This window comes from Vibrio sp. NFR (assembly GCF_027587095.1).
In the GTDB taxonomy this organism is placed as follows: Bacteria; Pseudomonadota; Gammaproteobacteria; order Enterobacterales; family Vibrionaceae; genus Vibrio; species Vibrio harveyi.
Map to the genome: position 1 here is coordinate 115,344 of NZ_JAPPTN010000009.1, position 57,671 is coordinate 173,014.

49 protein-coding genes and 1 other RNA gene (2 of these 50 cut by a window edge) are annotated in these 57,671 nt (G+C 45.2%); 17 read left to right on the top strand and 33 right to left on the bottom strand.

Features of this window, described 5'->3' with window-relative positions:
- From ribD to OH463_RS17490, 8 genes are all read right to left on the bottom strand, one after another.
- A protein-coding gene (ribD, locus tag OH463_RS17455) for a bifunctional diaminohydroxyphosphoribosylaminopyrimidine deaminase/5-amino-6-(5-phosphoribosylamino)uracil reductase RibD (protein ID WP_009697719.1) crosses the window boundary here: on the bottom strand, positions 1–1,063 show its 5' portion. It extends 62 nt beyond the left edge of the window; only the first 1,063 of its 1,125 coding nucleotides appear in the window; the start codon lies at positions 1,061–1,063; the stop codon falls past the left edge of the window.
- 7 nt (positions 1,064–1,070) lie between these two features.
- Positions 1,071–1,520 (bottom strand): transcriptional regulator NrdR, encoded by a 450-nt coding sequence (gene nrdR / locus OH463_RS17460; protein WP_005424846.1) that lies wholly within the window; start codon positions 1,518–1,520, stop codon positions 1,071–1,073.
- A gap of 127 nt (positions 1,521–1,647) precedes the next feature.
- Positions 1,648–2,898, bottom strand: coding sequence for a glutamate-5-semialdehyde dehydrogenase (locus tag OH463_RS17465; RefSeq protein WP_026000141.1), 1,251 nt, complete (start codon positions 2,896–2,898; stop codon positions 1,648–1,650).
- A gap of 17 nt (positions 2,899–2,915) precedes the next feature.
- Positions 2,916–4,055, bottom strand: coding sequence for a glutamate 5-kinase (gene proB / locus OH463_RS17470; protein ID WP_005447599.1), 1,140 nt, complete (start codon positions 4,053–4,055; stop codon positions 2,916–2,918).
- 122 nt (positions 4,056–4,177) lie between these two features.
- Positions 4,178–4,567: a sigma factor-binding protein Crl gene (gene crl / locus OH463_RS17475; protein WP_009697717.1), complete on the bottom strand. Its 390-nt coding sequence runs from the start codon at positions 4,565–4,567 to the stop codon at positions 4,178–4,180.
- Positions 4,568–4,685: 118 nt separating this feature from the next.
- Positions 4,686–5,933 (bottom strand): esterase FrsA, encoded by a 1,248-nt coding sequence (gene frsA, locus OH463_RS17480; RefSeq protein ID WP_009697716.1) that lies wholly within the window; start codon positions 5,931–5,933, stop codon positions 4,686–4,688.
- Positions 5,934–6,023: 90 nt separating this feature from the next.
- Positions 6,024–6,488: an oxytetracycline resistance phosphoribosyltransferase domain-containing protein Tet(34) gene (gene tet(34), locus OH463_RS17485; protein WP_005447605.1), complete on the bottom strand. Its 465-nt coding sequence runs from the start codon at positions 6,486–6,488 to the stop codon at positions 6,024–6,026.
- A gap of 342 nt (positions 6,489–6,830) precedes the next feature.
- Complete coding sequence (locus OH463_RS17490; protein ID WP_005447607.1) at positions 6,831–8,120, bottom strand: NCS2 family permease; 1,290 nt, start codon at positions 8,118–8,120, stop codon at positions 6,831–6,833.
- Between the two features lie 1,033 nt (positions 8,121–9,153).
- Here OH463_RS17490 and OH463_RS17495 point away from each other — a divergent pair.
- Positions 9,154–10,626, top strand: a complete 1,473-nt coding sequence (locus tag OH463_RS17495) for an aminoacyl-histidine dipeptidase (RefSeq protein ID WP_009697714.1) — start codon at positions 9,154–9,156, stop codon at positions 10,624–10,626.
- A 98-nt stretch (positions 10,627–10,724) separates the two neighbouring features.
- Here OH463_RS17495 and OH463_RS17500 read toward each other — a convergent pair whose 3' ends face one another.
- Positions 10,725–11,264, bottom strand: coding sequence for a DUF3332 domain-containing protein (locus OH463_RS17500; RefSeq protein ID WP_005447616.1), 540 nt, complete (start codon positions 11,262–11,264; stop codon positions 10,725–10,727).
- 330 nt (positions 11,265–11,594) lie between these two features.
- On the opposite strand from OH463_RS17500, the gene OH463_RS17505 reads away from it, so the two are divergent.
- From OH463_RS17505 to OH463_RS17515, 3 genes are all read left to right on the top strand, one after another.
- Complete coding sequence (locus OH463_RS17505; protein ID WP_005447618.1) at positions 11,595–12,665, top strand: succinylglutamate desuccinylase/aspartoacylase family protein; 1,071 nt, start codon at positions 11,595–11,597, stop codon at positions 12,663–12,665.
- Between the two features lie 240 nt (positions 12,666–12,905).
- Positions 12,906–15,092, top strand: a complete 2,187-nt coding sequence (locus OH463_RS17510; RefSeq protein WP_005447620.1) for a TonB-dependent receptor domain-containing protein — start codon at positions 12,906–12,908, stop codon at positions 15,090–15,092.
- A 179-nt stretch (positions 15,093–15,271) separates the two neighbouring features.
- A complete protein-coding gene (locus tag OH463_RS17515) occupies positions 15,272–15,694 on the top strand; it encodes a hypothetical protein (protein ID WP_005447623.1) in 423 nt (140 codons plus the stop codon).
- A gap of 89 nt (positions 15,695–15,783) precedes the next feature.
- Here OH463_RS17515 and OH463_RS17520 read toward each other — a convergent pair whose 3' ends face one another.
- Entirely contained in the window at positions 15,784–16,086 is a 303-nt protein-coding gene (locus OH463_RS17520; RefSeq protein WP_005447624.1) for a DUF3622 domain-containing protein, read from the bottom strand.
- 232 nt (positions 16,087–16,318) lie between these two features.
- A complete protein-coding gene (gene purL / locus OH463_RS17525) occupies positions 16,319–20,230 on the bottom strand; it encodes a phosphoribosylformylglycinamidine synthase (protein WP_269991809.1) in 3,912 nt (1,303 codons plus the stop codon).
- A gap of 323 nt (positions 20,231–20,553) precedes the next feature.
- On the opposite strand from purL, the gene mltF reads away from it, so the two are divergent.
- Positions 20,554–22,158, top strand: a complete 1,605-nt coding sequence (gene mltF, locus OH463_RS17530; protein WP_005447627.1) for a membrane-bound lytic murein transglycosylase MltF — start codon at positions 20,554–20,556, stop codon at positions 22,156–22,158.
- A 504-nt stretch (positions 22,159–22,662) separates the two neighbouring features.
- Here the strand turns inward: mltF and tadA are convergent.
- The 6 genes from tadA to OH463_RS17560 form a co-directional block, all read right to left on the bottom strand.
- Positions 22,663–23,196, bottom strand: a complete 534-nt coding sequence (gene tadA / locus OH463_RS17535) for a tRNA adenosine(34) deaminase TadA (RefSeq protein ID WP_005447631.1) — start codon at positions 23,194–23,196, stop codon at positions 22,663–22,665.
- A gap of 378 nt (positions 23,197–23,574) precedes the next feature.
- Complete coding sequence (locus OH463_RS17540) at positions 23,575–25,134, bottom strand: AbgT family transporter (protein WP_005447634.1); 1,560 nt, start codon at positions 25,132–25,134, stop codon at positions 23,575–23,577.
- Between the two features lie 289 nt (positions 25,135–25,423).
- A complete protein-coding gene (locus tag OH463_RS17545; protein ID WP_005447635.1) occupies positions 25,424–25,834 on the bottom strand; it encodes a type IV pilus modification PilV family protein in 411 nt (136 codons plus the stop codon).
- On the bottom strand, positions 25,824–27,068 hold the full coding sequence (locus OH463_RS17550) for a hypothetical protein (protein ID WP_050917986.1): 1,245 nt from the start codon (positions 27,066–27,068) through the stop codon (positions 25,824–25,826). Before OH463_RS17550 ends, OH463_RS17545 begins: the two co-directional genes overlap by 11 nt.
- Positions 27,068–27,694 carry a PilW family protein gene (locus tag OH463_RS17555; RefSeq protein ID WP_161608499.1) on the bottom strand — a complete coding sequence of 209 codons (627 nt, stop codon included), beginning with the start codon at positions 27,692–27,694 and terminating at the stop codon, positions 27,068–27,070. Before OH463_RS17555 ends, OH463_RS17550 begins: the two co-directional genes overlap by 1 nt.
- A gap of 9 nt (positions 27,695–27,703) precedes the next feature.
- Positions 27,704–28,219 carry a GspH/FimT family pseudopilin gene (locus OH463_RS17560; protein ID WP_026138335.1) on the bottom strand — a complete coding sequence of 172 codons (516 nt, stop codon included), beginning with the start codon at positions 28,217–28,219 and terminating at the stop codon, positions 27,704–27,706.
- A gap of 103 nt (positions 28,220–28,322) precedes the next feature.
- Between OH463_RS17560 and OH463_RS17565 the strand changes: the two genes are divergently transcribed.
- Complete coding sequence (locus OH463_RS17565; RefSeq protein WP_005447645.1) at positions 28,323–28,757, top strand: type IV pilin protein; 435 nt, start codon at positions 28,323–28,325, stop codon at positions 28,755–28,757.
- 132 nt (positions 28,758–28,889) lie between these two features.
- Here the strand turns inward: OH463_RS17565 and dnaJ are convergent, their stop codons facing one another.
- The 4 genes from dnaJ to grpE all read right to left on the bottom strand — a co-directional run bounded on the left by dnaJ (position 28,890) and on the right by grpE (position 34,752).
- Positions 28,890–30,038, bottom strand: coding sequence for a molecular chaperone DnaJ (gene dnaJ / locus OH463_RS17570; RefSeq protein WP_005447647.1), 1,149 nt, complete (start codon positions 30,036–30,038; stop codon positions 28,890–28,892).
- Between the two features lie 202 nt (positions 30,039–30,240).
- Positions 30,241–32,157: a molecular chaperone DnaK gene (gene dnaK, locus OH463_RS17575; protein WP_005447648.1), complete on the bottom strand. Its 1,917-nt coding sequence runs from the start codon at positions 32,155–32,157 to the stop codon at positions 30,241–30,243.
- Positions 32,158–32,459: 302 nt separating this feature from the next.
- Positions 32,460–33,734, bottom strand: a complete 1,275-nt coding sequence (locus OH463_RS17580; protein ID WP_005447650.1) for a dicarboxylate/amino acid:cation symporter — start codon at positions 33,732–33,734, stop codon at positions 32,460–32,462.
- A 421-nt stretch (positions 33,735–34,155) separates the two neighbouring features.
- Positions 34,156–34,752, bottom strand: coding sequence for a nucleotide exchange factor GrpE (gene grpE, locus OH463_RS17585; RefSeq protein WP_005447652.1), 597 nt, complete (start codon positions 34,750–34,752; stop codon positions 34,156–34,158).
- A gap of 145 nt (positions 34,753–34,897) precedes the next feature.
- Between grpE and nadK the strand changes: the two genes are divergently transcribed.
- The 4 genes from nadK (at position 34,898) to bamE (ending at position 39,654) form a co-directional block, all read left to right on the top strand.
- Entirely contained in the window at positions 34,898–35,782 is an 885-nt protein-coding gene (gene nadK / locus OH463_RS17590; RefSeq protein ID WP_005447653.1) for an NAD(+) kinase, read from the top strand.
- Positions 35,783–36,024: 242 nt separating this feature from the next.
- Entirely contained in the window at positions 36,025–37,212 is a 1,188-nt protein-coding gene (locus OH463_RS17595) for a DUF3103 domain-containing protein (RefSeq protein ID WP_005447654.1), read from the top strand.
- A gap of 168 nt (positions 37,213–37,380) precedes the next feature.
- Positions 37,381–39,045, top strand: coding sequence for a DNA repair protein RecN (gene recN, locus OH463_RS17600; RefSeq protein ID WP_049535692.1), 1,665 nt, complete (start codon positions 37,381–37,383; stop codon positions 39,043–39,045).
- Positions 39,046–39,294: 249 nt separating this feature from the next.
- Positions 39,295–39,654, top strand: coding sequence for an outer membrane protein assembly factor BamE (gene bamE, locus OH463_RS17605; RefSeq protein WP_005447656.1), 360 nt, complete (start codon positions 39,295–39,297; stop codon positions 39,652–39,654).
- Positions 39,655–39,789: 135 nt separating this feature from the next.
- On the opposite strand, the gene OH463_RS17610 is transcribed toward bamE, so the two are convergent.
- Entirely contained in the window at positions 39,790–40,146 is a 357-nt protein-coding gene (locus OH463_RS17610) for an RnfH family protein (RefSeq protein WP_005447657.1), read from the bottom strand.
- Entirely contained in the window at positions 40,136–40,579 is a 444-nt protein-coding gene (locus tag OH463_RS17615; RefSeq protein ID WP_005447659.1) for an SRPBCC family protein, read from the bottom strand. Before OH463_RS17615 ends, OH463_RS17610 begins: the two co-directional genes overlap by 11 nt.
- 118 nt (positions 40,580–40,697) lie before the next feature.
- On the opposite strand from OH463_RS17615, the gene smpB reads away from it, so the two are divergent.
- From smpB to OH463_RS17645, 6 genes are all read left to right on the top strand, one after another.
- Positions 40,698–41,183, top strand: coding sequence for an SsrA-binding protein SmpB (gene smpB / locus OH463_RS17620; RefSeq protein WP_017818907.1), 486 nt, complete (start codon positions 40,698–40,700; stop codon positions 41,181–41,183).
- A 68-nt stretch (positions 41,184–41,251) separates the two neighbouring features.
- Positions 41,252–41,619, top strand: a transfer-messenger RNA (tmRNA) gene (gene ssrA / locus OH463_RS17625).
- A 137-nt stretch (positions 41,620–41,756) separates the two neighbouring features.
- Complete coding sequence (locus OH463_RS17630) at positions 41,757–42,650, top strand: LysR family transcriptional regulator (protein WP_085320056.1); 894 nt, start codon at positions 41,757–41,759, stop codon at positions 42,648–42,650.
- Between the two features lie 99 nt (positions 42,651–42,749).
- Positions 42,750–44,792, top strand: coding sequence for an FUSC family protein (locus OH463_RS17635; protein WP_045488597.1), 2,043 nt, complete (start codon positions 42,750–42,752; stop codon positions 44,790–44,792).
- Between the two features lie 145 nt (positions 44,793–44,937).
- Positions 44,938–45,513, top strand: a complete 576-nt coding sequence (locus OH463_RS17640; RefSeq protein ID WP_026000144.1) for a DedA family protein — start codon at positions 44,938–44,940, stop codon at positions 45,511–45,513.
- A gap of 179 nt (positions 45,514–45,692) precedes the next feature.
- The gene (locus OH463_RS17645) at positions 45,693–47,060 is read left to right on the top strand and encodes a Na+/H+ antiporter NhaC family protein (protein ID WP_269991820.1); all 1,368 of its coding nucleotides are present in this window, start codon (positions 45,693–45,695) and stop codon (positions 47,058–47,060) included.
- 177 nt (positions 47,061–47,237) lie between these two features.
- On the opposite strand, the gene OH463_RS17650 is transcribed toward OH463_RS17645, so the two are convergent.
- Together OH463_RS17650 and OH463_RS17655 are read right to left on the bottom strand one after the other, a co-directional pair.
- Positions 47,238–48,083 (bottom strand): 3-keto-5-aminohexanoate cleavage protein, encoded by an 846-nt coding sequence (locus OH463_RS17650; protein ID WP_269991822.1) that lies wholly within the window; start codon positions 48,081–48,083, stop codon positions 47,238–47,240.
- The gene (locus OH463_RS17655) at positions 48,077–49,405 is read right to left on the bottom strand and encodes an aspartate aminotransferase family protein (protein ID WP_050932361.1); all 1,329 of its coding nucleotides are present in this window, start codon (positions 49,403–49,405) and stop codon (positions 48,077–48,079) included. Before OH463_RS17655 ends, OH463_RS17650 begins: the two co-directional genes overlap by 7 nt.
- Positions 49,406–49,608: 203 nt before the next feature.
- Between OH463_RS17655 and OH463_RS17660 the strand changes: the two genes are divergently transcribed.
- Entirely contained in the window at positions 49,609–49,995 is a 387-nt protein-coding gene (locus tag OH463_RS17660; protein WP_226982055.1) for a hypothetical protein, read from the top strand.
- A 19-nt stretch (positions 49,996–50,014) separates the two neighbouring features.
- Here OH463_RS17660 and sufE read toward each other — a convergent pair whose 3' ends face one another.
- The 8 genes from sufE to OH463_RS17700 all read right to left on the bottom strand — a co-directional run.
- Positions 50,015–50,422, bottom strand: a complete 408-nt coding sequence (sufE, locus tag OH463_RS17665) for a cysteine desulfuration protein SufE (protein WP_005447670.1) — start codon at positions 50,420–50,422, stop codon at positions 50,015–50,017.
- A 13-nt stretch (positions 50,423–50,435) separates the two neighbouring features.
- A complete protein-coding gene (gene sufS / locus OH463_RS17670) occupies positions 50,436–51,659 on the bottom strand; it encodes a cysteine desulfurase SufS (protein WP_038898490.1) in 1,224 nt (407 codons plus the stop codon).
- Positions 51,656–52,936, bottom strand: a complete 1,281-nt coding sequence (gene sufD / locus OH463_RS17675; RefSeq protein ID WP_269991828.1) for a Fe-S cluster assembly protein SufD — start codon at positions 52,934–52,936, stop codon at positions 51,656–51,658. The genes sufS and sufD overlap by 4 nt, the downstream gene beginning before the upstream one ends.
- Complete coding sequence (gene sufC / locus OH463_RS17680; RefSeq protein WP_005447675.1) at positions 52,911–53,657, bottom strand: Fe-S cluster assembly ATPase SufC; 747 nt, start codon at positions 53,655–53,657, stop codon at positions 52,911–52,913. The genes sufD and sufC overlap by 26 nt, the downstream gene beginning before the upstream one ends.
- Before the next feature lie 6 nt (positions 53,658–53,663).
- The gene (sufB, locus tag OH463_RS17685) at positions 53,664–55,139 is read right to left on the bottom strand and encodes a Fe-S cluster assembly protein SufB (protein WP_101904192.1); all 1,476 of its coding nucleotides are present in this window, start codon (positions 55,137–55,139) and stop codon (positions 53,664–53,666) included.
- A gap of 48 nt (positions 55,140–55,187) precedes the next feature.
- Entirely contained in the window at positions 55,188–55,559 is a 372-nt protein-coding gene (sufA, locus tag OH463_RS17690) for a Fe-S cluster assembly scaffold SufA (RefSeq protein WP_069218992.1), read from the bottom strand.
- A 227-nt stretch (positions 55,560–55,786) separates the two neighbouring features.
- A complete protein-coding gene (locus OH463_RS17695) occupies positions 55,787–57,055 on the bottom strand; it encodes an O-acetylhomoserine aminocarboxypropyltransferase/cysteine synthase family protein (RefSeq protein WP_009697684.1) in 1,269 nt (422 codons plus the stop codon).
- A gap of 155 nt (positions 57,056–57,210) precedes the next feature.
- On the bottom strand, positions 57,211–57,671 hold the final stretch of the coding sequence (locus OH463_RS17700; protein WP_026138334.1) for a lipase family protein. 682 nt of this gene lie beyond the right edge of the window; only the last 461 of its 1,143 coding nucleotides appear in the window; its start codon lies off the right edge, out of view — the gene reads right to left on this strand; its stop codon occupies positions 57,211–57,213.

A 57,671-nucleotide genomic window follows, 5' to 3' on the forward strand; every position in this document is an offset into this window, starting at 1 on the left:
CGGTAATAGTTAAATCGATAACTTGTGCCATATCGGTTAGCCCAAGAGCACCAATCAAACCTCGCCCATCGCTGCCCATTAATTTAGGAGCAAGATAAACAATCAGTTCATCTACAAGGTTAGCTTTGATTAATGAACTCGCGAGTGTAGCGCCAGCTTCAACCCACAAGTGATTAATATGATATTCGCTCGCTACAGCTTTTAATGTCGCCGTTAAGTCAATTTGACCATTTTCCGTCAGCTCAGGCGCAATATCGCCGTCGTGACTAACAATAATACGCTCACCGTCAGTATTGAATAGTTTTAGATCATCGCTAAGTTGAGACTGGCGATCGAAAATCACACGAGGAGGCTGACGAACTTCATCTTGAGGATATTGAGCTTGCACACTGCATGGCAGGTCATCCCAACGCACGTTCAGCGATGCATTGTCATCAATGACTGTCTTACTGGTCGAGAGAATAGCGCCACTCAACGCTCGATAACGCTGTACATCTTGGCGAGCCTTTGGGGAGGTGATCCATTGACTCTGACCATTATTGAGTGCACTTTGCCCATCGAGGCTGGCTGCCATTTTCAACTGAACATAAGGCATGCCAGTTTGCATGAACTTGATAAACCCTTTGTTCAGCTCGATCGCATCGCTTTCTAATAAGCCAACTTGAACGTCTACCCCCGCATCGCGCAGCATTTGAAAACCGCGTCCTGCAACTTTCGGGTTTGGATCTTCCATTGCACAAACAACACGTGCGACTTTGGCTTTGATTAGCCCCTCTGCACAAGGTGGCGTACGACCATAATGAGAGCAAGGTTCCAGTGTCACATATGCCGTTGCGCCTTCAGCTTTATTACCAGCCATACGCATCGCGTGAACTTCAGCATGAGGTTCCCCCGCACGATGGTGATGACCTTCGCCAACAATCTCACCGTCACGGACAATAACGCAGCCTACATTCGGGTTAGGTGCCGTTGTATAAATGCCGCGCTTCGCTAACTTGAGCGCACGCGACATCATTTCGAAATCTTGAGAGGTAAATTCTGAAGAGAGAGATTGTTGAGCCATGATTCAATCAGTCTTCTAGGCGAGCAATTTCTTCACCGAATTCACGGATGTCTTCAAAGCTACGATAAACCGATGCAAAGCGGATATAAGCGACTTTATCCAGCTCTTTCAATTGATCCATAACCAAATTACCAATCATTTCACTTGGTACTTCACGTTCACCAGTTGCACGCAGTTGGGACTTAATCATGCTGATGGCTAGCTCAATAGAGTCAGCACTAACTGGACGTTTTTCTAAGGCACGTTGAATACCACCAACCATTTTATCTTCATCAAATGGTTCACGGTTACCGTTAGATTTAATCACTTTCGGCATCACCAACTCTGCGGTCTCAAACGTTGTAAAACGTTCACTGCACGCAAGGCATTGACGACGACGACGCACTTGATGCCCATCAGCAACCAAGCGTGAATCAATTACTTTTGTGTCGTTCTCAGAACAAAAAGGACAATGCATATCACCTCCAAATAGCTTGCAATTGGGTTCGTCCCAAAAGCAAGACTAGTGTAGCGGAATTGCTATGTTAGAGAAAACAAAAAGGGGCATCGCTGCCCCTTTTTCAATCAATATCAAACGGTTTCTGTTAACTGCGTGCTAAGTAGTTCGCTTTACCAACCCATTTGTAGCTGGTCAGTTCTTCCAAACCCATAGGACCACGAGCATGCAGTTTCTGAGTTGATACCGCAACTTCGGCACCTAAACCAAACTGAGCACCGTCAGTAAAACGTGTTGCGGCATTTACGTAAACCGCCGCAGAACCGACAGAGTTAATGAACAATTCTGAGTTTTGTAGGCTGTTTGTCATGATCGCATCTGAGTGGCTCGCGTTGTGAACGCGCATGTGATCAATCGCTTCTTTCACATCAGCAACCACTTTTACACCTAGCGTGTAACTTAGCCATTCCGTATCAAAGTCACCTTCACCCGCATCGCGAATTTGTTTCGCTTGTGCCATCAGTGCTTTTGCTTTTGGCTCTGCGACAAAAGTTACGTTTTCGCTCATGCGCTCTACGATCATTGGCAGGAACTGCGCAGCGATATTCTCGTGAACCAGCAAAGTATCTAGCGAGTTACATGCGGACGGACGTTGAACTTTTGAGTTTTCAACAACATTGAGTGATTTATCTAGCTCTGCTGATTCATCAACAAAAATGTGGCTAATACCAAAACCACCAATGATCACTGGAATGGTGCTGTTCTCTTTACACATTTTGTGTAGACCAGCGCCACCACGTGGAATGATCATATCGACGTAGTCGTCTAGCTTAAGTAATTGAGAAACCAACTCACGGTCTGGTTTTTCAATGTACTGAACAGAAGCCGCTGGCAAGTTTGCTTTCGCAAGTGCCGATTGGATAACCTTCACCAGCTCCATATTAGAGAAAAATGTCTCTTTACCACCACGTAGGATGCTTGCATTACCTGTTTTTAGACACAAAGCAGCAATATCGATGGTTACATTCGGACGCGCTTCGTAAATCACACCAACTACACCAAGTGGCACGCGACGACGAGACAGAGACATGCCGTTTTCTAGCACTTTGCTGTCAATTTCACTGCCCACAGGATCGTTAAGGCTGATCACATTACGAACATCGTTAGCAATACCCGTTAAGCGCTCTTCATTCAGTAAAAGGCGGTCAAGTAATGCATCCGTTAGACCCGCTTCGCGACCTAACTCAATATCTTTTGCGTTTGCAGCCAAAATAGTTGCTGCATTTGCTTCTAGCTCATCGGCGATAATGGCTAGTGCTTGGTTCTTTTGTGCGGTTGACGCTGTCGCCAATTCGAAAGCTGCATCTTTGGCAGCTTTACCCATATTCGTTAAATCCACTTTGCTTCCCTCAATTTCTATTCTTGAATGACGACAAGATCATCGCGATGAATCACTTCTGAGCCGTAGTCATGACCCAAAATAGAGATGATATCTTTACTGTGCTTACCTGCAATTTTCGCTAGGTCTTCACTTGAGTAGGCACTGATACCACGAGCAACCAGTTTACCGTGGGAGTTTGTCACGCGGGCGACTTCGCCACGAGCAAAATCACCACTTACTTTAATAACGCCTTTCGCAAGCAGACTACTGCCCTTACCTACAACCGCGTTAACGGCACCGTCATCAATAATGATGTCACCAGACGCCGCAGGACCGGCTAAGATCCAACGCTTACGGTTTTCTAGTGCTTCAGAACACGGTAGGAAACGTGTGCCTTGTGGCTCTGAACTCAATGAGTCAAAGATAACATTTGGTGCGCTACCAGCGGCGATAATAACTTCAATACCTGCACGGCGAGCTATGTCTGCCGCTTGAAGTTTGGTTGCCATGCCGCCCGTACCTAGCGTTGTGCCACTACCACCTGCAATTTTACGCAAAGTATCATCGATAGTTTTCACTTCTTTGATCAGCTCAGCATTCGGATCTTTACGTGGGTCTGCGGTAAACAAACCTTTTTGATCAGTCAGGAGCAGCAATTTGTCTGCACCACACAAAATCCCCACCAAAGCAGACAAGTTATCGTTATCACCTACTTTGATTTCATTTGTAGCGACAGCATCGTTTTCATTAACGATAGGGATAATGTCATTCGCAACCAACGCATTAATGGTATCACGTGCGTTAAGGAAACGTTCACGATCGTCCAAATCAGCGCGAGTCAGTAGCATCTGACCAATTTTGATACCGTAAATACCAAACAAAGACTCCCATGTTTGAATCAGACGGCTCTGACCCACGGCTGCAAGCAACTGTTTGCTCGCCATCGCGTTGGGCAGTGCGGGGTATCCAAGATGCTCACGGCCTGCTGCAATCGCACCAGACGAAACCATTACTACTGAATGGCCTTGTTTTTTAAGCTCAGCACATTGACGAGCCAGCTCTACCATATGAGCACGGTCTAACGCCAAAGTGCCGCCTGTCAGCACACTTGTACCCAGTTTCACAACGACGGTCTGTGGTTGTGAAACAACTGCATTCTGTTGATTCGTTGTCATGATGTCTTCTGAAATGAAAAACAAATAAAGAGTGGATGTTTTAGCAATCAAATGGGGATTTAACAAGCAGAAAAGGTGCGAAAACGCACCTTTTTGTCTTATCAGGGAAGAAAACAGCCAAATTAGGCGAAATCAAACGATTCGGTGTGATATTCCACTTCCAGTTTGAAATGCTCAGCCACTGTATCAATAAGCTTTTGATGGAAGGTACTTTGTGTCAAGTACACTTCCTCTACTACCTTATTTGGTAATGGTTCTGAGGTCCATTCCCCTTCTTTGTTGTATTTACCAATATGGTATTTTGCCGTAAAGCCACCTTCGATGGACTCCAAGTCCATCCACCAGCCCCAAAATTCACGTTTCTCAGGTGACTTTTTGTCGTCTACACAGACAGATAGACAGTCAAAATAGTAGTGCCCTTCTTGTGATTGTGGTTCGCGCAGGTACGGACCTACCGCCTTCAACTTTGACATCAAGCGAAAGTGAGTCGGCCCTTGTGTCGTCTCTGACATAAGAATCTCCGTTTCCATAGTAAGGATATTTAGCTATCCAAGAATGATTATTATTTTTAATTATCATGAGCTTATTTTTTGCTCACATATATCACTCTTAACTAAATTAGGAGATTTGTCATCTTAATAATTCGTCCTCCAACCACTTTATGGCTAAATCGAGGGATTGCTCATAACCTTTTGTAATTGTCTTGGAACTGATTTTCTTGGCTTGTCCGTACTGGCTAAACAGTGCTACCAACTGGTTATCACTATGAGGTGAAACTGGGTCCCCTTCGAGACTCAATGCTAAAATTGGCACCTTAGTTTTACGGCTACTTAGGAAACCTTGTACCTTGAGTGACCATGCCATCATCTGTCCGGCCATGCTATTGATGTCAACAGCACTCTTACCAAGGCGAGACGCTAATAGGTCAAGGTACATCTTCGGCATTTGCTGCAACTTTTTAGGTGACGTAAACAGATCATGCACTGGCGCTCCCAAAGCCACACAAGCTTTGATCTTTTCTTGCTCAACAAACGAAAGACGAATCATGGCATTACCGCCAAAGCGGAAGCCAATCAATCCAACCTTGTGGTGATCAACCCAAGGTAGAGAATACAGTTCATTCAAAACCGCTTGATGAAGGCAACTGGAGTTTTCAGTCAGCGGCCAATGTGAACTATGACCGACTGACGGCATATCAATAGTCACCATCGCAATGTCTTTTGGAGCTAAGTGGTTTCTGAACAAGCGCCACATATCCGTTTGCAAGCTGTCCAAACCAGCACTGACCATTACAACTGGTAATTGTTTATCTGTGCGAGGAAGATGTAGGTTCGCGATGATCTTGCGTTTTTGGTAAGGCACTTCGATCTGCTTGATCACGTATTTAGTTTTTTCTGAGCCTTCTGAATACGCTTTGTTCGCCAATACCTGTGCTTGAATGGCTAAGTTATCATTCTTTAAATGTGGATAGCCTGCAATGCTAAAACACAATGAAGCCGTAAACAGCTCATCAGCCGCTTCCTCCCCCTTCATTTCATTCGCGCGGCGTTGATGCTCCATGCCTAACTTAATCCACTCAAACGTCCAGTTACCACCGTGGTAACCCATGACCGTATCAAGCCATTTATCTTCGGTACGAGAATGATTCGATGACGCGATTTTAGAAAGTACCCCTTCCATTTCGATAGGAGATAAGCCCTGCCACGCCCATTGAAGACGTCTCAAATGACGATACCAAGCACGATCTTCATGCTCTTCTCGCTCATCAAGAATCTTTTGGCTGGTCGGCATGTATTGAGTAAGTGCAGAGGTTTCTTTCGCTTGTTTGTGTTTGACAAACAAAGTTTCGGAGAGGTTTTTACTGACGTCTTCTGACATAGGAAGAACTCTAGGCTGGTTGCAATAGCGTAATAATAATAAAAAAAATGCCCCTATAAAGGGGCATTTCTCAATATTCTTAGTGCAAACTTATTTTTGCTTGCGATTTACTGGCTCAGCGTACTGGATAGACATATCCCAAGGTTGCTCGATCCAAGTGTCTTGTGCGATGTCTACTACGTAGTCATCAAGTAGCTCTTTACCAGAAGGCTTAGCACATACAGCAATCAGTTTTGCTTTCGGGTACATTTCACGAAGTTTACGCGCTGTATCACCGCTATCTACTAGGTCTTCAATGATTAGGTAACCTTCACCGTCACCTTCTGGCGCTTTAAGCACTGTCATGTCACGTTGATGATCGTGGTCGTAGCTTGAGATACAAATTGTATCTACGTAGCGAATACCTAGCTCACGAGCCAAGATAGCACCAGGAACCAAGCCACCACGGCTTACCGCCCAAATACCTTTCCATTGCTCAGCTGGCATTTGTTTCTCAGCCAGTTCACGGCAGTAAGACTGCATCGCATCCCAAGTGATAATGAATTTTTTACTCATTGTAATAACCTAATAATTTCAAAATATGCATCCCCGTGACCTAGCTGATGGCGCTGAAATGGACTCATCAATCTAGATTTCCCACACCAGAGGAAATGGGGGTTTCAAGCTACGCAAACGATTATTCTACCGAAACCCATGATTAATACCAACGCTGATATCAAAATTCTCCGTCTATTACGCAGAAAAATCGAATTCAGTGAACACGGCAAAATAAAGAAGGGAATGAATTTGAGAAGAAATGCTCCATAAACAAGGAGAAATTCCCCTCCAGCAAAAGCCCACAAACAAAAAGCCAGTGTGAACGTGTGCCCACACTGGCTTTTCTTTTAATCGTCAGAGTTAGCCTAGGATGTACTTCGCAATGAAGATAGCGGACATAACCCATACACTCATTGAGACTTCACGTCCTTTACCACTGAACAGTTTGATCGCAGCGTAAGCAATGAAACCAAGCGTGATACCTTCTGCAATAGAGAAAGTCAAAGGCATAACCAAACACGTTACGACAACAGGAGCCGCTTCTGTTAGGTCACGCCAGTCGATGCCAACAAGACCAGAAAGCATCAAGATAGCCACGTAAAATAGTGCACCAGACGTTGCGTAAGCTGGAATCATTCCCGCTAGTGGCGAGAACAATAGAGCAAGAAGGAACAATACGCCAACAACCACAGCGGTTAGACCTGTACGACCACCAGCGGCTACACCAGAAACGCTCTCAATGTATGACGTCGTGTTTGATGTACCTAGTAGAGCACCGACAGATGTTGCTGTTGAGTCTGCAAGTAGCGCTTTATTTAGGCGTGGAATATTGCCGTTTTCGTCAGTCAAACCCGCTTTTTGCGAAACACCAACTAGCGTGCCTGCAGTGTCGAATAAGTCAACGAATAGGAAAGCAAATACTACAGAGATCATACCTACTTCGAACAAGCCAGAGAAGTCTAGCTGCATGAAGGTTGGCGCGATGCTTGGTGGTGTTGACATGATGCCGCCCCACTGAACGTCACCAAAGATCAGACCAAGAATTGTTACGCCTAGGATTGCGATCATAACCGCACCTTTCACACCACGGTGAACCAATGCAATCGTCATGAAGAAGCCAATCGCTGCAAGTACAGATGGTAGAGAAGTGATATTACCCATTGAAACTAGCGTTGCTGGGTTATCTACAACAATACCTGCGTTTTTCAGTGCGATGAAAGCAAGGAACAGACCGATACCTGCTGAGATACCAGTACGAAGAGAAAGTGGAATCGAATTGATGATCCATTCGCGAATCTTAAACACACTCAAGACGATAAATAGCAGACCGGAAACAAATACTGCTGCTAGCGCGACTTGCCATGTGTAACCCATGCCCAACACAACGGAATAGGTAAAGAACGCGTTTAGACCCATACCTGGAGCTTGAGCGATTGGGTAGTTTGCTACCAAGCCCATGATGAAACAGCCAATAGCGGCAGCAAGACACGTCGCAACGAACACGGCACCACGATCCATACCTGTATCTGCAAGGATAGCTGGGTTTACAAAGATGATGTAAGCCATAGTTAGGAAGGTAGTAACACCTGCGATGATCTCAGTGCGCACATTGGTGCCATTTTCACTAAGTTTAAAGAGCCTTTCGAGCATGATCGAATCCTGTAAAAGGTAAAAAGTAAACGGTTGCGTAATCGATTGGCTCGAATTATAAAGTTATCAAATAACAAATTCCAGATAGAATTTTCACTCTAAAGGGATTTTTTTCTTGGGATATGAAACCCATTCGCTAGCGTTTTAAACAGCAAATAAATTTAGGTCTTAATAAACAATAACTAACGAACTTGTATTGAAAACAAACGTATGTGTACAAACTGAGCAATGTATTAAACTTTCAAACACAAAGTCATCGTTTTGGACGCTAAATACCCAAAGAATTGGTCAGAAAATGAAACAAGTGAGATAAGCAATCGGAGAATTGAAGCTTGGTGGCGATAAAATAGGCGAGATTGGGATCAGAAGATAAAAAAACGCCACTCAATTTGAGTGGCGGTGAATCATGTCAGCACTATGCACTGAAAAAAAATTCCAATTTATAGGGGTGAACAAACTTGTTCGAGTCACATGCGTTGGCTTCAATTAGTAACCAAAGCTTGTTGGGTATACAAAGTTACCGGTGTAAACAGATTTGCTGTTCCAGAACATTGCACTTGGTAAACCTTTCATAAATATCACCTTCTAAATCAATTAATACTGTTAATTTGGTTGATTTCTCAGTTCCTTGGAGGCGATAAACGGACTCATCCTTTGAGCATTTCATTCTTCTCTCAGAAGCTGGTTACAAATATACCACCCAGAAATTTAATTACAAGCATTTTAGTGACCAGAATCACAAAAACTTAATAAATTGACCTCCATCAAGAATTAACTGTAATTAAATTACAGTTTAGTAAATTAAAAATTAAACAAACTTTCAGAACATACTAAGCTCGTTGCATTGGTGTATTACGTTGTGTTCATAATCTGTGACAGTTCTAGGGCAAATCCTTTTCACCACAACTACTAGAACCGCTTTTCTGGTGGTATGCTGAGGGCAATTCCAAGCCAATACCGATTAGCATTTACTGCTAAACACTCATTAAATTTACGGTTTAAATTTGGCAAAGCACATCAAAAGGAGTCTTCCGTGTCTGAATTCCATTCTGAAATCAGTACCTTATCACCTGCTCCACTTTGGCAGTTTTTCGATAAGATTTGTTCAATCCCTCACCCTTCAAAACATGAAGAAGCTCTAGCACAGTACATTGTTACTTGGGCAACAGAGCAAGGTTTTGACGTACGCCGCGATCCAACTGGCAACGTGTTCATTAAAAAACCTGCGACACCAGGTATGGAAAACAAAAAAGGTGTAGTGCTTCAAGCACACATCGACATGGTGCCACAAAAGAACGAAGACACTGATCACGACTTCACTCAAGATCCAATTCAGCCATACATCGATGGTGAATGGGTAACAGCAAAGGGCACAACGCTAGGTGCAGATAACGGCATCGGCATGGCTTCTTGTCTTGCTGTACTTGCTTCTAAAGAGATCAAGCACGGTCCTATTGAAGTTTTACTGACTATTGATGAAGAAGCAGGCATGACAGGTGCATTTGGTCTTGAAGCTGGCTGGTTGGAAGGCGATATCCTTCTAAATACAGACTCAGAACAAGAAGGCGAAGTGTACATGGGTTGTGCAGGAGGTATCGATGGCGCAATGACCTTCGATATTACTCGTGACGCAATTCCAGCGGGCTTTATTACTCGTCAACTAACACTGAAAGGTCTAAAAGGCGGTCACTCTGGCTGTGACATCCATACAGGTCGCGGTAACGCAAACAAACTGATTGGTCGCTTCCTCGCTGGTCACGCGCAAGAGTTGGATCTTCGCCTGGTTGAATTCCGTGGCGGTAGTTTACGTAACGCGATTCCTCGTGAAGCTTTTGTAACTGTAGCACTACCGGCAGAAAATCAAGATAAACTAGCGGAACTGTTCAACTACTACACTGAGTTACTAAAAACAGAGCTTGGTAAAATTGAAACAGACATCGTGACTTTCAACGAAGAAGTTGCAACAGATGCACAAGTGTTTGCGATTGCAGACCAACAACGTTTCATCGCAGCATTGAACGCTTGTCCAAACGGTGTAATGCGTATGAGTGATGAAGTTGAAGGCGTGGTTGAAACATCACTTAACGTTGGTGTTATCACAACAGAAGAGAACAAAGTAACCGTTCTATGCCTAATTCGTTCCCTGATCGACTCAGGTCGTAGCCAAGTTGAAGGTATGCTTCAATCTGTCGCTGAATTGGCTGGTGCTCAAATTGAATTCTCTGGCGCTTACCCAGGCTGGAAACCAGATGCTGATTCAGAGATCATGGCAATTTTCCGTGATATGTACGAAGGCATCTACGGTCACAAGCCAAACATCATGGTTATCCACGCAGGTCTTGAATGTGGTCTGTTCAAAGAACCTTACCCGAACATGGATATGGTTTCTTTCGGTCCAACCATCAAGTTCCCTCATTCTCCAGATGAGAAAGTGAAGATCGATACCGTTCAACTGTTCTGGGACCAAATGGTTGCGCTTCTTGAAGCCATTCCTGAAAAAGCGTAATTCAAACCAATACGCGAAAAACACAAAAGGGTGCCGAGGCACCCTTTTTTTATTGTGAGCTTTTTATTACAGACTCTTTATAACAAGAGTATCGCAAACTATGCGCGAGTTTGCGCGTATGCCGCTAGCTCATCCATAGAAGTTTTAGCAACCACTTCACCATCGATGTAGTAAGTAACGAAGTCACCTTCACGAACGCCCATTAGTGTCGCCTTGTCACCGTTGTTGTATGTAATGTCCATCTGAACGGTGTTCTCGTCGATCTGTTGCATTTGACCTTGCTCGATAACACGGTTGTGCGTTAGAGGACCGATCGGTGCAGTCGTTAGAGATTTGTCTAACTGGTGGTTCACGTCGATGTAAGTATCCATCTTGGTATCAAAGATGTGTGGCTTACCGTTTAGTGGGTTTTTACCAGTCCAGAATTCTAGAGAGTTGAATACGATGTAATCCGCTGCAACAGCAACACCATAAACAGGCGCCAAAAGCATGTTTAGACCACCACGAGCGTAACGGTTATCTACTGCTTTTAGGTTAAAGCCCATTACGTAACCTGTCACTGCATTACTGCCCACACAGCCAGAAAGAGAAACTGCGACTGCAGTCAATGCGCCAATTTTAGCGAACGCCTTTTTCATCAAAACCTCTAGTTAAATAGTATTAGGTCAAAAATTCGGCGGGGATATTAGCGGATTAAAACCATAGGTAAAAGTCAGTTTTTCTTCAAAAAAATATGAGTATTAAATTTAACACAGCCTTATTTATTCGATGAATGTGCTACTTTAAAACACAGCGTATAGCCACTCAATAAACACAGAAATTAACCCAATGTGCTTACACAACTCATACATCTGGTGAAACTTTAATCTTTTCAATAAAAATTATTTTTCGTCACCTAAAGAAGAATGATTAGTGTGATTTTGAACCAGTTGTTACATTGTTGCTAACGTATTTGACAGAGATGGTTTATGGCCAGAAGTAAAAAAAGCAAAGTATTTGAGCTACTCGGGCATCAAGTACAACCAGGACAACGACTAGAAACCGAATTTGAAGCAGCACAGCTTTACACGCACTCACCACTTTCTATTCCTGTGGAAATCATCCACGGTAAACAAGAAGGTCCCGTGCTAATGGTGAATGCGGCGATCCATGGTGATGAGCTTAATGGCGTAGAAATCGTTCGTCAGATGATCAACCAACTGGATCCGCAAAAGCTGAAAGGCACCGTGATTGCGGTTCCTATTGTGAACGTATTTGGTTTTATTCATAAGTCACGTTACCTACCGGACCGCCGCGACCTAAACCGTTGCTTCCCAGGAAGCGAAAAAGGTGCATTGGCATCTCGCATGGCGCATGGGTTCTTTAACAATATCGCCAAACGCTGTGATTACATCTTGGATCTTCATACGGGTGCGATTCACCGTACTAACCTACCGCAGATCCGTGCGAACCTGAGTAATCCAGAAACACTGCGAATCGCAAAAGCGTTTGCCACACCAGTGATCGTAGACTCGGCACTGCGTGATGGCTCTTTGCGTAGTGAAGCTGAAAAATGCGATATCCCAGTGCTAACTTATGAAGCTGGTGAAGCTCTGCGCTTTGACCCTCTATCTATCAGCGCTGGTGTACTTGGCGTGCAGCGCGTCATGCAAGCCATCGGTATGCTTCGCGCAAGCCGCAAAAAGCTACCAGAACCAATTATCGCAAAATCCACCAGTTGGGTACGTGCATCAGGTAACGGTATTCTGCGTACTGTCGTGAACCTAGGTGACAAAGTTGAAGAAGGTGAAACACTCGCATACATCAGCTCGCCGCTTGGTCACGACGAACTTGAACTGGTTGCACCAAAAGGCGGTATCGTGATCGGTCAGCAAACACTGCCTCTAGTTAACGAAGGTGATGCAATCTTCCACATTGCTTACTTCAAACAAGACGATGATGTCGTTGAACAAACCGTAGAAAGCTATATTGAAGAGCTAACAGAGTTCGATGTTGATCAAGTCACGACAGGGCAAATTCCGCTAGAAACTCAGCAATAAGTTTTTGCATAAACTGAAAGCCCAGAAATTCATCTGGGCTTTTTTGTGGCGAAAAGATAGACACATTCACTCCCCTACATATCTTAATCCCTATCAAAATCTGTTTTACCGTCATTTAGTGGATATAAAACTTTACAGGCATTCAAAAAAACACCATTGATAATTAATCTCATTATCATTTATTAATTTGTTCAGCATTCATATAATCCTCGCCTAATCAAATTACTATAAATGACGAATATGAAACGTTTATCCACTCATGGCTTCAAGGTAAGCCTTGTTTCGCTCGCAGTGCTCAACTCCCTTGCTTCCTATGCAGCAGAAGGCTCAGACGAAGAGCTTGAAGTCATTGGTGTGCATTACGCGAAACCAATCACTGTTGCAGAACCTGCTCAAACGACCATTGATTGGTCTCTTATCGAGGAACAGCAGTATTCCAATTTTGCAGATATGATCGACTCCGTGCCAGGAGCAACATTAGATGGTGGTGCTCGCTCCGGGGGGGAACGTATCAATATCCGCGGTTTTGATGATCCAAGTGACATCGCTGTATTTGTTGATGGCGCACCTATCGGCTTCCAACAATACCGTTACGGTACCTTCTTCTTTGACCCGTTCTTAATTGGCGAGGCAGAGATCATCAAAGGTGCGCACGACTATCGCGCATTGAATGGTAAATTTGGTGGCTCCATCCGTATCAAAACGAAAAGTGTCGATGATCTCCTCGATGGCGATCGTAACTTTGGTGCTCGTGTTTCCACTGGCTATAACAATAATGGTGATGAAAACTCATACACCTTGTCCTTATACGGCAAGAACGACGCCGGCTTCTACTTCTTAGCCAATGGCTCGGTAAAAGATTCAGATGACATCCAAGTTGGCGGCGGTGAAACGTTGGATTACTCGGGTTACGAGCAAGAAAACATGCTGGTGAAAGTCGGCTATGAAAATGACGACCACGAGTTCGAAATCAGTCATACGCGCTACAAAGACGAAGGCCGCAAACCTTGGGCGAATCGTCGTGGAAAAATGCCGAATATTTCCGACTACAACATCAAAAAATATGGCTCATTGGAGAAGGCGAAATACGCGTACACGGTCGACAACAAATACACCGATAATACGACGACGCTCTCTTACCATTACATGCCTTCCAATCCTTACATTGATTTCAACATCAAAATGGCACGCTCTGAAAACGATCGCCACTGGGTACGCCCTGATGTTGCATTCGAAAAAATGTTCGTCTCTGTCGGCAGCTACGGTCACGAGTCTTGGCTAAGTTACGAACGCGATTACGTTGATGTCTTCAACCAAGCACAAATTGGAGATCACGCACTAGTCACCGGTCTTCAGTACCAAAAAACTGACCGCGATTCACTGGTCTTCAATAAATCGTATGCCAAAAAAGAAGCAAAGAACTACGGCTGGTACACGCCTTATTACGAACCATCGGGTATACAGACGATTTACGCCGCTTATGTAGCAGACCATTACCAAGCGACCGATCGTCTAACCATCACGCCATCTTTGCGTTATGAATACATCACCAGCGAAGGTAAAGGCAATGCAGCGCCAGACTACAACGACCCGGCGGCTGGACATGACTACAGTGAGACGAGCCACAAAGGCTTTAGTCCGCGTCTCGATATCGATTTTGATGCCACTAATAATACGCGTTTGAATTTCTCTTACGCATACGCATTAAAAGCGCCAACGGTTGATAACATCTACTCTGTACAATATGCCCGCGCTACGGCGACAGCAACGGCAAGAGATCTGGATGTTTCGCGTATTCATGCCTACCAAGCGAGCGTGATCAATTTAACCGAAGGTCTAGTCAGTGACCGTGACAACCTTGCAACGGAGTTTACCGTGTTTTACAACGACGTAAATGACACGGTCGATATCCGAACAGGTGCAAATCTAGATAAAAACAGTACAGAAAACCAAAGCTGGAATACGAACTTAGATGGGTTCAAAAACTACGGTTTTGAGTTGATTTCACAGTACCGTATTTCAGATTTCTATACTGATTTTTCAGCGAGTTACGTACGTGGTAAAAACAAAGGTAGTCTATCTGACTCCACTGGTTCTGATGACGATCACCCAGATGTACCACCATTGAACATCAACCTAGGCTTCGGTTACGAATGGCTCCCAGGTCTACGCTCAGGTTGGGAAGTACGTTGGTACGATGCACAAACCAAAACGAAGGCAGAGGGTAACAACCTGAAAGTAAAATCGCCTAGTGAGCAATATACGCTGCAAAATGCGTATGTCGTTTGGGATGTACAACAAGTCAAAGGCTTGAGCGTTGGAGCGGTCGTGAAAAACCTGACTGACCGTTACTATGAAGCCTACCTATCTAACGGCGTGCCTTCACCGGGTCGTGAAGTTAAACTTAAACTGACTTACCAGTACTAATTAATCACATTATCTGTATTGGTCTTCAACCAGCTCGGGGCTATGAATGGCTCCGAGTTTTCGTTTATATCCAAGTAACCTCAAAATGCTTGATTCAGCCAGAGTGACTTGGGTCTATCACCCTCATTTTACATACGAGACTTATGAGCCTTCGAAGAAAAACGCTGACATGGAAACAAATGTTATTTGTCGCTGCCCTAGCCTCTCCGCATGCAGCGAGTATTTCACAAGACAATATCTCTCAATATTTGGAAGAACACAGTAAGCGCCAGCAATTAGAAGATCATTACGCTGCCACTGTGACAGACAACTTAGATCTTGATGCTCAAACAGATGGTTTAACGTGGAAAGAAGATGGCAAACCCGATCATTGCCAATACACAAAAGGAGAGATAACGGAAGCGAGAGATTATGATTATGGGGAAGCCAAAGATCTTTCTGACGGCTTGCATAACATCGATTTGCCGCCCGTACATACTCCCAAAAACAGCCACAAGCATCGAACCTATTCGAATAATCCTCAATTGCTTGCTGGTAATAAGCAATTTGCAGCCCCTGCAGAAGGTTCGGTGAGCTTTTCGGTATCTTCGGACTGCTTTTAAACGACACAAACAAAAATGCCCCGAGATGATCTCAGGGCACTTTTTAATTCATAATCGACGGCACAGATAAGCCATCTAGTAGACTGAGATTACTCTTCGTCAGCTTCTACTTCACGCGCTTTGCGAGCTTCTTCTTTGCGAACTTTCGCCGCTAGTTGCTCAGCTTCACGCTCTTGACGCTGTGCTGCTTTACGCTCGTTACGAACAACTTGGTTTTGAACAAAACCCGCTAGTTCTTGCTCAGCCCAAGCTTGTGCTTTCTCTTCGCTGTCAAAACCAGTTTCACGTTTTGATACTACTGTCTTACGAGATGTCACTTGACGAGTGATCTCTGCGCTCCAGCCGTTACGTTTTTCAGTTACGCGGATAGCAAATTTTGGATTTTTAGACATTTCTTTCATTTCCTAAGGGATTAATCAGGGATTCGGTCAACTTGATAACTCCATCTAAGCTGAGCTGTTTAACACCATCCCTTGGTAAGCGCGGTATTAGAGCATAAAAGTTACCGAAACGCTGCAAGTTTTTTAAGGGAGACGGGAGACGTTCTCGATTCCCTTAAATAAAAAAGCGCCAGTCTTTCAACCAGCGCTTTATTCTTTTCGTTAACCTTGGACTACGCCGTAATTAGCCGATGTTCTTACGTGCGTTTTGGAACATACGCATCCAAGCACCATTCTCGCCCCAACCTTCTGGAGCCCATGAGTTCGCTACTGTGCGGAACACACGCTCAGGGTGCGGCATCATGATTGTGACACGACCATCTTGAGTCGTTAGACCCGTAATAGCGTTTGGCGAACCGTTCGGGTTATTCGGGTATTGCTGCGTTGGGTTACCGTGGTTGTCCACGTAACGAACCGCAACGGTACCTGATGCTTCAATCGCTGCTAGATGGTCAGCATCACGTACTTCTACACGACCTTCACCGTGAGAAACTGCGATAGGCATACGAGACCCCGCCATGCCGTCAAAGAATACAGAATCAGACTTCTGAACTTCAACTAAGCTAAAGCGCGCTTCAAAACGCTCAGATTCATTACGAACAAAGCGTGGCCATAGGTCTGCACCTGGGATTAGCTCTTTCAGGTTCGATAACATCTGACAGCCGTTACACACACCTAGAGAAAATGTGTTGTCACGATTAAAGAAGCTTTGGAACTGTTCACGAGCTTGTGCATTGAACAAAATAGACTTAGCCCAACCTTCACCCGCACCAAGTACGTCACCGTAAGAAAAGCCACCACAAGCCACTAGACCGTGGTACTCATCCAGAGCCGCTTGACCTGTTAGGATGTCGCTCATGTGAATATCAGTCGCTTCGAAACCTGCACGATCAAACGCTGCTGCCATTTCTACGTGAGAGTTAACGCCCTGCTCACGCAGAATAGCCATCTTAGGCTTCGCACCGGTATTTACCATAGAACCCGCGATGTAAGGCGCTGCAATGTCTTCGTTTACGTCGAAGCTTAGCTTAACGTTTAGACCTGGGTCAGAGTTGTCTTTCTTCGCTTCATGCTCTTGGTCAGCACATGCTGGGTTATCGCGTAAACCTTGCATCTTATGCGTCGTCTCAGCCCAGATAGTACGCAGTTCAGTACGGTTACGCTCAAGAACCACTGTGTCACCAGAAGTAATCACTAGCTCATCAGATGCTTCGACTGAGCCGATTACGTGAGAACATGCTTCAAGACCGTTCGCTGCTAGCGTTGAAAGTACAGCGTCTAGGTCATCGTTTTTAACCTGAAGCACTGCACCCAACTCTTCGTTGAATAGTGATGCTAGTACATCTTCACCTAGGTCGGCGATGTCTGCTTTAACACCACAGTGACCAGCGAACGCCATCTCTGCAAGCGTTACAAATAGACCGCCATCGCCTTTATCGTGGTAAGCCACTACTTGATCGTTTGCTACTAGAGTTTGAACTCCTTCGTAGAAACCTTTCAGTTGTGCTGCGTTGTCTACATCTGCTGGCTTATCACCAAGCTGCTTGTAAACCTGCGCAAGTGCTGTTGCGCCTAGACGGTTTTGCCCGTTACCTAGGTCGATAAGAACCAGTGACGTGTCACCTTTATCTGTGCGCAATTGCGGTGTGATTGTCTTACGAACATCTTCAACACGAGCAAACGCAGTGATGATGAGAGATAGCGGAGAGGTTACTTCTTTCTGTTCGCCGTTCTCTTCCCACTTGGTCTTCATCGACATTGAGTCTTTACCCACAGGGATAGTCAGACCAAGTGCTGGACATAGCTCTTCACCCACAGCTTTCACCGCTTCGTAAAGACCTGCATCTTCACCCGGGTGACCGGCTGGAGACATCCAGTTTGCAGACAGTTTAATATGTTTGATATCACCGATGTTTGTCGCTGCAATGTTTGTGATTGCTTCACCAACCGCTAGACGAGCCGATGCACCAAAGTCTAATAGAGCAACTGGTGTACGCTCACCCATCGACATTGCTTCACCGTGGTAAGTGTCGTAACTTGCTGCAGTTACCGCGCAGTTTGCTACTGGAACCTGCCACGGACCAACCATTTGGTCACGCGCGACAAGACCTGTTACCGTGCGGTCACCGATAGTGATTAGGAATGTTTTTTCTGCAACCGTTGGAAGGCGTAGAACGCGATCCACGGCTTCGTTCAGCTCGATGCCGTCACGGTTAACCGCCGGGTTGTTTGCTTTTAGTGTTTTCGCATCACGGTGCATCTTAGGCGTCTTACCAAGAAGCACATCCATTGGCATGTCAATTGGCGTGTTCTCGAAGTGTGAATCTTCAAGTTTAAGCTCACGCTCTTCAGTTGCGATGCCTACTACTGCGTATGGTGCGCGCTCACGCTTACAGATTGCATCGAATACTTCCATGTTCTCTGGCGCAACCGCCATTACGTAGCGTTCTTGAGATTCGTTACACCAGATCTCAAGTGGGCTCATGCCTGGTTCGTCATTTGGTACGTCACGCAGTTGGAAAATACCACCACGTTCGCCATCGTCGACAAGCTCTGGAAGTGCGTTAGAGATACCGCCCGCACCCACATCGTGGATGAATGCGATTGGGTTAGCATCACCAAGTTGCCAACAACGGTCGATCACTTCCTGACAGCGACGCTCCATCTCTGGGTTTTCACGCTGTACTGAAGCGAAATCTAAGTCTTCTGCTGATTGACCAGATGCCATTGAAGAAGCAGCACCACCGCCAAGACCGATGTTCATTGCAGGACCACCAAGTACGATTAGGCTTGCACCTACGGGGATCTCTTTCTTCTGAACGTGCTCGTCACGGATGTTACCCATACCACCAGCAATCATGATTGGCTTGTGGTAACCACGAACCTCTTCACCTGCGTGAGAGTTAACTTTCTCTTCGTAAGTACGGAAGTAGCCAAGTAGGTTTGGACGACCAAATTCGTTGTTGAACGCCGCGCCACCAAGTGGACCTTCTAGCATGATATCTAAAGCGTTAACGATACGACCCGGCTTACCGAAATCTGTTTCCCATGGCTGCTCAAAACCAGGAATACGTAGGTTAGAAGTAGTGAAGCCAACAAGACCTGCTTTTGGCTTACCACCGATACCAGTCGCGCCTTCATCACGGATCTCACCGCCTGAACCAGTAGAAGCGCCCGGCCATGGAGAGATAGCAGTTGGGTGGTTGTGCGTTTCCACCTTCATTAGGATGTGCGCTTTCTCTTGGCTGTAACCGTACTGGCGAGTTTCTGGGTTCGGGAAGAAACGACCTACATCTGAACCCACCATAACTGCCGCGTTATCTTTGTACGCAGACAGTACGTTTTCTGGTGTGGTTTCAAACGTGTTTTTGATCATCTTGAACAGAGACTTCTCTTGCTTAACACCGTCGATAGTCCAATCTGCATTGAAGATCTTGTGACGACAGTGCTCTGAGTTCGCTTGTGCAAACATCATTAGCTCAATATCAGTCGGGTTACGTTCAAGCTTATTTACGAACGCATCGTAAAGGTATTCTATTTCATCATCTGCAAGTGCAAGACCTAGGGTAACGTTTGCGTTTTCAAGCGCAGCACGACCGCCGCTTAATAGGTCAACGTCTGCCACTGGTGCAGGTTCTGCAGCTTGGAATAATGCGCTTGCGTCGTCGAAGTCAGTAAAAGTAACTTCCATCATGCGATCATGGATGAGCGCTTTTACATCTGCAATTTGAGCATCGTTAAGAGGCGTCGCTGTTTCTACGTAGTATGCTGTGCCGCGCTCAAGACGTTTTACTTTGTCTAGACCACAGTTGATGGCGATGTCTGTAGATTTAGAAGACCAAGGCGAAATAGTGCCCGGGCGAGGAGTCACAAGAAGTAAAAGACCTTCTGGCTCATGCTCTTCGATCGTTGGACCGTAAGTCAGCAATTTTTCCAGTTTTTCCAACTCTTGGTCATCAAGGTCAGACTTTAGATCCGCAAAGTGCATAAACTCTGCGTAAATGCCAGTGACAGGCAGATCTTGTTCACGACATAGTTCCAGTAGTTTATTAACACGAAACTCAGAAAGAGCTGGGGAGCCACGCAAAATTCTCATGTGCTTAGGTCTCTTATTGCAAGTAATTAAGGTAATATTGGAATAAATTCAGTGGGTTATACTGTTTTCTTCGAAGCTATTCCCGAAGGTTTTTCAAACCTATGCCGATGCCACCTCTTCGTTGCGAGCGCATTATATAGCAATTGTTTTTGTGATGTAACACCAAAAGCAACCGTTTGCGTCATTTTTTTTGCCAAATTTGAATTACGACTAAAATGTCGATAAATAACACAATGTCGCACTCTATCTGTCTGATTCACTTTGCCCCACCAGCGCGCTTTGATATAAAGGCAACTAGAAATTTATCGAGACGTACCGAATTAATGCAAATAAGTCAGTTCAACCGACTCAAGCGCAGCGCCCTACTTTTCGCTTCTGTGCTTTTACTTTCTGCCTGTCAGATTGAGTCGGAACCTAAAAGTGAATTCGAGCAAATCCAAGAGCGTGGTGTCCTACGTGTTGGCACGCTAAATAACCAACTCTCCTACTACATTGGTCCAGACGGTCCTGCTGGCTTGGATTACGAACTGGCACGTAAATTTGCAGAACAACTAGGCGTGAAGTTGGAAATCAAACCTGCTTTCCGTCAAGCCGAGTTATTCCCTGCCCTCAAAAAAGGCGATATCGACATCATTGCGACAGGTTTGAATCAAACTTCGCAAGCGGTGCAACGTTTCCGTCCGGGACCTGCCTACTACTACGTAAGCCAACAGGTGGTATATAAGAAAGGACAACTTCGTCCTCGCGACATTGATCAGCTCATCAAGTATCAAGAATCAAAAGATGAAAAGGCTGTCGATGAAAATGCCAATGCAGGTGCAGAAACGCTACAGATCGTTGAACAATCACAGTTTGTTCCGACACTAACGTCACTACAAAAAGAATATCCAGAGCTTCAATTCGAGATTGTTGGCGATGCAGACACTCGCGATTTGCTAAAACACGTATCGACGGGTGAACTGCGTTTTACTGTAACTGACTCGGTCGAATTGTCTTTAGCTCAACGTTTATACCCAGATCTTGCACTTGCTTTTGAGCTAACAGAAGACCAACCCGTCTCTTGGTTTACTCGCCGCTCTGAAGATGAAAGCTTATACGCGATGCTGATTGAATTCTTTGGCAATATCCAGCAGTCAGGCGAGTTGGCGACACTAGAAGAAAAGTACATCGGTCATATTGAAGCATTTGATTATGTCGATACTCGCGCCTTTATCCGAGCGCTAGACAACAGCCTGCCTAAGTGGGCACCACTATTCCAAAAATACAGCGAAGAGTTTGATTGGCGCTTGATCGCCGCATTGGCTTACCAAGAGTCCCACTGGAAACCAAAAGCAAAATCACCGACGGGTGTACGTGGAATGATGATGCTTACATTGCCTACTGCGAAGAGCGTTGGAGTAACGGACCGACTTGACCCAGAACAGTCTGTTCGAGGTGGTGTGGAATACCTGCGTCGTATTGTCGCTCGTGTACCAGATTCCATTAATGAACACGAAAAGATTTGGTTTGCGTTGGCATCTTACAACGTTGGCTATGGTCATATGATGGACGCACGACGCCTGACTAAAGCGCAAGGCGGCGATCCAAACGCATGGGCAGATGTAAAAGAGCGTCTACCATTGTTGCGTCAGAAACGTTATTACAGCCAAACCCGTTACGGTTATGCCCGTGGTGATGAAGCACGTAACTACGTAGAAAACATCCGCCGTTACTATCAATCGATCATTGGTCATGTCAGTCAGAAACCAGCCATTGACGAAGATACGGAAGATCTTCAGGTCATTCCGCCACTCGATCCAAACCTATTGGTTTCTGGGGCGGTTGAAACCTTGGCTGAGCAAGTTTCAGGGGCTAAAAGCACAACACCAAATGAAGTGCAAAAACCAGAGACGAAAACCGAACCTATTCCTGTTTCAGGGGCGGAATAAACCTTTCGAAAATAGCGAGCTCACAGCTCGCTATTTTTTTGTTGAGTCAACAAAAAAAGTTATCTAGAATCCGGTCTTTCGAGCTTATCTAGTTTGCGTTGCTATTTGGTGCCATACCAATACGAAGCGCGCAGAAAAGTAAGTTCTTTTGGTCACCTCTCCTCACTCGATGTCACCTTCATCGGAAGTGTGCATCACCAGAATGTCATCAATTGATAATGAATCGGACGCTTTGCTATGCGAGTGTCGGAGAGTGTGTTCGTTGTCTGCAAGAGGTTCTGATTATGAGAAAACGCAGAGTGCAGTCAAAACGTTTGAATAAGACAGTGGCTGCTAACCGCCGTAAGCGCAAGCTTACGTGTATGAAAAAGAAAGTCAGTGCACGTAACCGTGTTTTCGTTCACCTAGTGAATCACTGAGAACTTGAAGCAAACATCTACTTCCGAGTAGGTGTTTGCTAAAGAGATGAATTATTGCCGCGAACCTTAATTTACTCGCCTGAATTTATTCGCCCTTTGTATCCTGCTCATTATCTAACGCTTTCTGCGCTTGTTTTTTGGCTTTAATTTCTTTACGACGACGCTTAAAGAACGCTTGCAACTGAGCACGGCACTCCTCTTCTAGCAATCCATTTTCTACTGTTGCGTAATGGTATGCCGCTTGGCTTTCGAACAAATTCAATACCGTCCCTGCTGCCCCTGCTTTTAAATCAGGCGCACCGTAAACCACTCGCTTTACTCGGCTATGTAGCAACGCACCAGCACACATAGGACAAGGCTCTAACGTGACATACAAAGTCGTATCAAGCAGTCGATAGTTACCTAGTGCTTCTCCTGCTTTTCGTAATGTCTGGATCTCGGCGTGTGCGGTTGCATCGTGAGCACAAATAGAACGGTTCCAACCTTCCGCAATAACCTCTCCATCTTTTACCAACACAGCGCCAACTGGTACCTCCCCTTCAGCTTCGGCTTGCTCGGCAAGCTCCATCGCACGGCGCATAAATAGTTCGTCTTGAGGAGAAAACTGAGAATCTGACAAAAGGGAGCTCCGGAATTTGGGATAGATCGTGATTGAAAGTGGATTTTAACCTTCAAAGAGGGGAAGTGGAAGCGGGATGATTTTGCCTGTTAGGGTACAAATACCGTGATTCAAAGCAGTTTGATCGTCATCCTCAAGAGCGAGGTACGAGCGAGTTGGGGATCTCTTTATTTTGTATCCCGAAGGGCAAAGTCCGTTCCGACTCCCAAACAAAAAAAAGCGCCAGTCTCTCGAGCAGCGCTTTCGAATTACCAATACCTAAATAGTTGGTGTTGTAGCTAGGCAACAAGCAAGTTCAGCCCTATGAGCATAGAGGCTCTATGTGATTAGGGTGAACTTGCGCAGTTAACAACGCTACAGCGCCAAATATGACGGTCTTTACATTGTGTAAGTGTATGGCGCTTGGATACCTAGAGGAATGCCTAGCATCCAGTAAACCACTAGGAATACTGACCAGCCGATTAGCATTGCAATCGAGAATGGCATCATTAGCGATGCTAGCGTACCGATACCTGTCGACTTCACGTAACGTTGACAGTAAACCACAACTAGAGGGAAGAATACCATCAGAGGTGAAATGATGTTCGATACAGAGTCACCTACGCGGTAAGCCGCCTGAGATAGCTCAGGAGAGATACCAACAGCCATTAGCATAGGCACTAGGATTGGACCAATAAGAGCCCATTTCGCTGATGCAGAACCGATTAGAAGGTTTACAGAAGCTGTTAGAAGAATCATACCGATGATAGTAGCTTCACCAGGTAGGTTCATTGCTTTAAGACCTTCCGCACCGTATAGCGCTAGCATCGTACCGATGTTTGATTGCGCGAATGCAGATAGGAACTGCGCACAGAAGAACGACATTACAATGTATGCGCCCATAGTGGACATGGTATCCGCCATCGCTTTGATGATGTCGTTACTTGTCTTAAACGTGCCAGAAACGCGACCGTAAACGTAACCCGGAATGATAAACAGGATGAAGATCAACGGAACAATAGACTTCATGATTGGCGCAGAGAACGCTGTGATTTCACCTTCAGGTGAACGCAGTGCAGAGTTTTCTGGAATAAGTGCTACAACAAGAAGTGCGATACCCGCCATCATTGCCCAACCAGCGTAACGGAACGCTTTAGACTCAAGCTCAGTGAAAGAACCTAGATCTGGTGCTTTCTCTGCGTCTTCGTCGATTGGTGTGTTCTTTAGGCGTGGTTCGATGATTTTCTCAGTTACGTACCAACCGATAGCCACAATAATTACTGAAGATAGACCAGTAAAGAAGATGTTCGCTAGAGGGTTAACCACGTACTCAGGATCTAGAACCTGCGCAGCTGTTTGCGTGAAACCAGCCAATAGAGGATCGATACCTGAAGGGATGAAGTTTGCAGAGAAACCACCCGATACACCTGCAAACGCTGCCGCGATACCCGCAAGAGGGTGACGACCTGCCGCGTGGAAGATGATACCACCAAGAGGAATAACTAGAACGTAGCCCGCATCCGCCGCAGTGTGCGATACGATTGCTACAAGAATGAGCATTGGAGTAAGAAGTTTAGCTGGCGTGAAGTTCAGCATCTTCTTAAGACCAGTGGTGATGAAGCCAGAAGAATCGGCAACACCTACACCCAACATCGCTACAAGAACGATACCAAGTGGTGCAAAGCCAGTGAACGTTGTCACCATGTTAGCAAGGAAACTTGCTAGTGCTTCGCCTGTTAGAAGGTTAGTGATTGTGAGAGCTTCGCCAGTTCGAGGATTTAGAAGGTCGAAAGAAACATTCGACAAAAGTGCAGACGCAGCCCAAGTAATGATTAGTGCCCAGAAGAACAGAATCGCTGGATCAGGAATTTTGTTACCTGCTCGTTCGATAAAGTTCAGGAAGCGATCCATCCCGCTCGGCTTCGGTGACGGTGCCTTATTTACTGCTTGGTTACTCATCGTAACTCCATATGAATGATGTTGGTGCCATGGCCTATTTGAATAATTATAACGGCCTATTTTCAACAGAGCATTCTAGTAAATAGCGCCTCAGAAAGCACAAGGTTCTATGTTTTTTTCCATATTTGGAGACATATTTTGCAAAAACGCCATATCAATTAAACATAAAAAAAACAGTAGCACACCATTCGCATTAACAGTTGTAAAACCACCCATTAACCACGCAATTTAGCAATAAAAAGCGTCAATATTAACGATAAAAGTAATTATAAGAGGAATACCTAATCCATCACTTTTCGAATTCACTATGACGCGAAATCATAGTTTTCAATTCAACTGATTGCGTTTCCCCCATTCGGTCAACCCAACTCGATTTGATAGTAATGGTCTTAAGCGACCCTGAAACCGTAGCTGCTGGAACTTCCCACTCAACAACATAAGATCCACTAGCAGAAGATCCGGTTGCAATCGAAGCAAAATTGGCAGGCGTAATGGTAGACATCGCCTCAGAAGCACCACGAGAGCGGAACCACTCAAGTTGATTTTCAGCCAGTCTCAACGCCTCGATACTATGAATCGCATAATCCGATTCACGTTCCATGTAAATTTGTAGTTTAGTGAGTCCGAGCGCCCCAATGCCCAATAAAAGAAAAGAAATCAGCACCTCAATTAAACTAAAGCCTTGTTGTCTAGAGATCATTCCAAGACCCCTTTCTCCATCTAGGGATAGTATTCGCATTTCTTGAGTTATCTATTACATCTTTATTGTATCTAAAGTCGAGAGAGTCAAAGAATACGGCAGCCTGGTCTTCACTATCAAAATACTGTCCTCCAGACACCGTGAAAGAACCGTGTTGATAATAAGATGCGATAGTGCGGTAAGAGTCTTCAACAACACTAGGGACATGATTCAGATGCCCATTAGCTTCGAAGCCAGCCCAATCAGCTGTTGTTGGGGTATATTCATGATTGAAATGAAACAACACACCTTTAAACTTGTTTGATGTCGCACCCGCGCTTGGAGGTCCCATAACGGAGAAAAGACCATCATGAATGAGCACCGTAACGCCGTTAGTCGAAGATGTCGCATTCACTAAATCATTGTATTCTGATTGCTTTATTTCGCAGCTCCCTTCAACCCATAAATGGTGCTTCCCTGACTGAATTTTTGCTGTTAAAGCGGCACCACAATTAGGTATACCACCAGTTATCGAGCCTGTCATAACATGAAAAACACCATTATCTCGTATGTCATTATGATCTTCAGCCTTTACTCCAAAGAAGGATTCAAATGGCTTTAAATCCGTATCTTGAGTAAAGTCATCACCAGCACCAACCCCACCAGAACTTGATGAGAGATGACGATTTGTCGCCGTGTTCGCGCAATCTTTATTTGTTGGGTTGTTAAAGTCCGAATATGGAGACTCACCATGAATTACCCCTTTATTATCAACCGAGGCAGAGTAAAAACGCTTTTTATACCTTAAAGCAATACACTCCCATCCATCGCTGCTCAATTCGCCTGGATCTGGAGTAGAGAACGTTGCACTGGAGTGAAAATACACATCAGCACTGGATTGCATCGCTCCAAAACTTAAGTCTCCCCCCATCATTATTTCTTTTTTAACACTCGCAAAACCAACAGTAGAAGTAACCAAATACCCTTTTAAAGTACTTGCAAAACTGGGAATAGTCGCAAACCCGGAATCACAATCAGTCACCACTGCAGGAACACTTTTACTTAATTTAAATTGTGCCCACGCACATTCAACAGCCCCTTCAGCTAACCAATGCTCTTGTCTGGATTCAATTTGATTGTTGGCACGTTTGATTTGATAGAAAAGGGACTTGTAGCTTCCCAGTGACATCATTAATGCCGCAACCAGCAACACGCTCACAACTAATAATGCTGCGGCTCCCTGTTGATTTCTCATTACTGCCAGTTCCTCTGCTTCACGGTAAACGACTGCTCTGTTTGAACACTTGTTGCGCCAACTAATTCCGTTCCTAAGGTAATGGTGACTACCGCGCTTTCAGCATCTGTGTTTTTCAGCGTGCGAGCGGCAAGATCAAAGCGGTTAATATGAATAGCTCTCTTATCAAAAAGCGTATTGCATGTACCGGTACCAGAAAGCGCAATAACTTGACTGACGTTCCATATCGTCGTTTGTTTTTTCTCACAGACAAACAAAGACTCGGGCGTATTAATCCGCTGCTCATATACGACACTTTTATAAAGTGGCGCTGCACCTGAAGTCCCAACTTGATAGGCGTATGCAATCAACCCCATCCCCGGAGTATCAAGAGTGTAAATCGTATCGGTCGCACCTGAAATTTTGACTGAATCACTGCCACCTTCATTAAAGCCAGCTCGTTGGATATCGTTTCTTAACATCGCTAATACGCTGCCCGTGTTTTGCAGTAACATCAGCTCTTTGGAACGCTCCATCGCCACTTTTTGTCCACTGATGTAAAGCGATCCAACAATAGCTAGAGCAATCAGCCCTAAAGAGGATGCAATCATAAACTCGACGAGGCTCGCGCCTTTCTGCTTATACATATTCATTCCTCAAGAACAGGTTGAATAGCCGAAGAACTCGGTATTGTTGTTGTCGCTGCATACCCGGACACGCGCAGACAAAGTGTGAGAGATAAGTTTTAAGGCTTTAGAAGACTCTCCGACCGGGTAAAAGCGAATGTTGCCTGAAGAAGGGCGACCATGGACGTCATCAAAACTGATTTGGTCTGAAGCGTAGCTCGGAGTAACCACAATGCCCTTGTAAGGCGCGCCTGAAAACGAGAATAAAACCGTACCGACTCCCTCGGAGCTATTATCTGTGAGCTCAATGCGCCAATTACCATCACTGGATGAACCTCCAGACATGATCAGGTGTGCCCAAAGCCTCTCTCGGCGCAATACCGCTTCTGATTTACCTTGAATAACAAAACCATGCAGTTCATTCGCTAAGCGCTGCATTTTGTTGGTTTCAAAAACATTTTGGAAAGAAGGAGCAGCAGCCGTGAGCAAAACACTCAGCACGGCGATAGTGATCAGAAGCTCCAATAATGTAAACCCGCGAGGCATTTCCCAAATTCCTATGCAAACGGCAAGAGGACCGTAATTCATCTTGCGCAGATGCTATCACCTGAGAAAAATAGGCGGAAAAGTGAAAAGGAAACTACTCGTCATGATTCGAATTTCTGGTTGTAACGGATACAACAAACGATTTAGAGGGATGACATTGATCGAAATACTGATAGCAGTTGTGATTATTGGAATCATCGCGGCTATCGCTTATCCGTCATATACCAACCACACCATTACGGCACACCGCACCGTTGCTCTAAGCGATATCAGTCGCATACAACTGGAGCTAGAAACCTCTTACAACGGTGGGTACGATTGGAGTAGCATCATCTCTGGCGGGACTTGTACGATCTGCGACTCCGATTCAAATCGCTTTTCATTTAGTATCGCAAGCACATCCAGCGCAGCTTATGTTATCGAAGCGACGGCAAAAGCCGATTTAGGGCAAAACGGTGATAACTGTTTCCCTAGTGGGGTAAATAAAATAACCCTAACGTCCACCAACATAGAGTCACCGAGTGCATGTTGGGATTAGCCCTTTCGAGAATAGATAAAGACAACTTAGACGACAAGTTCGATGCCATAAAGTCACTTTAAATAAAAAGAAAGCAGATACAAAAAAGCCTGCATCACAGCAGGCTTTTTATTGGATTCAACTAACCAGCAATTAGCTTGTTAGGTCATCAAAGAACTTCTTCACGCCGTTGAAGAAGCCTTCAGATTTTGGTTTGTGCTTAGTTGCGGCATCGCCACCACAAGATTCATCAAACTCTTTAAGCAATTCTTTCTGACGAGCGCTCAAGTTAACTGGAGTCTCTACTACAAGCTTAACGATTAGGTCACCAACACCGCCACCACGAACGCCTTTCACCCCTTTACCGCGCATACGGAACATACGTCCTGTTTGCGTTTCTGTTGGTACTTTAAGGTTCACACGACCATCTAGTGTCGGAACTTCAACTTCACCACCTAGAGCAGCCATAGCAAAGCTAACTGGCACTTCACAATACAAGTTGTTGCCTTCACGTTCGAAGATATGGTGCTCTTTCACGTGAACTTGTACGTATAGGTCACCTGCTGGTGCACCCATTTCTCCAGCTTCGCCTTCGCCAGATAGACGAATGCGATCGCCAGTATCAACACCTGCTGGGATCTTAACGTTAAGTGTCTTAGTTTTCTGTTTGCGACCTTGACCATGACATTCGTTACATGGGTCTTTGATGATCTTACCTTTACCATGACAGGTAGGACAGGTTTGCTGCACAGCAAAGAAACCTTGGCGCATTTGAACTTGACCGTGACCATGACAGGTTCCACAAGTCTCAGCTGAAGAACCTTTCTTCGCACCGCTACCGTCACAGGTATCACAATGAACAAGCGTTGGTACTTCGATTTCTTTCGATACGCCACGAACGGCTTCTTCTAGCGACAGTTCCATGTTGTAACGTAGGTCTGCGCCACGTTGCGCACGTTGCTGACCACCGCCACGACGACCGCCGCCAAAGATATCACCAAAAACGTCACCAAAGATGTCGCCGAAATCAGCACCACCGCCACCAAAACCGCCGCCGCCGAAGCCGCCACCGCCTTGTTCAAAAGCAGCATGACCATACTGATCGTACGCCGCTTTCTTTTGAGGGTCAGTGAGAATTTCGTACGCTTCTTTTACTTCTTTAAACTTATCCGCAGCAGATTCATCACCCTGGTTACGGTCTGGGTGGTATTTCATTGCTAGACGCTTGTACGCCTTTTTGATATCGCGCTCAGAGGCATCACGGCTTACGCCTAATACTTCGTAAAAATCACGTTTTGACATGTTCTTCGTCACCAATTAATTACTGCAAACGGCATGATTTACCGCTTGGTGTTTGTATCGTTCTAGGTAAGTGCACTTATTGCAAAATACTTAACTAGAAAGACAGCTTGGACAAACAGACGGGCGTAAGAGTTACCCCAAACGCCCGCACACAAAAGTCTTATCGACTCTAGGCGACCATAAGCCGCCTAGTTAAGAAATATTATTTCTTGTCGTCTTTAACTTCTTCGAACTCAGCATCAACAACATCGTCTTCTTGAGACTGTTGTGCACCAGCGTCAGCACCTTGTGCTTGTTGCGCTTGAGCTTGTTGTTGAGCGATTTCCATTAGCTTTTGAGCTGCAGTCATTAGCGCTTGAACTTTAGCGTCGATCGCTTCTTTGTCATCACCTTTACGTGCAGTTTCTAGCTCAGAGATAGCTGCTTCAATCTTCTCTTTCTCTTCTGCAGGTAGGGCTTCACCAGCTTCTTCTACTTGCTTACGAGTACCGTGAATCATTTGGTCAGCTTGGTTACGTGCAGTTGCTAGCTCTTCGAACTTTTTGTCCGCTTCTTTGTTAGCTTCTGCTTCTTGAACCATTTTCTCGATGTCGTCATCGCTTAGACCGCCAGAAGCTTGGATAGTGATCTTCTGCTCTTTACCAGTCTGCTTGTCTTTCGCTGAAACGTGTAGGATACCATCCGCATCTAGGTCGAAAGTAACTTCGATTTGTGGCATACCACGTGGTGCAGCTTGGATACCTTCTAGGTTGAATTGACCTAGAGATTTGTTGAAAGACGCTTGCTTACGCTCACCTTGAAGAACGTGGATAGTTACCGCGCTCTGGTTGTCTTCTGCTGTAGAGAAAACTTGGTTCGCTTTAGTTGGGATAGTCGTGTTTTTCTCAACTAGCTTAGTCATTACGCCGCCCATTGTCTCGATACCTAGAGACAGTGGAGTAACGTCTAGTAGAAGTACGTCTTTAACTTCACCCGCAAGTACACCACCTTGAACTGCAGCACCCATTGCTACTGCTTCATCAGGGTTTACATCGCGGCGAGCTTCTTTACCGAAGAACTCAGCAACCTTCGCTTGAACCATAGGCATACGAGTCTGACCACCAACTAGGATTACGTCAGTGATGTCGTTTACTGATAGGTCAGCATCAGCTAGAGCAACTTTTAGTGGCTCAAGAGAACGTTGTACTAGGTCTTCAACTAGAGATTCTAGTTTCGCACGAGTCACTTTGATGTTCATGTGCTTAGGACCAGTTGCATCAGCAGTAACGTAAGGTAGGTTTACGTCAGTTTGAGAAGTAGAAGAAAGCTCGATTTTCGCTTTTTCTGCTGCTTCTTTAACACGCTGCATTGCTAGTGGATCGTTCTTAAGGTTGATGCCTTGCTCTTTGTTGAACTCGTCTACTAGGTAGTTGATTAAACGGTTATCAAAGTCTTCACCACCAAGGTGAGTGTCACCGTTAGTTGCTAGAACTTCGAATGTTTTCTCGCCTTCAACTTCATCGATTTCGATGATAGAGATATCGAATGTACCACCACCAAGGTCGTATACCGCGATAGTGCGGTCGCCACCTGACTTGTCTAGACCGTATGCTAGAGCAGCCGCTGTTGGTTCGTTGATGATACGTTTAACTTCTAGACCTGCAATACGACCAGCGTCTTTAGTAGCTTGACGTTGAGCATCGTTAAAGTAAGCAGGAACTGTGATAACTGCGCCAGTTACTTCCTCACCTAGGAAGTCTTCAGCAGTTTTCTTCATTTTCTTAAGTACTTCAGCAGATACTTGAGGAGCCGCCATTTTCTGGCCTTTTGCTTCTACCCATGCATCACCGTTGTCAGCCTTAACGATTTTGTAAGGCATGATTTCGATGTCACGCTGAACTTCTTCGTCTTCAAAACGACGACCAATTAGACGCTTGATTGCAAATAGCGTGTTAGTTGGGTTAGTTACTGCTTGACGTTTCGCTGGTTGACCTACTAGCGTCTCACCGTCAGTGTAAGCAATAACCGATGCAGTAGTACGTTCACCCTCTGCGTTTTCAATTACACGTGGTTTGTCGCCGTCTAGTACAGCAACACATGAGTTAGTAGTACCTAAGTCAATACCAATGATTTTACCCATCAGGCTATCTCCGAATAAATTCTATTTTGTTTTGCTATATCCCCTATGTGGGGACTTAGAATCGGGTTTCAACCCTTGCTCACAAACTAAAGTAATGTTGTTTGCTTCTCTTATGCCCAATAGATAAGGGCTGCAAATGGCTTTTCAAGGGAGAGAGTGAAAAAAAACAAAAAAAAGTTGCGCAAAAGGCGAGAAGACGAGCGCAACTCAGCCCCCTTCGACTCTTCAATCTCGATTTTCGTTTCTATAAAAGAAAAAGCGAGGCATATAGCCTCGCTTTTCAACTAAGAGTGTATTGCAAATTATGCGCTTGCTTGTGCAGGCTCTGCGTCTACGACTTCTTCTTTACCAATCTCGCCTTCAGACTTCGCAACAATAGTGTTTACTGCTGTATCACCAACTACGTTAGATGAAGTACAGAACATATCATTGATACGGTCTACAGCTGCAATGATTGCTAAACCTTCTGGTGGAAGACCTAGTTGGTGTAATAGAACACCTACCATCACTACGCCGCCGCCCGGAACACCACCAGCACCGATAGAAAGTAGCAAGATAGTTAGACCAAGAGTAAAGATATCAGCAGTATTGATTGGCTGACCAAACGCGTTTGCGACAAACATAGTTGCTAGTGCGATGTAGATAGAAACACCAGACATGTTCATTGTTGCGCCCAGTGGTACACCGAAACCAGCAACCGACTTAGAAACCTTAAGCTTCTCAGTTAGCGTGCGCATTGTTACCGGGATAGTTGCGTTTGAACTTGCAGTTGATAGTGAGAATAGGATCTGCTCTCGAGTTGCACGTAGGAACGCTTTTGGTGAAGTGCCCGTCGCAATACCTACCGCCATTGGGTAGAAGAAGAAAATCCAGAACACTAGCATTGCAACAACAAGTGCTACGTAGCCAGCAACAGACATCAGCGTGTTTGCATCCAGTGTTGCACCTAGTTGAATCATCAGAGCAAATACACCGTAAGGTGCAAGGCTCATTACTAGACCAACCAGCTTCATCATGATTTCGTTCGCCATTTTAAACGTACGAATTGCCGGGCCGCCTCGAGAATCCAAAGCTTGAATAGCAAGACCTGTCAAAATTGCCATAAAGATGATTTGTAACATGTCGCCATTTGCAAACGCTTGTACAGGGTTGCTTGGAACGATGTTTACAACCAACGAGAAAATGTCAGGTGTTTCAGTTGTTGTTAAGTTAACAGTTTCTGAAATCGTGCCTGCCAGATTTGCATCAGCCCCCGGTTGGAAAATAAGACCAACAGTCAGTGCCGCAGTAATCGCGATGATGGTGTTGATAATGTATAGAGCAAAGGTTTTACCACCAAGACGACCAAAAGCCGTGATGTCTTTTAGGTCCACGATACCGCATACGATAGATACGTAAACAAGAGGTACTACTAACAGCTTAATCAATGATACGAACATACCACCAGCGCCTTCCGCTGCGCCAAGTAAATATGTATCAAAGAGAGCAACGCCACTAAAAAGATACTGAATTGCAGTACCGATCAGAAGACCCGCAAACAAGCCGATAAAAATCTTGCTAGAAAGCGATTTATCCATCATAAATCTCCAAAATGTTGTGTTTGCTATTTATGCTTTTATAGTTACATCTGCTGGTTTTTACGGCAGACCTCGCGAATAATACACACCACAGTTACAAAATAAAGACTTTCTTTACAGGATTGTTAATAAATAACATTAAAAGTAAACCACTAGATCTACATTCATATTCAGAATTAAATTTTGATTGCGAGTGATAACAGGTACTTATAGACACACCCATTCCATAAGTAAGCAAGATAAAGAAAGGATATCCCTTATTGGAAAATTTTTTACCAATAAGAAAAAATTTGAAGGGGATCAAATTTCATTTTGCGCACATATTCAGAGAGATGAATATGTTGATAGAGATGTTTGAAACAAAAACGCCCGCTATTGAATAGCAGGCGTTTTAATATATTTATATCAATGAGTTATTTGATTACTTAGCAACCATAACCATTGCAGGACGAACAACTCGACCGTTTAGCTCATAGCCTTTTTGCATCACAAACATAACTGTGTTTGATTCGTGATCTGGGCTTTCTTGAATAGACATAGCTTGGTGGAATTCAGGGTTGAATGCTTCACCTTCTGGGTTGATCTCTTTCAAACCAAATTTCGATACTGCGTCTACAAACGTCTTGTGTGTTAGCTCAACACCTTCAAGAATTGGCTTAACCACTTCGTGCTCTGCATCTGCAGCTTGGATTGCACGCTCAAGGTTATCGATAACTGGAAGTAGTTCTTCAGCGAATTTGTTCAGAGCGTACTTACGAGCTTTATCGATTTCTTGCTCAGTACGACGACGCATGTTTTCTACTTCAGCTTTAGAGCGAAGAACCGCATCTTGCTGGTCTTTCACTTTTGTTTCGCTAGACAGTAGTGCTGCTTCTAGTTGAGCAATCTTAGCGTCTTTCTCATCACCAATTTCTTCAAGTTCTGCTTCAGCTTCTTGCGCTGCGGCTTCTACTTTCTCAGCTTCTTCGATGATTTGATCAAGCTCTTCTTCTGTAACTTTGTTTTCTTCGTTGCTCATGATATCTCCAGAATTCAACTTAATGTCCTTAAAGCCACTCACGTTTTGTGGGCTTTAACCACATAAAAATTCGCATATTTAGGTAACTTGCCATTATTATGGGGATGAAGATTCCTGATTCAAGCCTCTTTAATGCGGAAATGCTATGAAAAACCCATGTAACGTGATCGCGATTATCGGAAAACCACGAGATCAGCAGGCAATTCAAACTCATAGAGAGTTATACGAATGGCTGACATCCGAAGGTTACCAAGTATTTATCGATGATCGCCTTGCTGCAATTTTAGACGAAATCCCGCAAAGCCAGTTTGCTAGCCTCGTAGAGCTAGGTAAAAACGCCGATCTCGCTATCGTAGTTGGCGGTGATGGCAACATGCTGGGTGCTGCTCGTATTCTATCTCGTTTCGATGTTGCTGTGATTGGTGTCAACCGAGGTAACTTGGGGTTCCTGACAGATCTAAACCCCGACGATTTCAAAGAAGCATTAAAAGCCGTATTAAAAGGCGAATATATAGAAGAAGAGCGTTTCTTATTGGAAGCAGAGATCCATCGTCACGGTCAAATCAAGAGCCATAACGCGGCATTAAACGAAGCCGTGCTCCACCCAGGACAAGTGGCGCACATGATTGAGTTTGAAGTTTATATTGATGACAGCTTTGCGTTTTCGCTGCGTGCCGATGGTTTGATTGTCTCTACTCCAACAGGCTCTACGGCTTACTCCCTGTCAGGTGGTGGACCTATTTTGTCACCAAGCTTAAACGCGATTTCTTTAGTGCCAATGTTCCCGCACACATTGTCTAGCCGCCCATTAGTTGTCGATGGCAAACGTCGTATCAAACTGGTCGTGTCACCAGAAAACCGCGGTACTCAGGAAGTAAGTTGTGACGGACAAGTTTCGCTCCCCGTCTCTCCAGGTGATGAAATACACATCTACCAGAGCCCGAACGTTCTCAAACTTATCCACCCGAAAGACTATAGCTACTATCACGTACTAAGAAATAAGCTTGGATGGTCGAGCAAACTGTTTTAGCAATAAAGGTTGGTGTGAAAGCATCAACCTTTTTTCTTTGCTCATATTTCAGCTTTCTACTCTATCCCGATTAAGGCGACACAAAATAAAAACCTACTAAATCTAGATTTATAAAATTTGATCTTGTGGGCAGATTTTATACAAATCTTGGAGAGCAAATTGAATGATAGGTGTCTGGTGATATTCTTGCCATGAATAGAATATTAACTCTATTTCATACAAACTATCTCAAAGGACACGCTATGAAAAAAACAATTATATTGTCCGCTCTCAGTACTTTAGCGCTTATGGGCTGCCAGTCTGAGGAGGCAAAGGTTAACAATATATCAAACGCAAAAGCCGAGGATATAACCAACACGAAACGCGCACTCGCTCAGCAACTTAGTGAGAGCTATACCAGCATGGAGCCAATGCTACGTAGGGACATTACCGCGGAGCACACCAGCGTCCCAGTATCTTCCTTTGTTGAACAAACGCCCCAAGCTGCTTTCAGTAAACAGCTTGTACAAGCCGATAACCAAATCCGCACATGGAAAGGCATCGAACAATACTCAGATCAGTTGCTAGAAGTCCGTCTAGCGAATGAAGAGATGCTAAATGTATGGCAAGAAGGGAAAGTCGATCCCCTATTTGCTTTCGAGCCAAGCGGTGATGACTCGCAATGGCAGTATATCGAAGCGTACGATGTATATGGTCAAATCCACCAGCTCGATGTCTATCAGCTTCCTGACGTACCAGTATTGGTTGTCGACAATAACAGCTCTGCAGAACTAAAAGCAGGTCTGCAAGCGATGCAAGCTGAGATGAAGAGCTTAGGTCAAGCCACGATGGTTCAGCCATACCTAGCGGACAAACAGCAAGTTAATTCCCCACTTCTCGCTAGCGCTGAAAGTTCGGTTCAACCAATTCAGACTACACAACTGAAGAAGATCCGTCTTTCTGATGACCAAGAACCATGGATCTCGGGTAAAGCAGAAATCTACGCCATCGTCACAGGGGTGAACCCAAGTCGCGACGAGCCGACGTTAGATTTAGTCGAGCTTCCATATTTGGATTATGACAACAAAGACTATTACCCGAATCAAATCATCATTCATTGGTCTCGTTACCGTTGGGGCGCGGCTGACATTGTATTGATGGAACAAGATGACGGTACGGATTACAAACAGTTGGCAAAACTGCTCGTTCAAGTTGCTGAAGAAGTATTAAAGGCGATTCCAGATCCAGAGGTGCAGGCGTATGCCATTATTCCTCAGATCACCAACAAGATCATTGATGCAATTCCTGATGGGGTTCTGACCAATGATGACGATTTCGTTGATGTTTACTACACCCTGATGCAAGACACATCTTACGTCGACCATCCTGGCGCGGGAGTCAATGCAGTCGTCACATTAGAACCGCTCACCATTAACCCAACTCGTCCGTAACTTGTTCAATTTAAATAGGTCGTTGCATTTTGCACGACCTATTTTTCTTCTCTCCATCACAAAAAGCCGCTTCTTTAAGAAAAAATACCACACCTGACTTTACTGTATAAAGAAACAGTATATACTGTTTTCTTATACAGTATTGTTCAGTTATACAGGTAAATAAAAATGCTGGCTCATCTAAGTGTTAATAATTTTGCGATTGTTAAGTCTTTACAGCTCGAGCTTTCAAAGGGCATGACCACCATTACTGGTGAAACAGGTGCAGGCAAGTCTATTGCAATTGATGCGTTAGGCCTTTGTTTAGGCGGACGTGCCGATGCAGGAATGGTGCGCCAAGGCGAAGAGAAAACAGAAGTCAGCGCTGCCTTTTTACTGGATAACAATCTACACGCAACGCGTTGGCTAGAAGATAACGACCTGCTTGATGGCAGCGAGTGTATCTTGCGTCGCATCATCACCAAAGAAGGTCGCTCTAGAGCCTTCATCAACGGCAGCCCAGTCCCACTTTCGCAACTCAAATCTCTTGGGCAGTTGTTGATCAACATTCATGGACAGCACGCACATCATCAATTGATGAAGAGCGAGCACCAAATGGCAATGCTTGACCAATATGCAGGACATTTAAACCTATTAAAAGGCACACGCAGTGCTTACCAGCATTGGCGTCAGGCAGACAATAACCTCAAGCAACTAAAAGAGAACAGCCAGCAAAATCAGGCACAAAAGCAGTTGCTCGAATACCAAATCAAAGAACTGAATGAGTTATCGCTAGGTGAAGAAGAATTCGCAGAGCTCGAACAAGAGCACAAACGACTGTCCAATAGCGGTGAACTTGCCGCTACCTGTCAGCAAGCCATCGAACTTATTTACGAAGGTGAAGAAGTCAATGCGCTTGGTATTTTGCAATCGGCCAATCACTCCCTAATTCAATTAGCTGAATTGGATGAGAAATTAGCAGAGCTACCAAATATGCTGGCAGAAGCGATGATCCAGCTAGAAGAAACTAAAAACGAACTTCGCAGCTACCTTGATGGCATTGATGTCGATCCGGGTCGCATGGCTTATGTCGAAGAACGCTTTTCTAAAGTGATGTCAATGGCTCGTAAACACCACGTTATGCCTGATGAGCTATATCAACACCATCAAGATCTATTGGCTCAAATCGAAGCGCTCGATTGCTCTGATGAACGTTTGGATGAACTCGCTCAAGAAGTTGAACAAAAGTATCAGAGCTTCTTGACCCAAGCGGAAAAACTGCACAAATCACGCAGTCGCTACGCAAAAGAGTTGAACAAACTGATCACACAAAGCATGCACGAATTGAGCATGGAGAAAGCGGTATTCAGCATTGAAGTGAACAACGAAAATACCCACCCATCACCGCTGGGAATGGACAGCGTCTGCTTCTTGGTTTCAACCAACCCAGGTCAGCCATTGCAACCCATCGCTAAAGTGGCATCGGGTGGTGAGCTATCACGTATCTCATTAGCCATCCAAGTGATCACCGCGCAGAAAGTAGATACTCCAAGCTTGATCTTCGATGAAGTAGACGTAGGTATCAGTGGTCCAACCGCTGCTGTTGTCGGTAAGATGCTGCGCAAACTAGGAGAGTCGACCCAAGTAATGTGTGTCACCCACTTACCTCAAGTCGCAGGTTGTGGTCATCAGCAAATGTTTGTCGCAAAACACACCAAAGGTGGTCAAACTGAAACACAAATGCGCTCACTAGATGAAGAGCAACGTGTGGCAGAATTAGCTCGTCTACTTGGTGGTAGTCAAATTACAGATTCCACATTGGCAAATGCTAAAGAACTGCTTATCGCCGCTTAAGATTATTACGGAGCCACCGCATATCAATCAGTTCAGTGGCTCTCTCCCATTTCAACTGCCCCAGTACTTTTGCTTTTCGCTAAACGAATGCGCAATGTTCCGCCAATTATTGTTCAATCTCAGCGAATAAATGCAACTCAACTCAAAATTCGTTGTCAGATTCCCTACCATACGACGCATAGCTTTTTACATCTGCGTCGAGCTTGTTTATTATCAGCGCAGTATTTTAAAGGTTACTAAGAAATTATTATGCAATTAAAGAAGTGGTTAGTTGCCGTACCATTAGCAATGACATTGCTGACAGGATGTTCGGTATTGGAAAAACTGGTTTATCGCATTGATATCAACCAAGGCAACTACGTAGAACAAAGTGCGGTTGATAAATTAAAGTTTGGGATGACTAAAGCACAGGTTCGCTACGTTCTTGGTTCACCTATGTTGGTTGAAAATGGCTACCCGAATACGTGGTACTACATTTACCACCACACTCCTGGTCACGGTGACTCAGTGCAAAAAGATCTTATCGTTCAGTTTAACGACCAAGGCACGCTGGCAGACATCACTGGTGACTACCCGAAAAGCGATGCATTTTACGAGAAGATTCAGTAAGCAACCTTTATTTTCACAGTATTCTTAAAGCCTCCTGACGGAGGCTTTTTTATTTCTGCTCAACAGAGCAAGGAAAGTTAGCCTCACAAAAAACAACACCTCCCAATTGGGAGGTGTTGTTCGTAATCAAAAGCATTATTCCTCAGCTTTTCTCAAAGCATTGGGCTTACCGCCTGTCACAGGGTCTGCACTACCAGCGGCTTTTGCTTGCTCCGCTCGTTTACGACGAATCTCTTTTGGATCTGCCAATAGTGGGCGGTAAATCTCGATACGGTCTTTGTCGCGTACCGTTGCATCTAATCGCACGTTACGGCTGTAAACACCGACTTTATTCTTCTTCAAATCAATCTCAGGGTATAGCTCAAGCACACCCGACTGGCGGATAATATCTTCAACCGTTGCTTGATTGTTTACCACCAAATTGAATACACGCTGCTCTTGAGGAAGCGCATAAACCACTTCCACGTGAATCATGTCCGACTCAATACTCATAGCACTCGTACACCTGTTTCGCGCGTTTGGTAAAAGCATTCACCATGTTATTGGTTAGCTCATTAAAAATCTTGCCGAAAGCCATTTCGATCATCTTGCTTGAGAATTCAAACTCAAGCTTCAGTTCCACTTTACACGCCTGCTCATCCAAAGCAGTGAAGATCCAACCACCACGCAGTGTCTTAAATGGACCATCGACCAAATTCATCATGATCGCTTGACCCGGAATAATCTCGTTAGAGGTTGTAAATGTCTTACTGATACCTGCTTTTGCTACATCGACAGAAGCCACCATACCATCGTCCGAAGACTCAATGATTCGTGAACCTGAACAACCAGGTAGAAACTCAGGATACTTAGAAACATCATTGACCAGATCGAACATCTGCTCTGCACTAAAAGACACCAAGGCAGAACGGCTGATTTGCTTCATACACACTCCTATCGATACGCGTACATGTTTAAGGCTTGTGCCAATTCTACTTTTATTCCACGATAGCGCAAATAAAAGGATTTCCTAACCCATATCCAACCCGTATAATGAGTCCATTATGGTAAAGAAAAAATCAAAGCAAAAAGCGGGTAGCAACACTATCGCGCTGAATAAAAAAGCTCGCCACGAATACTTCATTGACGATGAAATTGAAGCAGGCTTGGAGCTACAAGGCTGGGAAGTGAAAGCACTTCGCCAAGGTAAAGCCAATATCGCTGAAAGCTACGTTTTCATGCGTGACGGAGAAGCTTTTGTCAGCGGAATGACCATCACGCCTCTTAACCAAGCTTCTACTCACGTTGTCGCAAACCCTACACGTGTGCGCAAACTATTGATGAGTCGTCGTGAACTCGACAACCTTCTTGGTCGCATCAACCGTGAAGGTATGACGCTAACCGCATTGTCACTGTACTGGTCTCGCTCTTGGGTGAAGATCAAAATCGGTGTTGCGAAAGGTAAAAAACTTCACGACAAACGTACCGATCTGAAAGAAAAAGACTGGGCTCGTGAAAAAGCACGCGTGATGAAGAGTTCACTGCGTTAAACTTGACCACTTAGACGCATAGTACTGGACAGCTTAGGCTTTTCTGTTACTATGCCGATATTACCTCTGGGGCTGATTTAGGATTCGACGGGAATTCAGAAGTCTGAGGTGCATGCCGAGGTGCGGTAGGCCTCGTTAACAAACCGCAAAAAAATAGTCGCAAACGACGAAAACTACGCACTAGCAGCTTAATAACCTGCTCAGAGCTCTCTCGCCCTAGCTTCCGCACGTAAGACGGGGACCAACGAGGGATCAAACCCAAACGCGCTAGCCCGGATTCTCCCGCCTGAGAGATGAACGGCGAATTTTAATTCAGGATAGTCATTCATTAGCGTGTCGGTTCGCAGGTGGGTGGTGAATTTAAAGATCGACTAAGCATGTAGTACCAATGATGAAAGGTTTTCGGACGCGGGTTCAACTCCCGCCAGCTCCACCAAACGTTTGGAAAGGGCCAACTCGAAAGGGTTGGCCCTTTTTGTATCTGCGATTCGTGTTTCCCCTCAACTCATTGCTTTGATTCCTAGCCAAAATCTCTTAGTCTGTGGTTAAGCATTCATCAATGGACATGAGTTTATGCTAAAAGGCAGTGAGTACCCTTCTATTCGTGCGCTGCGAACCTTTGTTGCAGTTGCTAACCATCTGAGTTTTTCTAAAGCGGCAGAGAGTTTGTGCGTAACTCAAGGTGCCGTGAGCAAACAAATTGCGACGTTAGAGCAACTGGTTGGGTTACCTTTGATTCAGCGTGGTATCAATGGTATTGAGCTCAGCGAAGAAGGAAAACGTTACTTGCCCAAGGTGACCGAAGCGTTGGAGATCATCCAACATGCGACGGCGAGCTTAATTCAAACCGATACAGAGCAAGAGTTACTGGTGGTCGATGTTACGCCTTCTTTCGCCAGTTTGTGGTTGGTGCCAAACATTGATGAATTCCATCAAATCCATCCTGACATCCGCGTTAAAGTTCGCACCAGTGATGGTCCAATAAATCAGTTGGATGTAAACAGCGACATCACCATCCGTTGCCTTCCTCTCTCTAGTCACTACGAACATGGTCGATTGCTGCGTCAAGAAACGTTGCTGCTAACGGGCTCATCTAGTTCTTCAACGTGTAACGACAAACAATCCATTACGGATTTCGCTTTTATTCCTCAAACAACGCGCCCGCAGTTGTGGGAGCAGTTCAAACTAGAGCAATCTCTGCAAAGCGCGATTCATTATCACCCTGTCGGTCATGAGCATTTCTATCTCTCTTATGAAGCGGTAAAGCTTGGTAAAGGTCTTGCCCTCCTGCCTGATTTTATGGTGCAACAGGCGATGTCGAGAGATGAGGTCTACCACATCCAACAATTGCGTATGCATAGCCATTATGGCTATTACGTATTTGTGCCGAACTACCGTCTAGCGGCGCGAAAAGTCTCACTGTTCAATGATTGGCTATTTAGTCAACTTGGAGAAGGCGTCGGTTAGATAACGACTCTGCTTCAATTTTTCAAACTGTGGTTGAAGCCAGCACATGTAAAGATATTCGCGTTACACTGAAGGGGTTGCCAACTGTAATGAGGGTTTATGACGTTATCTCCTGCCTTTCTGCGTAAAATCTGGTACTCCCCTTCTGTCAACCTTGGTTTGCGTGCCACCAGCGCGATTGTCCTGTTCATGGGATTGGGTGTGCTATTCAACCAAATCAATCTCGCCATGACAGCTTTAATGACCATGCCTGCAGCATTGATCAGCGGTTTAGACACTGCCGGTCCTAGACGCTGGACACGCTTTGCGATTACCGCTTTTACGTGGAGCATTACGCTCGTCATCAGTTATGCTCTGCTGAATATGGGCTTACCGCTGTGGCTAACTTACGGCGCGATGGGAGCAATATTGGCGAGTACAGCAGTGAATGGTCCGTTTTGGGGACGTCTTGGCATGTCGAGCTTGCTGATCGCGGTCGTGAGCTTGTCACTACATAATTCCAGCGCGGTACTTGGTCTCTATCCTATGTTGGTGTTGGGACCACTCACTTTTGCACTGTTCAGTTGGCTTTGGTTTGCCTTATGGAAACATTACGCGCTGCGTGTTTGTCTTTCTGCGATTTACGAGACGCTAGCGGACTACATTCAATATCGCCAAGCTTTCTTACTTGGAAGCGAAACCGATGCTCCGAAACGACGCATCAAATATCAGTTGATTGAACTGTTCCAACAAGCGCTGCAATCAGAATCTTTTCGCTCGAAACATGAAGATGCCAACTCTCTACGTCAGGCTTTGTTTTTGGCGCTCGATACATTTGAAGTCGTCTTGAGCAGCCATACCAGCAACCCTGATCTGCTTAAGCAATTTCAATCCAGTAAACCGAAACGAGATCTGCTCTTGGTTTGGAGCCAACACTGCCAGCAAAGATTAAGACACAAAGCCAAGCAGCTTTTACATAACACGCATGAAGAGATGAAACACTTGAGCTCACTAGAGCAGGAAGCCCATGATTTGATTGAGGCGGTGAAGCTAGAAGACCAACCTCGCTTTCGCTACTGGGCATACGCGGTAAAGCATATTTCTCGTCGTATTGAGCTCAATGAGCCCGCTTATGAACGCTCCTTTGAAGTGCAACCATTCGAGCTGTCTTTTCGTTTGCCAAGTCGAGGCAACCCGATTTGGCGCCATGTGACTCGCGTTGGTTTGATGTTTGCTCTTGGAGCTGGGATTGCTGAATACTTTGAATTGATTCGCCCGGATTGGGTGTTGATTTCCATGTTGATGGTCATTCAACCGAGTTTCTTGGCAACCCGAAGTAAAACTTGGCAACGCTGTTTGGGCACGGCACTTGGGGTACTCTTCGCCACCTCCTTGATTCATCTTGGCGTACCAACGACCATCTTGTTTGTATTAATCGCGGTCCTATTACCCATCGCAATGCTTAATATTATGCGCCATTACTCGCTGGCGATTGGCTGTATTACCGCGCTGTTGATTTTGGTTTATCAAACCATGGCACACCAGGGGCTCGACTTTGCCGCTCCGCGCTTGATCGACAATGTCGTCGGTGGCGCAATTGTCCTACTTGGTTATGGATTATTGTGGCCGCAGTGGCGAGGTAAGGAGATTCATACCCAAGCATTAAAAGCGCTCGATAGTTCAAAAAGCTTATTTGTGTATTGCTATGAGCAGTTACAAGTCGACACAGAGCAACGTGATCACATGGCGCTCACTAAGCAACGTGCCGCCATGCTCACAGCAGAAAGCGATCTTGAACTGATTTACAACGAGATGCAGCAAGAGCCAAGGCACACTCGCGCCGATCCGCATTATTATGAAGATATGTTGAGCCATTATCGCTTGTTGAGTCACTACCTCTGCTTGCTGATCCCTCTAGTGAGAGCGGGCACCCATTACCAAGGTTCATTGCAAGTAGAACGCCTGATTCATGATGCGATGGATGCGTTGATCAGTACGATTCGTGACAATCGCGTGCATGAGCTGCCAGCACTGAGCAATAAAACCGATGCCAATCATCCCTCCTCGACCGCAGGACAGCGCTCTGTCGAAGAGATCATCTGGTTAGCATTGATGACGATTAAGCAAATGCACGACTTAGTAAGGCGTAACCTAAAAGACTAAATACGCGCCACTATTATCAACGGAATGTCAGATTTGACTATTTGAGAACAACGTCGATTGACCAAGCTAACTAACAGGAGTATCACTCCAGCTTCGTTCCACTTTGGTTAGAGGAAAGCATTTGGAACACATTAATGATTTACTGATGGCGATGAAGCCGCTGCTTGAGCAATATGGCTATCTCGCCCTTATCGTCAGCATCTTTCTTGAAGGTATTGGCATTCCGATGCCGGGGCAATCGCTGATGATTGCGGCGTCTATCATCTCATCTGAGCATGTCATGAACCTTAGCCTAGTGATGATAGTCTCTTGGTTGAGTTGCTTTTTTGGCAACACGTGCGGCTACCTGATTGGCTATCACTTTGAAGGTTGGTTAGACAAGAAAGGCTATATTTCTGGCCCAAAAATGCAGAAGCTACAAAATACAATTCAGAAGTATGGTCCTGCTTGCTTGGTTGTCAGCCGCTTTATTGAAGGAATGAAACAGTTTATGCCGCTTGCTTGTGGCATTGCTAAGATGTCGCGTAAAGAGTTCTTATTGGGCAACGCCCTTGCAACCACCATTTGGGTTGCCGTGTTCAGTTTGCTCACTAACTTTGCGTTTGAGCATCTAAGCGTTCTCAGCCAGTTCTATACCGAGCATCGCTACGTGGTTTGGTCGAGCGCAGCGTTGTTGTTCTCACTGATGATCTTCGCGCTCCTCAAACGAAAAAAAGCATAAATACTCTACACAAGTAAAATTCTACAAAGGCTCACAGTATCAATAAGATATGTTATGTGAGCCTTTTTTCTTGGTCTTTTCGATTAAAAATAACCAGCCATTTAGACGTCTAGACGTTGACAAGTCTTTAGTGTCAGATTAGTCTGCTCGCCTTATTTGTTGATTATGTTGTCGTTCACATGTCTGGTTCTAAAAATTCTAATAAAGCAATCGCACCATCAGCGGTCGCACTTTTACCTTTAGTGCTATTCCTTGCGCTGTTTATTGGCGTGGGCACTTACTTATCCTTGCAAGGCGTTGATTTCGCCTTCTACCAACTGCCAGCGCCTATCGCGGTATTGCCTGCTGTGATCCTTGCGCTCATCCTAAGCAAAGACAAACTCAATCGCTCTATCGAACACTTTATGCGTGGCGTTGGTCATCAAGACATCATCGCGATGTGTATGATCTACCTGCTTGCCGGTGCCTTTGCTGCAGTTGCAAAAGCGTCTGGCGGCGTAGATGCGACAGTTAACCTTGGTCTATCTGCGATTCCAACCAGCATGATCTTGCCAGGTATCTTCCTGATTTCTGCATTTATTGCGACAGCGATGGGCACCTCAATGGGCACCATCGCAGCAGTTGCGCCTGTTGCTCTGGGCATTGCTCAATCAGCAGGTATGAGTCTTCCATTGACTGCTGGTGTAGTGCTTAGCGGCGCAATGTTTGGTGATAACCTTTCGATCATCTCAGACACCACCATTGCGGCAACCCGTTCTCAAGGCTGTGAGATGAAGGACAAATTCAAAGAGAACATCCGTATCGCACTACCAGCAGCACTGGTTGCGCTTGTGATCTTCGCCTTCAACAGCACAGCGACTCAAGTACCAGAAACCGGTCCTATTGAATGGTTGAAAGTGCTGCCATATGTGACGATTCTTATCCTTGCTGTATCAGGCATGAATGTGTTTGTCGTGCTTACTATTGGTATCGTTTTGGCAGGCGGCGTGAGCTTGTCTTCTATCGATGATTACGGTCTAACCAACTTCGCGCAAGACATCTACTCTGGCTTTGGCAACATGCAAGAGATCTTCCTGCTATCCATGCTGATTGGTGGTCTGAGTGAGCTTATGCGTCGCCAAGGCGGTCTCGCGTTTCTAACTAACCTAGTGAGCGGCATCATCCGTACGTTTGGCTCTAGCCACTCGAAAGAAGCAAATGGTCGTGCAAGTGAGCTCGGTATTGCTGGTCTGGTTTCGATGGTGAATACCTGTACCGCCAACAACACCGTTGCCATCATCGTATCAGGTAGCGTGGCTCGTCAGCTGGCAGAAGAGAACAACGTTTCACCGCGTCGCTCTGCAAGTTTGTTGGACATTTTCTCGTGTGTTATCCAAGGTGTATTGCCATACGGTGCGCAAGTTCTGCTATTGGGTTCGGTATTTAACCTTTCTCCACTAGAAGTTGTCACGAACTCTTATTACTGTTTCGCGCTTGCAATTGCAGCTATCGTGGCGGTGTTTATCAAGCATCCGGCACGTCAGCCTGTCCCTCAGACTGAAAGCTAAAATTAACTTTGAAGAAGGGCTCCGATTGGAGCCTTTTTTGTGTCTTAAGAAAAGAAGCGATTCCCTACTCGCACCTTCGCCGCTCTAGATAATGACGCTATGTAAAACCAAGCATCAACCAAGGCTAACTCCGTCACTCTCGAGAAGGAGGAACGACTGAGTCGGGAATCTCTCAAATCAACTACCACTCAGGCTAAGGCGAAAACTCTCCGCATCATGCAGGGGCACATCGAGCAATTCACAAATCTCTTTCAATCGCCGAACTTGCTCTGCATTGCTTTTCGCGAGCTGACCATCCGAACTCAAATGGTTGTTCTCAAAGCCTACCCGAACATCCAATCCCAGTAACATTGCATGGGTTAAACAGTCTTGCTCTCTCGCGCCAAACGCGCACACGGCACATCTAACGTTCTCTTCGATAAAGCGCTCCAAATGCAGTGCCCGTAAATCCCATGGCGAAGATTGTTGAGCCTCATGATATCGACCAAGTACCACTAACGCGTGTTGGTTTTGCTTTGGTAAAACGCCTCGCTCTCTTAGGGAGAAATAGCGCTCGATGTCTGCCTGATCATACAAAATGATTTGGCTGAGAATGCCCTGATCAGCGACCCAATCAAAAAAGATAAGACCTAGCTCCTCACTCTGCTCATCAGGAATCAGTTCACGCAAAGCAAAAGAGGCGGCTTCTGGTTTTACCGCTTTGATCAGCGCCATTTGCTGTTGTGGTGAATACATACCAACAGCCTCAGTTGTGAGCTGAACTATCATCGAATTCCCAACCGCAGCTTTCACCGCGTGGTAGATTTCTAAGTTGTCATCAACCTCTAGAGAATGCCTGCCTTGCACATCTCTCGCGTGCAAATGGATCATGGTAGACCCTGCCGTTTGACATGCTTTCGCCTCGGCAACCATTTCTTCAGTATTCATCGGCAATTGAGCATGGTCTTGCTTGGTTTTTTTCGCTCCATTAGGCGCAACAATAATCGCGATTCGAGCTCTTTCTATTGGGGAATTTATTACCATGTTTTCGACACCTCTCTGAGTGTACGAGTGAGCTTTTCTACCAGCTCGTCGATGTGGCTTCGTTCGATGATAAAAGGCGGTGCAAGCAGGATATGATGCCCATTGACACCATCAATCGTGCCCCCCATTGGATAGCACATCAGTCCATTTTTCATCGCTTGATGTTTGATCTTTTTGTCTGCCAAAATTGAATTAGGCAGAGGGATTTTACTTACTTTGTCTGCCACAAGTTCAATGCCAAGAAACAGCCCTTTACCACGAATATCCCCAATATACGGGAAGTCTGAAAGTGCTGACTCGAGTTCTCTTTTTAACATTGCTCCTTGTTGGTTGACGGCTTGCAGGAGCTTTTGGTCACCGATGGTCTGAATGGTTGCAACGGCAGCTGCGCATGCGACGGGATGCGCCATAAAAGTATGCCCATGTTGAAAGAAGCCACTACCAGACGCGATTGCTTGATAGACTCTGTCATTGGCAACAACGGCTCCGATAGGTTGATAACCCGCACCTAATCCTTTCGCCATGCAAACTAAATCTGGGACGGCTTGCTCTTGTTCAAAAGCAAAAAAGCTACCGCTACGTCCAACGCCACACATCACCTCATCCATGATCAGCAACACATCATAGCGATCGCAAATCTCTCGTATTCGTTTGAAGTAACCTAGAGTGGCAGGTACTGCGCCAGCTGTTGCGCCAACAATCGGCTCTGCAACAAATGCCATGACGTTATCCGAGCCCAGTTCTAAAATTTTAGCTTCAAGTTCATTGGCAGCTCTCAGTGAATAATCGAGCTCTGATTCACCTTCTCTTTGATGACGATAGGCATAGCACGGCGCAATGTGATGGCTTGGGTGCAAAATGGGTTTAAAAGGCTCACGCCGCCATTCGTTACCACCAACAGCCAACGCACCAAGCGTATTACCGTGATAACTTTGCTGGCGAGCAATAAACTGCTTTTTCTCTGGCTTACCACATTCCACAAAGTATTGTCTTGCCATCTTTAGTGCAGATTCAACCGCTTCAGAGCCCCCACTGACTAAGTAGACGTGATTGAATTGCGATGGCATTTGCTGGCAAATCAACTCAGCCAACTGCTCACTTACTTCACTAGTAAAAAAGCCAGTATGAGCAAAAGGTACTTTTTCGATTTGATCGAGCATGGCTTGTTTAACAGCTTGGTGGCTGTGCCCAAGGTTTGATACGGCAGCGCCACCGCAAGCATCGAGATATTGATTACCTTGGCTATCGAACAGATAAACCCCTTCCCCTCTGGCGATAGTAGGCAACTTGGCGTGACAATGGCGGTGAAACACATAAGACATGAGCGTCCCTTCCTCGTGACTATTTGCTAAGCATAGTCAGGAAGGTGCGATTTATACGCAAGGTAAGAAAAGTGCACCGCGATGAGCATTTGGAATAGACCGCTGGAGTAACGATAAAAACGTATAAGAAGCCTTGATTTATAAATGATAATAATTATCATTAAGATCAAGTAACAGATGGAAGGTGTTTTATGGATTGCGTGATGACATGGTTAACTTCAGAGATTGACGACTATAAGGATAGATTACAAACGGCCACTTCAGAGTTCTTTCTTGCAGAGATGAATCTTAATCGTCATGGTCCGTCTGAAAAACGGTTATCAGAGTATTATCATGCGAGTCTCGACGTTGCCCTGACTGCTCGTGATAGCGGTGATGATATGAGTTATCTACTTTGCCTAAAAAAGCTCTACACCAGAATGATGGCTGAATTGAATGACACCAATAACGAGCTTTGCTGCCGCTCCCAATGCAAAGTCTACGCGCTTGATTCACTCAATCTCACTTGTCAACTCTACAAAGGCTATGACGTGATGGACAAAGCCAAGATCCTTCGCACTGACTTTGCCAAACGCTCGTCCATTACCTAACACAGAAGCTCTGCGGAAATCACGCCATCTCTAGCGCTTGAACTTGCTTAAAAATACTCTTAACCATAGCTTCAATGCCTTGGTTTCTGGCCGGAGTTAATTGTTGCTGTAAACCTAACTCAGCAAAAATGCTTTTAATGTTAGTCTCCAACAACTGCTTCGGTGTTTTATCTTGCAATAACAAGCACACCACAGCGACAAGCCCTTTCACTAAAGCCGCGTCGCTGCTACCCAACAATTGCACTTTTCCTTGTTCTACTTGTACCTGAATCCATACTTGGCTTTGACAGCCGTAAATGGCCGTCTGTTCAGTCTGTAACGCTTCTGGTAAACGAGCAAACTTCTCGCCAAGCGAAATGATGTATAAGTACTTATCTTCCCAATCAATACATCGATTGAAGTTTTTAATTAATTGTTTTTGGTCCACTGCTTTCTCTTTCCTATCCGACTAACAAGGTATGGATACGTTTTAGACTAGAAACCAAAACATCAATATCTTGTTGATTATTATATAAAGCAACCGATGCACGACACATCGCAGGTACTTGGTAGTATTTCATCAGAGGTTGAGCGCAATGATGTCCCGTTCGAATCGCAACACCATACTTATCTAAAAAGCTACCCACATCAAAGGCATGCACTTGTGCAAGGTTGAATGACACTACGCCGCAGCGCTCTTGAGGACCATAAATGACAATATCCGGCACCGTCTTTAATTGATCGTAGAGGTAGTCAACCAATGCTTGTTCATAGCAACCAATCGCTTCAAATCCAAGATCGAGCACATAATCAATCGCACACCCCAAACCGATAATGCCTGCAACATTAGGAGTGCCAGCTTCAAAACGCCATGGCGCGTCGTTATAAGTGGTTCCTTGGTAAAGATCGACCTCTTTTATCATCGCGCCGCCACCTTCCCACGGAGGCATAATATCAAGCAGCTCTTTCTTCGCGTATAACACCCCTACCCCTGTCGGACCATAGAGCTTATGCCCTGAAAAGACATAGAAGTCGCAGTCAATTTCTTGTACATCGACCGCTTGGTGCATCACTGCTTGTGCCCCATCTACCAGCACTCGGGTGCCATTCTGATGAGCCAACTCGATGATATTTTTGACCGGATTAATGGTACCAAGCACATTAGAGACGTGGGTGACCGCTAATAAGCGAGTACGCCCAGTCATCAGCGTTTTCAGCGTATCCAAACTCAAGCTTCCATCAAGCTCTAGCGGCCACACCACCACTTTGATCCCGATGTCTTGTTCTAGCATTTGCCAAGGCACGATATTGGCGTGATGCTCCATTTCAGACACGATGATCTCATCGCCTTCCGTCAACTGCGCTTTCGCATAAGCATTCGCAACAAGGTTAATGCCATGCGTGGTTCCATGAACAAAAACCACCTCTTCACGCAGCTTGGCACTAATGAATTGCTGAACCTTATCACGCGCTTGTTCCATCAAGTCTGTCGCATGAGCACTCAAATGATGGATTCCACGATGAACCGCTGCGTTTTCATGTCGATAAAAGGTGTCGACTCGTTCAATCACGACCGATGGTTTATGTGCACTTGCTGCGCTGTCTAAGTAAACCAAAGACTTGTTGTTCACTTCCTGATGTAAGGTTGGAAAGTGTGCTCGTTGCGCTGTTATGGAAGAGCTCATGCATTTACCTCTGCTAGCTTGGACTCTATATGCTGTAAAACCAGCGTACGAATAACGTCAATATCAATCGCCTCTGCGACTTCCGCGGCAAAGGCAAGGGTGATCAATTGTTCAGCTTGGTGCTTTGGCAATCCGCGAGCCTGCAAATAAAACACCTGCTCTTTGCTCAATGCTCCTGTGGTAGTACCGTGACTGCACTTCACGTCGTCCGCATAGATCTCCAGTTGAGGCTTACTGTTGACCTCACACGCTTTACTTAGCAACAAGTTGTGATTGTCCATTTGTCCGTCAGTTTTGAGCGCGTTTGGGGCGACTTTGATCATACCGTTAAATACTGCTTTGCCTTGCTGACTAGCAATAATTTTGTGCAGTTGCTGACTCGTGCAATGCCCTTTGTTGTGTTCAAGATAAGTACGCGTGTCGTACGTTTGCTGATGGCTAGGTAGCGCTAGGCTGTTGATTTCAATCTCTGTATTTTCGCCATTTAACTGGCAGCTGGTGTGGTGGCGCGTCAATTGACCAGAGAGCAAAAAAGTCTGGCTTGATACATTTGCATCTCGTCCAACGAAAAGATCATTGTGAGCAAAATGGTAATGTTCCGCAGAACCCAAGCAGAGCTTGTAATGGGTAAGTTCAGCGTTGTCCGAAACCTCCATCGTAAGCCGCGAACCGGAATAACTTGCTGCCACACGATTGCCATGACAAGCAGAAAGAAGGTGCTCAACAATTTTAACTTCGCTACTTTGTCCGACTTTTAGGTGTACGCGATGATGTGCCATACCACCTTGAGGTCGAGACTCAATTTGCATCAAGTAAATAGGCTTGGCTACGGTATGTTTGGCATCCACCTCAATCAACAAAGTCGTATCGGAAAACGCTTCCGTGAGATGCAAAAAGATTTCTGGTGCAATCGCGGCAGGCAACGCTTGTTTTGCATCACCATTAAGTAAAGAAAGTCGAAATGCCTCGCCATCAATATCACTCAAATTAGGTTGGAACTGACCGTTCACAAATACTAACCTTTCTGCATCCATATCAAGCTTGTAAGCCTGAACGAAAGCCATCGATACATCAGTCTCACGCTGGCTGGAAAAATCAATGGCATCGAAGCCTTCAAGCGAGGTGTATTTCCAATCTTCATGCTGACGAGTCGGTAATCCTTGTGCTAATGCGGCTTGCCAATGGTATTTGGCAACCTCATCTAACGCAGTCAGACGAGGCTTTAAATAGTCACTGAATGGCAATAGACAATTACTCCTCTCCGGTAAGCCAACCATAGCCCTTCTCCTCTAACTCAGCCACCATAGAGAAATCACCCGATTTGATGATTTTTCCTTGATACAGCACGTGCACAAAGTCAGGTTTGATGTAATCAAGAATGCGTTGGTAATGGGTCACAATGATGAAAGAACGCTTGCCGTCTTTTAGGCTATTTACGCCATTAGCAACTTCTTTAAGTGCATCAATATCTAATCCAGAATCGGTCTCGTCCAAAATGCAAAGTTGTGGGTCAAGTACCGCCATTTGCAAGATGTCATTACGCTTCTTTTCTCCGCCAGAAAAGCCGACGTTTACCGAGCGAGAAAGTAAGTCTTTCGGCATATTGAGAAGCTCAATTTTCTCCTCAATTAAATCCGCAAGTTCAAAGCGTTCCAATTCCGGAAGTTCACGGTATTTTCGCACCGCATTCACTGATGCTTGTAAGAAGAGATGGTTACTCACTCCCGGAATTTCGACAGGGTATTGGAATGCCAAGAACACGCCTTCACCTGCACGTTCATCAGGATCTAATTCCAATAAATCCTTGCCGTTGAAATCGACAGATCCATCGGTAATTTCGTAGTCTTCACGTCCCGCGAGCGTGCTTGCCAGCGTGCTTTTACCGGAGCCGTTTGGTCCCATGATGGCGTGAATTTCTCCAGGGTTAATCTGAAGATTGACTCCTTTTAGAATTTCTTGTTCTTCTATTTGGGCTTTTAAGTTGTTAATTGTTAACATTTTTCATTATCCAACGCTGTGTTCTAAGCTGATTGCCAATAATTTTTGTGCTTCTACGGCAAACTCCAGCGGTAATTCGGAAAACACATCCTTACAAAAACCGTTCACAATCATTGAGATCGCATCCTCTTCAGCAATGCCTCGTTGTGAACAGTAAAACAGTTGGTCTTCACCAATTTTGGTTGTGGTTGCTTCATGCTCGACCTGAGCGGAGTTGTTTTTTACTTCAACGTAAGGGAAGGTATGCGCCCCACAATCCGGACCGATGAGCATCGAGTCACATTGAGTGAAATTTCGCGCATTTTCAGCGCTCGGTAAGATCTTCACTAATCCGCGGTAGCTGTTTTCACTGTGCCCAGCGGAGACGCCTTTTGAGATGATGGTGGACTTGGTATTTTTACCGATATGGATCATCTTAGTGCCAGTGTCGGCCAACTGCTTACCCGACGTTAACGCGATGGAATAAAACTCACCGATCGAGTTATCCCCTTGGAGAATGACGCTTGGGTACTTCCATGTAATGGCAGATCCCGTTTCGGATTGAGTCCAAGACATCTTTGAACCACTGCCTTTACACAGCGCTCGCTTGGTCACAAAGTTGAGGATACCGCCGTTGGTATCTTTGCCTGAGAACCAGTTTTGTACGGTCGAATACTTCACGTAAGCATCTTTGAGGACGATCACTTCTACCACTGCAGCATGCAGCTGGTAATTATCATGCGATGGTGCTGAACATCCTTCGATATAGCTGACATAGCTGCCCTCATCAGCAATCAAAATCGTACGTTCAAATTGACCTGTTTTTGCAGCATTGATCCGGAAATAGGTCGAGAGCTCCATAGGACACTCAACACCTTTGGGGATATAAACGAAGGTGCCATCCGACGCAACGGCAGCATTTAGCGCAGCAAAGAAGTTATCTTCTGGCGGGACGACTGTCCCTAGGTACTCTTGTACTAACTCAGGGTACTTGTGAATCGCTTCGCTGAATGAACAAAAAATGATGCCTTTCTCTGCCAATTTTTCACTGTACGTGGTTTTGACCGATACGGAGTCAAAGATTGCATCAACAGCGACTTCGCTTCCCTCACGAACTGGCACACCCAGCAGGTCAAAAGCTTGTTCGACTTCTTTAGTCAAAAACTCCGGGTCTTGCGATACTTCATCGCCAGCACAAGTATCATCGCACTGACCACAAGATGGCGCGGAATAATAGCTATAATCTTGATAGTTAAGCGGGTCGTAGTGCGCTTTTAACCAATGCGGTTCCTCCATGGTTTGCCAAATTCGAAACGCCCGAAGTCGGAACTCCAGCATCCATTCAGGTTCGTTTCTTTTGGCAGAAATCGCACGTACAACATCTTCATTGATGCCTTTTGCTAACTGGTCTGTCGCAATATTGCTGTAGAACCCTTGTTTGTAACTATCATCATCAACCCAAGCTTGAACATCTTCTTGGATCTCAATACCACTTTGTGTCATTGTCGGTACCATTTAAAACCAGCCACTGCCCAAGAGCAGTGCTCGCTTTTACACATTAAAACTTTCACCACAACCACAAGCACTTTGTACTTTAGGGTTGTTGTACTGGAACATCTGGTTCAACCCTTGTGAAATGAAGTCCACTTCTGTTCCATCGAGATAAGGCATGGCATCAAGAGGCACAAATAACTTGGCGCCGAGATGCTCATATACAAGATCGTCAGCGATGACTTCTTCCACGGTGGACAGTACATACGCGTAGCCCGCACAACCTGAAGGCTTAATTGTGAGTCGCAAGCCACATAGAGATTCGTCTTTTTCGAGCAGCTTGTTAATTTGATTGGCAGCTTTATCGGTCAGAGTTAGCCCTTGCCAACTGCTGCTTGGATCGAAGCTGTCTACTGAGTTGAGTCCCGACATGACTATTCACCTATTTAAAAACAAACACTGAGAATGATAGTTATTATCATTTATCCATTCAACCATAATGAATTTATGGGATTAAGGCATGCTGCTCGGTCACAATTTGGAATAGAAAACGAAATGGGATTTGAAAAAGAAATAGGGTCTGAAATGAAAGTTGAATATCGACGGTGTCTTCAAAAAGCAGCCCTATCAAAGAGCTGCTTTCACTTTTAATTCAATAATTAAGCATTAAGGGCTTGTTCAAGGTCTACCAAGATGTCATCAATGTGTTCAATACCGACGGACAAGCGAATCATCTCTGGGGATACACCCGCTTGCTTTTGCTCCGCTTCACTCAATTGACGGTGCGTAGTCGACGCCGGATGGCATGCAAGCGATTTTGCGTCACCAATGTTCACTAAACGCTTAAAGATCTTCAATGCATCGTAAAAGCGCACACCAGCTTCATAACCATCTTTCAAGCCAAACGACAATATCGCTGATGGTTTACCTTGCATGTATTTTTCTGCCAATGGATAGAATTCCGAAGTAGGTAAACCCGCGTAGCTTACCCAACTCACTTTCTCGTGCTGGCTTAAGTATTCCGCGACTTTCAGCGCATTTTCGGTATGACGCTCCATACGCAGCGACAGCGTTTCCAGCCCCTGCATCAACATAAAGGCATTCATTGGTGACAAAGCAGAACCAGTATTACGCAAAGGAACGGTGCGAGCACGACCAATAAAAGCCGCCTCACCAAATGCTTCGGTGTAAACCACGCCGTGGTAAGAAGGCTCAGGCTGATTAAATACTGGGAAGCGATCTTTATGCTGTGCCCACGGGAACTTCCCAGAATCAATGATGATGCCACCCAGCGTCGTACCATGCCCACCAACATACTTAGTGAGCGAATGAACCACGATATCGGCACCAAATTCGATTGGCTTGCATAGCACAGGAGTTGCGACCGTATTGTCTACAATCACAGGCACGCCCTGCGCATGAGCCAGTTCGGCAACACGTTCTAGGTCTATGATGTTCCCTGCCGGATTACCGATGCTTTCACAGTAAACCGCTTTGGTATTCTCATCGATAAGCTCAGCAAGACTTTCAGGCTTATCGTCCTTGGCAAAACGCACTTCAATACCTTGGTTTGGCAACATATGCGCAAACAAGGTGTAAGTACCGCCATATAATTGAGGAGTAGAAACGATGTTATCGCCAGCTTGCGCGAGCGTGAGAATAGCGTAGTTAATTGCCGCACTACCTGCACTCACAACCAAACCAGCAATCCCCCCTTCCAACGCTGCCATGCGTTTTTCCAACACGTCATTGGTTGGGTTCATAATACGAGTGTAAATATTGCCCGGAACTTCAAGGTTGAATAAATCCGCACCATGTTGCGCATTATCAAACTCATACGCTACCGTCTGGTAAATCGGTGTCGCTACTGATTTGGTTGTTGGGTCGGTTTCGTAGCCAAAATGGATCGAGAGTGTTTCGTCTTTCATGCATCTTCCTTGAACTATTGAGTGAATGGTTATTCTTTTATATTGCCGATTTTTTCAACAAAGAAAAGCAGTTCAAGTCACAGGGGAGGAACTAGGTTTTAGAAAGGTTTTATTGTAAAACAAAAATCGCCTCGCTTGAGGCGGTTTATAGATGATTAAAAAGTACTTTTAAGTGCAGCTTTAACCGCCTGATTCAATTTGTTTAAAACCAATTCGAATACCCAGCGGATAAATGAATAGGTAAACTTAATCGCGATCTGAGCTCCCTTGCCCGCAAATACCAGCATATGACCAAGTAAGCCTTTTACACGTTCTGCAAATTCACTTGATAATTCTGAGATCTTAACCATTGAACGAGCAATAGCATCATAGATAGTTGAAATCGCCGAGCCTATATTTTGCGCAGCAAAGACTATAGAAGCACACCCCCCATCAATTAACAATGTCAGGATTGCAGCTGAGATTTTGTCTGCCCAAAACTCATTCGGTCTGGTTTCAAGCCGATTGTTATAATTTAAGACTACCCTTTCAAAGGGATAGGCAACCTTCTGGGAATAGATTTTTTCCCAACTCTGAAATTCCGTCAATTGAGCATAACGCTTCATATCATGAGCTT

Excerpts from the sequence above, each read along its gene's own strand:
- OH463_RS17610 (WP_005447657.1), bottom strand. The coding sequence starts at position 40,146 with ATGAGTATTGAGTCGGACATGATTCACGTGGAAGTGGTTTATGCGCTT.
- recN (WP_049535692.1), top strand. The coding sequence starts at position 37,381 with ATGCTGGCTCATCTAAGTGTTAATAATTTTGCGATTGTTAAGTCTTTA.
- sufB (WP_101904192.1), bottom strand. The coding sequence starts at position 55,139 with ATGACACAAAGTGGTATTGAGATCCAAGAAGATGTTCAAGCTTGGGTT.
- OH463_RS17560 (WP_026138335.1), bottom strand. The coding sequence starts at position 28,219 with ATGCCTCGCGGGTTTACATTATTGGAGCTTCTGATCACTATCGCCGTG.
- OH463_RS17655 (WP_050932361.1), bottom strand. The coding sequence starts at position 49,405 with ATGTCTTATGTGTTTCACCGCCATTGTCACGCCAAGTTGCCTACTATC.
- OH463_RS17520 (WP_005447624.1), bottom strand. The coding sequence starts at position 16,086 with ATGTCTAAAAATCCAAAATTTGCTATCCGCGTAACTGAAAAACGTAAC.
- smpB (WP_017818907.1), top strand. The coding sequence starts at position 40,698 with ATGGTAAAGAAAAAATCAAAGCAAAAAGCGGGTAGCAACACTATCGCG.
- OH463_RS17515 (WP_005447623.1), top strand. The coding sequence starts at position 15,272 with ATGTTATTTGTCGCTGCCCTAGCCTCTCCGCATGCAGCGAGTATTTCA.
- nadK (WP_005447653.1), top strand. The coding sequence starts at position 34,898 with ATGAAAAACCCATGTAACGTGATCGCGATTATCGGAAAACCACGAGAT.
- OH463_RS17490 (WP_005447607.1), bottom strand. The coding sequence starts at position 8,120 with ATGCTCGAAAGGCTCTTTAAACTTAGTGAAAATGGCACCAATGTGCGC.
- OH463_RS17695 (WP_009697684.1), bottom strand. The coding sequence starts at position 57,055 with ATGAAAGACGAAACACTCTCGATCCATTTTGGCTACGAAACCGACCCA.
- grpE (WP_005447652.1), bottom strand. The coding sequence starts at position 34,752 with ATGAGCAACGAAGAAAACAAAGTTACAGAAGAAGAGCTTGATCAAATC.
- OH463_RS17550 (WP_050917986.1), bottom strand. The coding sequence starts at position 27,068 with ATGAGAAATCAACAGGGAGCCGCAGCATTATTAGTTGTGAGCGTGTTG.
- OH463_RS17595 (WP_005447654.1), top strand. The coding sequence starts at position 36,025 with ATGAAAAAAACAATTATATTGTCCGCTCTCAGTACTTTAGCGCTTATG.
- dnaJ (WP_005447647.1), bottom strand. The coding sequence starts at position 30,038 with ATGTCAAAACGTGATTTTTACGAAGTATTAGGCGTAAGCCGTGATGCC.
- dnaK (WP_005447648.1), bottom strand. The coding sequence starts at position 32,157 with ATGGGTAAAATCATTGGTATTGACTTAGGTACTACTAACTCATGTGTT.
- sufC (WP_005447675.1), bottom strand. The coding sequence starts at position 53,657 with ATGTTAACAATTAACAACTTAAAAGCCCAAATAGAAGAACAAGAAATT.
- OH463_RS17505 (WP_005447618.1), top strand. The coding sequence starts at position 11,595 with ATGGCCAGAAGTAAAAAAAGCAAAGTATTTGAGCTACTCGGGCATCAA.
- OH463_RS17645 (WP_269991820.1), top strand. The coding sequence starts at position 45,693 with ATGTCTGGTTCTAAAAATTCTAATAAAGCAATCGCACCATCAGCGGTC.
- mltF (WP_005447627.1), top strand. The coding sequence starts at position 20,554 with ATGCAAATAAGTCAGTTCAACCGACTCAAGCGCAGCGCCCTACTTTTC.
- OH463_RS17660 (WP_226982055.1), top strand. The coding sequence starts at position 49,609 with ATGACATGGTTAACTTCAGAGATTGACGACTATAAGGATAGATTACAA.
- crl (WP_009697717.1), bottom strand. The coding sequence starts at position 4,567 with ATGTCAGAGACGACACAAGGGCCGACTCACTTTCGCTTGATGTCAAAG.
- OH463_RS17510 (WP_005447620.1), top strand. The coding sequence starts at position 12,906 with ATGAAACGTTTATCCACTCATGGCTTCAAGGTAAGCCTTGTTTCGCTC.
- OH463_RS17630 (WP_085320056.1), top strand. The coding sequence starts at position 41,757 with ATGCTAAAAGGCAGTGAGTACCCTTCTATTCGTGCGCTGCGAACCTTT.
- frsA (WP_009697716.1), bottom strand. The coding sequence starts at position 5,933 with ATGTCAGAAGACGTCAGTAAAAACCTCTCCGAAACTTTGTTTGTCAAA.
- sufA (WP_069218992.1), bottom strand. The coding sequence starts at position 55,559 with ATGTCGGGACTCAACTCAGTAGACAGCTTCGATCCAAGCAGCAGTTGG.
- OH463_RS17615 (WP_005447659.1), bottom strand. The coding sequence starts at position 40,579 with ATGAAGCAAATCAGCCGTTCTGCCTTGGTGTCTTTTAGTGCAGAGCAG.
- bamE (WP_005447656.1), top strand. The coding sequence starts at position 39,295 with ATGCAATTAAAGAAGTGGTTAGTTGCCGTACCATTAGCAATGACATTG.
- OH463_RS17635 (WP_045488597.1), top strand. The coding sequence starts at position 42,750 with ATGACGTTATCTCCTGCCTTTCTGCGTAAAATCTGGTACTCCCCTTCT.
- OH463_RS17640 (WP_026000144.1), top strand. The coding sequence starts at position 44,938 with ATGGCGATGAAGCCGCTGCTTGAGCAATATGGCTATCTCGCCCTTATC.
- nrdR (WP_005424846.1), bottom strand. The coding sequence starts at position 1,520 with ATGCATTGTCCTTTTTGTTCTGAGAACGACACAAAAGTAATTGATTCA.
- OH463_RS17545 (WP_005447635.1), bottom strand. The coding sequence starts at position 25,834 with ATGATCTCTAGACAACAAGGCTTTAGTTTAATTGAGGTGCTGATTTCT.
- purL (WP_269991809.1), bottom strand. The coding sequence starts at position 20,230 with ATGAGAATTTTGCGTGGCTCCCCAGCTCTTTCTGAGTTTCGTGTTAAT.
- sufD (WP_269991828.1), bottom strand. The coding sequence starts at position 52,936 with ATGGTTGGCTTACCGGAGAGGAGTAATTGTCTATTGCCATTCAGTGAC.
- OH463_RS17580 (WP_005447650.1), bottom strand. The coding sequence starts at position 33,734 with ATGGATAAATCGCTTTCTAGCAAGATTTTTATCGGCTTGTTTGCGGGT.
- OH463_RS17540 (WP_005447634.1), bottom strand. The coding sequence starts at position 25,134 with ATGAGTAACCAAGCAGTAAATAAGGCACCGTCACCGAAGCCGAGCGGG.
- OH463_RS17500 (WP_005447616.1), bottom strand. The coding sequence starts at position 11,264 with ATGAAAAAGGCGTTCGCTAAAATTGGCGCATTGACTGCAGTCGCAGTT.
- OH463_RS17555 (WP_161608499.1), bottom strand. The coding sequence starts at position 27,694 with ATGTATAAGCAGAAAGGCGCGAGCCTCGTCGAGTTTATGATTGCATCC.
- OH463_RS17650 (WP_269991822.1), bottom strand. The coding sequence starts at position 48,083 with ATGGTAATAAATTCCCCAATAGAAAGAGCTCGAATCGCGATTATTGTT.
- OH463_RS17565 (WP_005447645.1), top strand. The coding sequence starts at position 28,323 with ATGATTCGAATTTCTGGTTGTAACGGATACAACAAACGATTTAGAGGG.
- sufS (WP_038898490.1), bottom strand. The coding sequence starts at position 51,659 with ATGAGCTCTTCCATAACAGCGCAACGAGCACACTTTCCAACCTTACAT.
- proB (WP_005447599.1), bottom strand. The coding sequence starts at position 4,055 with ATGACAACGAATCAACAGAATGCAGTTGTTTCACAACCACAGACCGTC.